Origin of the sequence: Schlesneria sphaerica, assembly GCF_044336245.1 — a bacterium.
Classification (GTDB): Bacteria; Planctomycetota; Planctomycetia; order Planctomycetales; family Planctomycetaceae; genus Schlesneria; species Schlesneria sphaerica.
This window is the reverse complement of sequence record NZ_CP172346.1, coordinates 115,344-173,014: the sequence shown is the minus strand read 5'-3', so window position 1 is coordinate 173,014 and position 57,671 is coordinate 115,344. Positions and strand designations below refer to the sequence as shown.

36 protein-coding genes and 1 tRNA gene (1 of these 37 only partly in view) are annotated in these 57,671 nt (G+C 56.1%); 16 read left to right on the top strand and 21 right to left on the bottom strand.

Annotation, left to right across the window (positions count from 1 at the left end; all coding sequences use genetic code 11):
- Nucleotides 1–103: 103 nt before the first annotated feature.
- Nucleotides 104–589, bottom strand: coding sequence for a DUF1579 domain-containing protein (locus ACGY09_RS00550; RefSeq protein WP_373652035.1), 486 nt, complete (start codon nt 587–589; stop codon nt 104–106).
- A 223-nt stretch (nt 590–812) separates the two neighbouring features.
- Nucleotides 813–2,492, bottom strand: a complete 1,680-nt coding sequence (locus tag ACGY09_RS00545) for a CocE/NonD family hydrolase (protein ID WP_397570075.1) — start codon at nt 2,490–2,492, stop codon at nt 813–815.
- Between the two features lie 396 nt (nt 2,493–2,888).
- Between ACGY09_RS00545 and ACGY09_RS00540 the strand changes: the two genes are divergently transcribed.
- A complete protein-coding gene (locus ACGY09_RS00540; protein WP_397570074.1) occupies nt 2,889–4,055 on the top strand; it encodes a M20/M25/M40 family metallo-hydrolase in 1,167 nt (388 codons plus the stop codon).
- A gap of 225 nt (nt 4,056–4,280) precedes the next feature.
- On the opposite strand, the gene ACGY09_RS00535 is transcribed toward ACGY09_RS00540, so the two are convergent.
- Complete coding sequence (locus tag ACGY09_RS00535; RefSeq protein WP_397570073.1) at nt 4,281–4,931, bottom strand: NAD(P)H-dependent oxidoreductase; 651 nt, start codon at nt 4,929–4,931, stop codon at nt 4,281–4,283.
- A 919-nt stretch (nt 4,932–5,850) separates the two neighbouring features.
- Between ACGY09_RS00535 and ACGY09_RS00530 the strand changes: the two genes are divergently transcribed.
- The 5 genes from ACGY09_RS00530 (at nt 5,851) to ACGY09_RS00510 (ending at nt 15,795) form a co-directional block, all read left to right on the top strand.
- Entirely contained in the window at nt 5,851–7,170 is a 1,320-nt protein-coding gene (locus ACGY09_RS00530; protein WP_397570072.1) for a DEAD/DEAH box helicase, read from the top strand.
- Nucleotides 7,171–7,403: 233 nt separating this feature from the next.
- A complete protein-coding gene (locus tag ACGY09_RS00525) occupies nt 7,404–8,819 on the top strand; it encodes a DUF58 domain-containing protein (protein ID WP_373652040.1) in 1,416 nt (471 codons plus the stop codon).
- A 192-nt stretch (nt 8,820–9,011) separates the two neighbouring features.
- Nucleotides 9,012–11,504 carry a DUF3488 and DUF4129 domain-containing transglutaminase family protein gene (locus ACGY09_RS00520; RefSeq protein WP_397570071.1) on the top strand — a complete coding sequence of 831 codons (2,493 nt, stop codon included), beginning with the start codon at nt 9,012–9,014 and terminating at the stop codon, nt 11,502–11,504.
- 125 nt (nt 11,505–11,629) lie between these two features.
- Entirely contained in the window at nt 11,630–13,462 is a 1,833-nt protein-coding gene (locus ACGY09_RS00515) for a UbiD family decarboxylase (protein ID WP_397570070.1), read from the top strand.
- Between the two features lie 683 nt (nt 13,463–14,145).
- Nucleotides 14,146–15,795: a TolC family protein gene (locus ACGY09_RS00510; protein WP_397570069.1), complete on the top strand. Its 1,650-nt coding sequence runs from the start codon at nt 14,146–14,148 to the stop codon at nt 15,793–15,795.
- Nucleotides 15,796–15,974: 179 nt separating this feature from the next.
- Here ACGY09_RS00510 and ACGY09_RS00505 read toward each other — a convergent pair whose 3' ends face one another.
- Complete coding sequence (locus tag ACGY09_RS00505) at nt 15,975–16,673, bottom strand: sulfite oxidase-like oxidoreductase (RefSeq protein ID WP_397570068.1); 699 nt, start codon at nt 16,671–16,673, stop codon at nt 15,975–15,977.
- A gap of 291 nt (nt 16,674–16,964) precedes the next feature.
- Between ACGY09_RS00505 and mch the strand changes: the two genes are divergently transcribed.
- The 3 genes from mch (at nt 16,965) to ACGY09_RS00490 (ending at nt 20,208) form a co-directional block, all read left to right on the top strand.
- Entirely contained in the window at nt 16,965–17,918 is a 954-nt protein-coding gene (mch, locus tag ACGY09_RS00500; protein ID WP_397570067.1) for a methenyltetrahydromethanopterin cyclohydrolase, read from the top strand.
- Between the two features lie 111 nt (nt 17,919–18,029).
- A complete protein-coding gene (locus ACGY09_RS00495; RefSeq protein ID WP_397570066.1) occupies nt 18,030–19,001 on the top strand; it encodes a RimK family alpha-L-glutamate ligase in 972 nt (323 codons plus the stop codon).
- A 268-nt stretch (nt 19,002–19,269) separates the two neighbouring features.
- Entirely contained in the window at nt 19,270–20,208 is a 939-nt protein-coding gene (locus ACGY09_RS00490) for an MBL fold metallo-hydrolase (RefSeq protein ID WP_373652047.1), read from the top strand.
- Between the two features lie 401 nt (nt 20,209–20,609).
- On the opposite strand, the gene ACGY09_RS00485 is transcribed toward ACGY09_RS00490, so the two are convergent.
- Nucleotides 20,610–23,870 (bottom strand): tetratricopeptide repeat protein, encoded by a 3,261-nt coding sequence (locus ACGY09_RS00485; RefSeq protein ID WP_397570065.1) that lies wholly within the window; start codon nt 23,868–23,870, stop codon nt 20,610–20,612.
- Nucleotides 23,871–24,302: 432 nt separating this feature from the next.
- Between ACGY09_RS00485 and ACGY09_RS00480 the strand changes: the two genes are divergently transcribed.
- Both ACGY09_RS00480 and ACGY09_RS00475 read left to right on the top strand, forming a co-directional pair.
- Nucleotides 24,303–25,496: a tetratricopeptide repeat protein gene (locus tag ACGY09_RS00480; RefSeq protein ID WP_397570064.1), complete on the top strand. Its 1,194-nt coding sequence runs from the start codon at nt 24,303–24,305 to the stop codon at nt 25,494–25,496.
- Nucleotides 25,497–25,674: 178 nt separating this feature from the next.
- A tRNA-Met gene (locus ACGY09_RS00475) sits at nt 25,675–25,748 on the top strand.
- Between the two features lie 162 nt (nt 25,749–25,910).
- On the opposite strand, the gene ACGY09_RS00470 is transcribed toward ACGY09_RS00475, so the two are convergent.
- The 4 genes from ACGY09_RS00470 to ACGY09_RS00455 all read right to left on the bottom strand — a co-directional run bounded on the left by ACGY09_RS00470 (nt 25,911) and on the right by ACGY09_RS00455 (nt 33,947).
- Nucleotides 25,911–26,582 (bottom strand): hypothetical protein, encoded by a 672-nt coding sequence (locus ACGY09_RS00470; protein ID WP_397570063.1) that lies wholly within the window; start codon nt 26,580–26,582, stop codon nt 25,911–25,913.
- 415 nt (nt 26,583–26,997) lie between these two features.
- On the bottom strand, nt 26,998–29,799 hold the full coding sequence (locus ACGY09_RS00465; RefSeq protein WP_397570062.1) for a protein kinase: 2,802 nt from the start codon (nt 29,797–29,799) through the stop codon (nt 26,998–27,000).
- A 632-nt stretch (nt 29,800–30,431) separates the two neighbouring features.
- The gene (locus ACGY09_RS00460; RefSeq protein WP_397570061.1) at nt 30,432–31,370 is read right to left on the bottom strand and encodes a hypothetical protein; all 939 of its coding nucleotides are present in this window, start codon (nt 31,368–31,370) and stop codon (nt 30,432–30,434) included.
- 2,397 nt (nt 31,371–33,767) lie between these two features.
- Nucleotides 33,768–33,947 carry a hypothetical protein gene (locus ACGY09_RS00455; protein ID WP_373652053.1) on the bottom strand — a complete coding sequence of 60 codons (180 nt, stop codon included), beginning with the start codon at nt 33,945–33,947 and terminating at the stop codon, nt 33,768–33,770.
- A gap of 330 nt (nt 33,948–34,277) precedes the next feature.
- On the opposite strand from ACGY09_RS00455, the gene ACGY09_RS00450 reads away from it, so the two are divergent.
- Complete coding sequence (locus ACGY09_RS00450; protein WP_397570060.1) at nt 34,278–35,051, top strand: 5'-methylthioadenosine nucleosidase; 774 nt, start codon at nt 34,278–34,280, stop codon at nt 35,049–35,051.
- Nucleotides 35,052–35,068: 17 nt separating this feature from the next.
- Here the strand turns inward: ACGY09_RS00450 and ACGY09_RS00445 are convergent, their stop codons facing one another.
- The 6 genes from ACGY09_RS00445 to ACGY09_RS00420 all read right to left on the bottom strand — a co-directional run bounded on the left by ACGY09_RS00445 (nt 35,069) and on the right by ACGY09_RS00420 (nt 41,901).
- Complete coding sequence (locus ACGY09_RS00445) at nt 35,069–36,196, bottom strand: glycosyltransferase family 4 protein (protein ID WP_373652054.1); 1,128 nt, start codon at nt 36,194–36,196, stop codon at nt 35,069–35,071.
- An 82-nt stretch (nt 36,197–36,278) separates the two neighbouring features.
- Nucleotides 36,279–36,920 (bottom strand): hypothetical protein, encoded by a 642-nt coding sequence (locus ACGY09_RS00440; protein ID WP_373652055.1) that lies wholly within the window; start codon nt 36,918–36,920, stop codon nt 36,279–36,281.
- Nucleotides 36,921–37,029: 109 nt separating this feature from the next.
- Nucleotides 37,030–38,034 (bottom strand): flotillin-like protein FloA, encoded by a 1,005-nt coding sequence (gene floA, locus ACGY09_RS00435; protein ID WP_373652056.1) that lies wholly within the window; start codon nt 38,032–38,034, stop codon nt 37,030–37,032.
- Between the two features lie 268 nt (nt 38,035–38,302).
- Nucleotides 38,303–38,887, bottom strand: coding sequence for an NfeD family protein (locus ACGY09_RS00430; protein ID WP_373652057.1), 585 nt, complete (start codon nt 38,885–38,887; stop codon nt 38,303–38,305).
- A 187-nt stretch (nt 38,888–39,074) separates the two neighbouring features.
- The gene (locus ACGY09_RS00425) at nt 39,075–40,415 is read right to left on the bottom strand and encodes an FG-GAP repeat domain-containing protein (protein WP_397570059.1); all 1,341 of its coding nucleotides are present in this window, start codon (nt 40,413–40,415) and stop codon (nt 39,075–39,077) included.
- A gap of 328 nt (nt 40,416–40,743) precedes the next feature.
- Entirely contained in the window at nt 40,744–41,901 is a 1,158-nt protein-coding gene (locus ACGY09_RS00420; RefSeq protein ID WP_397570058.1) for a M24 family metallopeptidase, read from the bottom strand.
- 119 nt (nt 41,902–42,020) lie between these two features.
- Between ACGY09_RS00420 and ACGY09_RS00415 the strand changes: the two genes are divergently transcribed.
- Complete coding sequence (locus ACGY09_RS00415) at nt 42,021–43,364, top strand: MFS transporter (protein ID WP_397570057.1); 1,344 nt, start codon at nt 42,021–42,023, stop codon at nt 43,362–43,364.
- A 261-nt stretch (nt 43,365–43,625) separates the two neighbouring features.
- Here ACGY09_RS00415 and ACGY09_RS00410 read toward each other — a convergent pair whose 3' ends face one another.
- The gene (locus ACGY09_RS00410; protein WP_397570056.1) at nt 43,626–44,783 is read right to left on the bottom strand and encodes a mandelate racemase/muconate lactonizing enzyme family protein; all 1,158 of its coding nucleotides are present in this window, start codon (nt 44,781–44,783) and stop codon (nt 43,626–43,628) included.
- 607 nt (nt 44,784–45,390) lie between these two features.
- Here ACGY09_RS00410 and dnaG point away from each other — a divergent pair.
- Nucleotides 45,391–47,307: a DNA primase gene (gene dnaG / locus ACGY09_RS00405; protein WP_397570055.1), complete on the top strand. Its 1,917-nt coding sequence runs from the start codon at nt 45,391–45,393 to the stop codon at nt 47,305–47,307.
- Nucleotides 47,308–47,414: 107 nt separating this feature from the next.
- Complete coding sequence (gene rpoD / locus ACGY09_RS00400) at nt 47,415–49,076, top strand: RNA polymerase sigma factor RpoD (RefSeq protein WP_397570054.1); 1,662 nt, start codon at nt 47,415–47,417, stop codon at nt 49,074–49,076.
- A gap of 174 nt (nt 49,077–49,250) precedes the next feature.
- Here rpoD and eno read toward each other — a convergent pair whose 3' ends face one another.
- On the bottom strand, nt 49,251–50,522 hold the full coding sequence (gene eno, locus ACGY09_RS00395) for a phosphopyruvate hydratase (RefSeq protein WP_373652064.1): 1,272 nt from the start codon (nt 50,520–50,522) through the stop codon (nt 49,251–49,253).
- 512 nt (nt 50,523–51,034) lie between these two features.
- On the opposite strand from eno, the gene ACGY09_RS00390 reads away from it, so the two are divergent.
- Complete coding sequence (locus ACGY09_RS00390) at nt 51,035–52,960, top strand: hypothetical protein (RefSeq protein ID WP_397570053.1); 1,926 nt, start codon at nt 51,035–51,037, stop codon at nt 52,958–52,960.
- Nucleotides 52,961–53,168: 208 nt separating this feature from the next.
- Here the strand turns inward: ACGY09_RS00390 and ACGY09_RS00385 are convergent, their stop codons facing one another.
- The 4 genes from ACGY09_RS00385 to ACGY09_RS00370 form a co-directional block, all read right to left on the bottom strand.
- Nucleotides 53,169–54,440 carry a hypothetical protein gene (locus ACGY09_RS00385; protein WP_397570052.1) on the bottom strand — a complete coding sequence of 424 codons (1,272 nt, stop codon included), beginning with the start codon at nt 54,438–54,440 and terminating at the stop codon, nt 53,169–53,171.
- Nucleotides 54,437–55,264 (bottom strand): ATP-binding cassette domain-containing protein, encoded by an 828-nt coding sequence (locus tag ACGY09_RS00380; protein ID WP_397570051.1) that lies wholly within the window; start codon nt 55,262–55,264, stop codon nt 54,437–54,439. Before ACGY09_RS00380 ends, ACGY09_RS00385 begins: the two co-directional genes overlap by 4 nt.
- A 1,139-nt stretch (nt 55,265–56,403) precedes the next feature.
- The gene (locus tag ACGY09_RS00375) at nt 56,404–57,015 is read right to left on the bottom strand and encodes a hypothetical protein (RefSeq protein WP_397570050.1); all 612 of its coding nucleotides are present in this window, start codon (nt 57,013–57,015) and stop codon (nt 56,404–56,406) included.
- A gap of 54 nt (nt 57,016–57,069) precedes the next feature.
- Nucleotides 57,070–57,671, bottom strand: partial view of a DUF1501 domain-containing protein gene (locus ACGY09_RS00370; RefSeq protein ID WP_397570049.1) — the 3' portion only. It continues 778 nt past the right edge of the window; 602 of the gene's 1,380 nt are visible here — the last part of the coding sequence; its start codon lies off the right edge, out of view — the gene reads right to left on this strand; the stop codon is at nt 57,070–57,072.

Genomic DNA, 57,671 nt, shown 5'->3' with positions numbered 1-57,671 from the left:
AGCGTGGCCATAAAGAGCATTTGCCGTTGGGGAATTTCTCCAACGGCAAATGCAAGTCCGCCTGAACAGACTCATAAAGTGGTAGTCTCAAGGTCTGGTGAGACTACTTAAGGCGTCGATAGTGGGAGGTCATGAAGTGTTTCCAGGTTCCGCTCTCCTCCATGACTTGCGACGAAAGAATGCGATGATCGGCGTCGACGATCTTGATTGTGTCCTGATACCGACAGAGTTTTCCGTCGCCTGAGAACCCGGGCCCCTCAGAATCGAGAACCAGCACAGTTCCGGAATCGTCCAGTGTACCGTTGTACGGCCACAGGTGGGTCATGACCGATGCGATGAACGTTCCCACGAACCTTTGGGTTGCAGGATCAAATCCCAGTGTCGTGATCATATTACATTCCTCCCCTTCGGGAGATTTGCTCGCCCCTTCCCCGACGGTCCAGAGCCCACCCAGAGAACGAACGACTTCAGTCCCGGTATTTCTGACAGGGGGCTGTCCCGGGCCGCCATCGCACTCCGCCTCCCATGTCCAGGTTCCGACGAGTTGCTGCAGCCATTCGTGTTCTTTGAGCGGTTTTGGAATTTCCATGGTTTTTCCTACTGTAAGGACGGTCGACTCGAGTTGAGGCCCGCTTTGAGAAGCAGGCGAGCGACACCGACTCATTTCCCGGACTGGCCATGATCCCACTGACAGAGTTCGGTTGGACCATCAGCACAGCGGTCAAGAGAGGATGTCGTCCCCTGACTTCAAAAATTGAGGATTCAACCCTTAGTCGAAACGGCCAAAGGTGAATCGACAACATTTTTGAAAATCACTTTGAGACAGTCGTCGGCACAACGGGAGCCATGATTTTCGAAGCGTGTCGCTGGTTGACATGAAGAGAATTCGTCGCCACCACAGCATTTGCCGGGAAATCAATCGTCAGTGGTTCACCCGTGTTCGGATTGGGTTCGAAAAACGGTGCCCCGGTACTTGCCACCGTTACACGAATGCGGTGACCTTTGTTGAAGATCTGACTTAACCAACCCACATCGAAGGCAACTTTGGCAACTTCACCCGGCTTGAGGAATACTTCCTTGTCAAATCCGTCTCGGTAGCGTGCTCGGCGGACGTAGTCCATGATCAGAATCGAGCGACCATCGGGGTAGACGTCGCTGACCCGGACGATGAAGTCCGTGTCTTTTGCATCGGACGACACGTAGAGTTCCGCCTGCACCTTGCCGGTCCACTCAACGGGTTGATCCAGCACCTCCGTCGTGAAAACGCGAACATCGGCATGCTTTTCAAATTCACGGGCATCCTTGGCCCCCGGAAACGCGATCGACGGAATCGGCACCGGATGAAACGGATCGGCCTTCCAGCTCACGGTGGCGTCACTGGAGGCTGCGGCAGTCAGTTTGAGCGTCCCATCTGCTTGAGGAAAATAGGGAGTTGGCGTCGCCGCGACAGGCCAGTCGAACGATGTACGCCATTCATTTCCCGGGGCTCCTTTCTCACCCACAGCTCCCATCACATAGTAACGGACTGTCGGTTCCTGCGTGACAGCGTTATTGATTCCTTTCAAGTGGTAATCGAACCACCGCAGCATGTGCGCATCCATGGCAAACTTTGCATTCTCAGGGTACGTCAGGTCCCCGGACTGATTGGTTTCTTTAAACCGGCTGTGCAGCCACGGGCCAATCAGCAGTTGCTGGATCCCGCGCGAGTGAGGTCCACCGCGATGCTGGCGACCGATAAAACTGTCGATCGAACCGACACACATGAAGTCGTACCAGCTGCCAACAGTGAAACAGGGGACATCCATCTGATCAAAGAACCGCGTACAATCTTCATCGGCCCAATACGCATCATACGTTGGATGAGCAAACCATTCGGCGAGCAATTCGCGATTGTGTTCCGGAACCCGGGCGATCTTATCGAGCGTCTTGAATCGTTCGGGTCGTGTCGTTCCCCCAATGCGATAGCCCTCGTGGAACAGGCTCAGCCCCGTATCAATCATGTATTGAGCAGCCAGATGGGGAGGGCGGGTCACTGCCAGAAAGTTCTGAGCGAATCCGGCTTGCGAGCTGCCGAAGGTCCCGACCTTGCCCGTCGACCACGGCTGGATCGCCAGCCATTCGACCAGGTCGTATCCATCCTTACGCTCCCCCCAGCCCAGCGACCGGTAGCCGCGCCAATCTCCTTCGGACTGCTGTGACCCTCGAAAATTGGCGAGTACGGTTACATAGCCCCCTGTCTTGGCGAGATTGGCGAGATACTTCTGCGTTCCCGGTTCATTCGCGTTTGCATATCGCTGCTCGAGAAGAACTGGCCACGGTCCTTCGCCCGGTGGGATATAGAGAAAGGCGGAAAGCCGGACGCCATCCCGCATGGGAATCATGACATGCTTTTCAGTGACCCCTCCCAGGTCAACACCCTCTGCCGCAGTGAGCTGCCCTGAGATGCAGTAAAGACCCAAAACCGTGATGACCAGCCAACGAGACCACGACATGCAATTCCTCCTGTTAGTAACTCCAGAACTGTCAGCAGTGGAACATACGCATCAGCGACCGTTATTCCAATTGTGCCAGCAACAATTCTGCCCGGTTCGGATGAACTCGAATCGGTGTTGGCCGTCCCCGCCTGCCCACCAGAAATGATGTCTCCTGCAGCGACCAACCGCAGGAAATCCCCATCAATTGACCTGACTGAAAATCGAAGCGGTGTAACATCGATGCGCTGACGGATGGGATTCGTTGGCAGGTCCGGGTGAAGTCGGTAAGGTGATCCCGCCAGGCTCAAGCGAATTGAGGACGGCCTACTGCGTTTACCCGTGCCCCTGTCGCGTCAGGCTTGAAGTCGCTGCAACTGAGCCTTGTTTGAATCCCTCCTTTTCGAGAAGTACCAGATGGAAGCCAATGCCGCGATTGAACTTGTCCAGCAATTGATGGCGATTCCGGGACGCAGCCGCGAAGAGGGGCGCGTGATGGAGTTCATCCGAGATCGTCTCATGCGGGCTGGGCTTCCCGCGTCGGCATTCCAAGATGACGGTGCCAATGAGCGGATTCCGGGCGGGGGTCAAGTTGGTAATCTGATCGTCACGTTGCCAGGCTCTGTTGCAGGCCCCAGTCGCCTGCTGATGGCGCACGTGGATACGGTTCCCATTTGTGTTGGTTCCCAACCCGCAGTCCGCGGAGAATCGATCGTCTCGCTGAATTCGGAATCGGGGCTGGGAGGTGACAATCGGGCAGGCGTCGCCGTGATCATGACGGCGGCTCTCGAGATTCTTGAGAAGAAGTTGCCACATCCGCCAACGACTCTGCTGTTCGCTGTTCAGGAAGAGATTGGCCTATATGGAGCCCGCCATGTTTCGGCGGATTTGCTCGGCAATCCCGAACTCTGCTTTAACTGGGACGGAGGCGATCCGTCGCAGATCTGCATCGGAGCGACGGGTGATTACGCCATGTCAGTCGAGATTGAAGGGGTTGCCAGTCATGCTGGCGTTCACCCCGAAGAAGGTGTCAGTGCCATCGCGATTGCGGGATTAGCGATTGCGAATCTGGTAAAAAATGGCTGGCACGGCCTGATCGAGAAGGGGACGAACCGGGGCACCAGTAACGTCGGGATCATTCACGCGGGTGAGGCCACAAACGTGGTCACTCCCCGACTTTCTCTCAAAGCGGAAGCCCGCAGCCACGATCCTGAATTTCGCAAAACGATTGTCCAGGCTTACCGGTCGGCATTTGAATCCGCCGCAAGCGAAATCCGATCCAGCAAAGGTGAAACAGGCCGAGTCACGTTCAATTCGACGCTTCAATACGAATCCTTCTGCCTGCCAGCCGACTCGGCCGTCGTCCAGCGGGCACTCGCCGCGACGAAGAAAATTGGACTGCCGGCCCAGACTCGGATTGGCAATGGCGGACTCGACGCCAACTGGATGGCACTACACGGTCTCCCCACCGTGACTCTCGGGTGTGGTCAGCAGGACATTCATACGACGAATGAAACACTGCACATCCCCAGCTTCCTGCAGGCCTGCCAGATCGCCTTGATTCTGGCAACAGACGCAACCTGAGGCACGCCGCGCACTTTCCCGCGTCGCTCGGTCACACCCAACTGGTAATAAGCACTGCCCCCCGAAGTTCGAAACGTGTCGGCATCAGAAGTGAACGACGCGGTAATCAAGCGTGCTCGATGGGGCTCGGATGCCCGGAAAGAAGCGGTCCTAAGCATGGATGCGTCAACCGGGACTGCCACTGAGGATCGACCGAATCGATTCGTGTTCGGTCGATCCAGTGATCTAGTTCACGACGTTCTGGATGACATCTTCCGTTCTGAATCGAACTTTGGGCAGGCGGGCATACTTGTCCGCATCAGAACGATAGCCGGCAGCGGCGATCACGGTGGACTGGTAGCCATGCTCCGTCAGACCGAGAATCTCATCGTATTTGGCGGGCTCAAAACCTTCGATGGGACACGTGTCGATTCCCATCATTGCGGCGGCAGCCATGAAGAATCCGAGCGCAATGTAGACCTGGCGGCTCGCCCACTCGTTGATATCGAACGCAGGATTATGGAGAGCCCCAAGCATGACACGGCGCAGTCCCTGCATCGATTCCACGGCGACCCCTCTGACTTCGGCCATGCGTTCCAGATGCCGGTCGATTTCGACGGCGCTGAGATCTTTCTTAATGGCGAAAATCACCAGATGCGACGCATCAACGATCTGTGCCTGATTCCAGCTGGCGGGTTTCAGCCGGGCCTTGGTCTCGGCACCCGTCACCACCAGAAACCGCCATGGTTGCAGCCCAAACGACGACGGCGTCAGGACCAGAGTCTGCTCCAGTCTCTTCCAGTCCGAGTCAGGAATGACACGGGTAGGATCGAACATCTTCGTCGCGTACCGCCATTCGAGTTGTCTTTCGACGATGTCGCTGGCAATGGGTGACATTGTGGACGGTACTCCGGCGAACTGGGATTCATTGCGTACGAGGCTGGGATTGAACTGTCGAAAGGATGATAGGCCCCGGCAGGTTTACATCAAGTCCCACCGGTACCGCAAATCTCCGTGAATCTCATGATTTCACGGGAAGTGAGCGTGCTCGGGACGAGGGATGCGGGACCATGAGGTGGAATTCAAACTCGGATCTCTGCCAAACCACGATCTGCGGGAATTCACCGAGCGGAGGGGGGGACGTCATCTGTTTTTGTGCCCTCGCCCCCAGAGGATGTCGGGCAAAGGTTGTCGGGTGCTGTGGACCCTACCGGTATTCCCGTCTGTGGGGCTATTCGGGAACCTGACGGTCCCGGTGACTCGGTTGCAAAAGGGGAATGAGAGGTTGCGGTACTGCAAATTTCGCACGAAATGATCTGTTCCCTCTGTACTCTTTTCAGTTCCCGGTTATACTCCTATTTCACGAGCTTCGGCTCTTCTATCCTTTGGACGATTGAATGTGCCATCGGATAAACCCTTTCAGGGTGCGATGGGTTTTAATGGGGACGCGGTTTGCGTCCGACACATCTCGTCCTGATCCCCGCAAGCATTGCGTTGGAAGAGGGGCTTTACTAGCGAGACGACCCGCTTGCGATGCGCGACGGGACGATTCAATAGAAGATCCTCGACTTGCGGGTTCCTTAAATCACGCGGCCTCCTGCCATAACAATGGCGCGAAGCACGGTGTTCGGGGCGGGTATCGTTTCCTTGCAAGCTGAGTCGTCGCAGGACCACGAAGTCTCTTTTCGTGATCTTGCCTGATGGCGGGGCGGTCGCCCACGCTGTGTTGACTCATCGTAGTGAGGACGGAGACCCATTGCCCGGTGCATCTCTCGCATCGTTGTTCTGCTTCCGATAGGTCCGCTGGGAGTTTTCGTTGAGTTTTTCTGATCTCGGGCTTTGTCAGCCCATTTTGAATGCAGTTAAAGCAGAAGGTTATGAAACCCCTACGCCGATCCAGGCACAGGCAATCCCGCACGCGTTAGCAGGACGCGACCTTTTCGGATGCGCCCAGACGGGTACTGGCAAGACGGCCGCATTCTCCTTGCCAATTCTCCATCGATTGGTGGAAGCTGGCGTTCCTTCAGCGAAGGTTCGTCGTCCAATTCGGGCGCTGATTCTTGCCCCCACTCGAGAATTGGCAATCCAGATTGCCGACTGCATTCTGGCCTACAGCCAGAACACCCATATTCGTCACACGCTGGTTTTCGGGGGTGTCAGTCAGGTTCCGCAGGTGCGCGCTCTGCAGCGCGGAATCGATATTGTCGTCGCTACCCCGGGACGATTGTGTGACCTGATCGGGCAGGGTCATGTCGACCTCAGCCACGTCGAAACATTCGTGCTCGACGAAGCAGATCGAATGCTCGACATGGGCTTCATCCACGATATTCGTCACATCGCCGAACGAGTTCCCAAAGCTCGACAGACGTTATTCTTTTCGGCCACGATGCCGCGAGAAATTCGCGAACTGTCAACCTCGTTGCTGAGCAATCCCGTCACGGTCGAAATTACGCCCGTTGCGACTGCTGCGGAAACAGTCCAGCAATCGGTGTTCATGATTCCGCAATCAAACAAGCCACGTCTGCTTCAGACGCTGCTGACGATGCCGGAAATTGCTCGAGCTCTGGTTTTCACCCGTACCAAGCATGGCGCCGACAAGGTTCTGCGTCACTTGATGCAGGCGGGAATTCGGGCCGACACGATCCACGGCGGCAAGTCACAAGCCAAACGCCAGCGCGCCTTGGCGGACTTCAAGTCGAACCGACTGCAAGTGCTGGTCGCAACCGACATCGCCGCTCGCGGAATTGATGTCGACGGGATCACCCACGTGATCAACTATGACCTGCCAGCCGAAATCGAATCGTACGTCCACCGAATCGGACGAACGGGTCGAGCAGGCGCGAAGGGGATCGCGATGTCCTTCTGCGATCCAACCGAACGATCCAAACTGCGAGCCATTGAGCGAGCAATCCGCCAGCCGATCGAAGTCGCCAAGACGCCAAACCTGGTGATTGCTCCTGTTGCTGCAATCAAGCACGACTTTGAAACCCGTGAACCGCACCGTCCAGCACGTCCGACCGATGGGACGAACGGGATGCCCCCACGGCGACCCCAAGGGGCGATGGGTGATCGACGCCCTGGCCAGGGGAGTCGGGCAGGTGGTCCCCCCCGCCGCCGGGATTACAGCAGCAGGTAAACTCATTTCGGCCCGGTGCGACAGATCATGTTGTCCCCGGTGCGAAGTGCCCCCTCGTCAACCGAGCGTGCATTGAGTTGACATCGAGCGCCTGCTGCAAGTTTCCTTGCAGCAGGCGATGTTCTTTTGTACAGACAAAAATCGGGGTGTAGACTGGACGCCCCATCGGCGATTGCATGTAATCCGTTTCGCAGTCGCTCGCAGTCCGTTTCTTCGTTAGTCGGTTGCAGTGAATGTCTGATTCCATCCTGTCGACGAACCGTTCGAAGCGAAGTCCTTTTGCGGGGATCTTGCCGATCGTTGTGGCATTGCTGCTGACGGCGGTCTATTTTCGAGCACCTCAAATTGCCCGGAATTGGTCTGTACCCGGCCACATCTTCTTTCGTGGCGTCGTCGTCCTGATCGGCGCATCCGGGGCGATTCGTGTCTTCCAGACCTTAAAGCGATCCGGCTTCAAATTTCCGCTCTGGTTCATCGTCAGTCAGCATCGTATGACGATCCCGGTCGAAGGCTGGGCCTATCTGGGTATCATCATCGTCCTGTTTACGGGCGCCATGCTGACGAAACAGAATACGCTGCTGCTGGTCTTTGCCTTGATGGCCGGGCCTTTCGTGATCAACGGCTGGATGACATTCGGCATGCTCCAGGCAGCAAGAGTACGCCGAAAAGTTCCCGTCCGGGCGATGCAGGGAGAACTGTTTTCCGTCGAGATCACCCTGCGCAATTCTCGTCCGTGGTTCGCCCTCTGGATGATGACGGTCACGGACGAAATCGTTCACGAAACAGAAACCCTTTCGGCTTCCGTGTTGTTCTCACGCGTCTCGTCCAGAACGACCCAATCGGGACAGTACCAGTTACGTCTCAGCGGTCGCGGTCGCTACGTGCTCGGACCCATTCGCGCGGCTTCCCGTTTTCCGCTGGGACTGGTGGAGCGAAGCCGGGTCTTCGCAACGACTTCCGAAATCCTGATTTATCCCCGCATCGGCCGCGTCTCTCAAAGCTGGCGCCAGCGCCTCGGGGGTGCGACCGAATTGAATTCGAGGAAGTCACCAAATCTGGGACTGTTCCAGGACGACTTCAACCAGTTGCGTGAATTTCGTTCGGGGGACAATCCTCGCGCGATCCACTGGCGATCCACGGCGCGACGAGGTCAACTGATTCTGCGTGAGTTCCATCAGAATCGGGAGCATACTCTTGCCATCATTGTGGACCTGTTTGGTGAGTCGTTCCACACGGTCATGACGCGAGAGCAGGTTGATTTTGCACTGAGCTTTGTGGCCTCGCTGCTGATTGAACGAGGGCGGGAATGTCGTGATGGCTATCTTTCGCTGACAGCCGTCGGTGAATCCCGCTTCGACTGGGAAGGCCAGGGGACTTCCAGCAGTCTGGAGTCTCTCTTCGACGGACTCGCGTTGTTCCAACCGGGACCCGCCACAGAGGCGGTTGAGGTCGTTAGAACCAAGCTGCAACAGTTACCGACGACAACTCAGATTTTGATCGTGACCACGCGCAAAGCGGGCCTGCCGTATCAGAACCTGCTGACCTCGCGCGTGGAACTGCTGAACCTGAATGACGTTCGCGAGGACGATCTGCTGACTTTTGAAGATTATCGACCTGCGACCAGATCCCCGCGAAGTGTCGAAGTCTGATCCTGACACTATACTCTGTCGTGCCGAGAAGTACCGAAATCCTGCTTTGATGAGGGTGTGGAAGATGAGCCCCCGTGGAATTAAGACCGCAAACAGGGGGCTGGCTTGATCGGCTGCTACAATTTGCTCGGGAGGGGCCACTTGCCTGAGCGCCCTCCATGGAATCGGATGCCTTACACAACGTGAACGATTATGGACCTTGGTTACGTCTTCAAAGTCAGTCTTTACAGCCTCACGGTGCTGGTGGGGATGATTCTGGGATTTGCGGAAACCGACGGGACCAGTTACGGAATCCACCAGTACAAAATTGCGCTCCCTTTTCTCTCACTTCCTGTCGTCGCCTGCGGATATCTGCTCACCGAGCATCGCCGGGCGAAGGACGCAAACGGAGCCTCTGGCTTGAAGCCGGGCTGGGCGAATCTCTTGGGGATCGCGGCTCTGATTGCGACCGGGTATGAGTTCTCAAGTGAAAACCACGAAGGAAAATTGCTCGCCGGGACGCATCTTTTGCTTTACGCCACCTGGATCGTCCTCTTTCAACAGAAGACCGTGCGGCTGTACTGGTTTCTGATGGCTCTGGGAATTCTGCAGCTCGCCGTCGCCTCGGTCCTGACGACGAAGGGCTGGTTTGGTTTCTGTGCGTTGCTCTACACGTTTGGAGCGGTCTGGACACTGTCAATCTTTTCACTGTGGCGCGCAGAACAGCATTTCAAAGAAGAAGAGCAGATCCGGTTTGCAGTAGCGACTGGCGCACCTCCCACTGCCCAGCTTCCGTCGACAAACGGGACACCCCAGCAGAGTGAAGTCCACGGAAGCGTTCAGCACGAGGGGGGGGCACAGTGGTTGACGGCACGGTTCGTCACCGGAGTTCTGTTAACAACGTGCTCGGCACTGGTGGTCAGCGCGGCATTTTTTGCCTTCATTCCCCGCGTCTGGAGCGGGGCATCAGTCACACTGAATAACGATCCCGACCGACTGCCCGCAACCAGCCGCAAAACCGGACTGTCAAGTTCCATTCGGCTGGGTGATCTGGGGCCAATTCTCGAAAGTCTCGATCGGGTGTTCGAGATTCAGATCGTCGATCTGAAGTCTCGAAAAGTCCTTTCTGCACAGGAATACGCTGAACGCCTGGGTTTGGTCGAACCGCTGTTTCGCGCGACAATTCTCACTCACTACAACAGCGGAATGTGGTCATCTGATTCCCTGGATGGCCTGCATCGCAAGCCATTCGAACGGTCTGATGCTGCATGGGACATCGAACAGCAAATCCAACGTGACACCAACGACTCGCAGGTCCTCTTCTGCATGGGACATCCGTTGATGGTCCTGGATGCACGGCGTCAGATGTACGGTAATCTGAACGAGATGACCGACATCGTAATGCGCAGTGACCCGAAATCGGAAACAGGCCCGGTCGCCTATAGCGTTTTCTCGGGGTTGCCCGAAAAAACCCCACTTCACTACCAGCAACCGGTCAAACCTTCGATTCGAAACACCTATCTGCGCACGCGGTATCTCGACAAAGCTTCCCGACTTCCCAAGAAGATGGATCAGTTGAAGGGGATCGCTCACCGGATCGTCGAGGAGGAAGAAGAGCGACTGCGCAAAGCGGAAGGGGATCAAACCCCGCGCGAACTGACCAAAATGGAAATCGCCCAGGCTCTGGAATCACATCTAAGGGATTCGGGCGAGTACCGATACTCGCTGGACTTGTCCATCGTGGACCCCAGTATTGATCCGGTTGAGGATTTTCTGATCAACCGAAAAGCGGGACACTGCGAGTATTTTGCGACCGCACTGGCGTTAATGCTGCGTGCGGAACGGATTCCAGCACGAGTCGTGACCGGATACAAAGGGGGGATTCCTAACCCCGACCGGGGGGAATGGCTTGAGGTTCAGCAACGATTCGCCCATGCGTGGGTCGAAGCATGGATTGACGACAACGGCTGGACGACGTTGGATGCCACTCCGGCAGCAGAACGATCCATTAGCATTGCCGCAATGTCAGCAAAAAAAGGATCGATCTGGACTGAAATGCAGTCGACCCTCGCTGGCTTATGGTCCGAAAACATCCTCAACATGTCGCTCGATCGTCAGGAAGAGTCCATTTACAAGCCGATGCGTGAGCTTGCGATGTCACTGCTCACGCTGTTCCGAAAACTGATTGCGTCACCCCAATCCGCTCTCGAAGCCTTTGTCGAGTTGCTCAGAAATCGCGAACAGTGGTTCAGCATTGGCGGTGGTCTGTTCGCCTTGGCGCTCATGCTCGCGCTGGTCGGACTGCACTGGATATACCGCCGAATCCTCAATGCGATTCGAACCTGGTGGGGAGGTCAATCGGGCCGTCGGTCGCAACAGAAGTATCGCATTGTCGAGTTCTACGAACGCTTCATTAAGCTCTTGAACAGGCATGGGCTGAACCGTGGCCCCAGCCAGACACAGAGCGAGTTTGCGGACCTCGTAACGCGGACGTATGCATCAGAACTAAGTTCCGCAGGGATCGACGGATTTCCCAACGAGATTTCCCGACTGTTCTATCAAGTTCGTTTCGGAGAACAGACGCTCTCTCCCCCGGAAGCCCGTCGGGTCGAAGACCTGCTGGCACGGTTCTCACAAGCACTGGCGAACCACGCAGACACAGCCCAGGAAGCGGGTAACAGTTCGCCCCCACCGTCCTCAAAGTGAGGGTGCTTTACGATTTTGTGCGAACGGCCACCGACTGGCCAGCGCGTATGACATGAGTCATTGTCCAGCAGGGCTGATGTCGTTGGGCGAAATGATCACCGTTCTTGAAGGAAGTCGATCGACGTATGGGTTACCGAAGTCTCCATGATGCTGTGCAGGATCTCCAGCGAAACGGTCACCTCGTCCGAATCGACACAGAGATCGACGCCAATCTCGAAGCGGCAGAAATCCAGCGGCGTGTCTACGCAGCCAATGGCCCGGCGTTGCTCTTCACACGAGTGAAAGGTTGCCGGTTTCCCATGGTTTCAAATCTGTTCGGCACACTGGAACGAACCCGTTTCATGTTCCGCGACTCGCTCGACGCCGTAAGGCGTCTGGTGGAACTGAAAATTGATCCCGGCCAATTCGCCCGTCGCCCGTGGAGATACGGGTCTGTTCCCGCCACACTGTGGTCGATGTGGATCCGGCGAACGCGTCGTGGACCCGTGCTCGCCAATGAGACAACCCTGGACCAGTTGCCACAACTGCGAAGCTGGCCTGATGACGGGGGGCCCTTTATTACCCTGCCGCAGGTCTATACAGAGCATCCAGATCATCCCGGGTTCAAAAATTCCAATCTCGGGATGTACCGTGTTCAGATCGCTGGAAATGAGTACGTTCCCAACCGCGAAGTCGGGCTTCATTACCAGATTCATCGCAGTATCGGCGTGCACCACGCTGCTGCGGTCCGGCGGGGAGAGAAGCTTCGGGTCAATATTTTTGTTGGGGGCCCCCCCGCGATGACGCTGTCGGCTGTCATGCCGCTGCCCGAAGGACTGTCGGAACTGCTATTCGCTGCCGCCCTGGGACGGCGTCCCGTTCGCATGATTTGTCAGGAGGGCAAGTTGCCCATCTATGCTGACGCAGACTTCTGCATCTCGGGAACCATCGATCCCAGTCGTACCAAACGGGAAGGTCCGTTTGGCGACCACCTGGGCTATTACAGCCTTCAGCACCAGTTTCCGTATCTTGAAGTCGATCACGTCTACCATCGGGACGGGGCCATCTGGCCATTCACCGTGGTGGGTCGGCCACCGCAGGAAGATACGTCGTTCGGCGAGATCATTCATGAAATCACTGGCCCGATCATCCCGACAGTGCTTCCAGGGGTCAAAGCAATCCACGCCGTTGATGCCGCAGGCGTCCATCCGCTTCTTTTGGCCATTGGCAGTGAACGATATGTTCCATACGCCTCGGAACGGACGCCGCAAGAACTGCTTACGATCGCCAATGCCATTCTGGGGCAGGGCCAGCTATCACTTGCGAAGTACCTTTTCATCGTTGCACACGAGGACCGTCCAGAGCTCGATATCCATGATATGCCCGCTTATTTCCGGCATGTACTGGAACGAGTAGATTGGACGAGGGACCTGCACTTCCAGACCAGGACGACGATCGACACACTCGATTACACCGGGGGTGGCTTTAACCAAGGGTCGAAAGTTGTCATCGCTGCCGCGGGCAGACCACGTCGAAGCCTGGGAACAGAGTTCCCCTCAGACTTCCGTTTACCGGACGGGTTCAAGAATCCCCGCATCGTGATGCCAGGTGTGCTGGTGGTCGAGAGCAACGCGGGCTCCGCACCAACGCCACGGCTTGATCAGTTCTGTTCCAAGGCCGCCCCGCTGAAGGAAATGCTGGCTCCATTTCCATTGATCGTGCTCGTCGACGACAGCGCCTTTTCTGCACAGAACCTGTCAAATTGGCTCTGGGTCACCTTTACCCGGTCGAACCCTGCGGTGGACATCGACGGTCTGGACTCTTTCATCGAGGATAAACACTGGGGCTGTCATGGCTCACTGGTGATCGACGCCCGCCGCAAACCACACCATGCTCCACCCTTGATCGAAGACCCGAAAGTCACGAAGCGAATCGACGAACTAGCCGCTCCCGGGCAACCGTTGCACGGCATTTTCTAGGCCGTCTCTGCTTTGGTTGCATTTGATTTCTGCTTCGAAGCGCTCTTTCGTACGGTCCACCGAGTCAGTGCCTGTACTGGCGTATTTTCCCTGTCTCAGGCAACTGGATTGGCAAAAAAAACGCGAAACTCACTCGCCAACAGGCAGAATCCGCCTGACAACCTGAAAATTGCACCGCTTTGAGTCGTCTTCCCCGCGTTTGGAGCCGTGCCGTCGAACGAAGCATCGGAAAACCCCGCCACGCTTACCCAGGCTCACCGGCAGAACACCCCACGTAAACGGAACAACCGTTACATCTTTTCGCCGAACTTCGATTTCCAACGCGTTGATAGAGATGTTCCCCGATTTATTTGTGCCGTGTTTCCGGCGTCGTCGATACATCGGGAAGCCATCGTACAATCGCCATACCCAGGTTTGGCATCAGTTGCGTTAAAGTCGATAAGGGGGGATTCCAAGTGAATTCAGGTAGACGACCAGGAATTCAATGGCGCACAGGCACCATTTCACTTCTCTCGCTGTCTGTCTTGAGCGGGTGCATGTCCTCGCAGGGGGGACTGACTGAAGGAGTTGCATCACGGATCACACCTACGACTGTCGATTCGAAAACACCGTATCCAATTCCCTCCCGCTCGCAGGCGACCGCAATCGCAGCCCGACAGAAGGCGCAGCGGGAAGCCGAATACATGAAAATTGCAAAAACGCCAGAGATGAATCCCGGTGAGGCATCGGTGGCGGAAGTCGAAAAGAAAATTGAGCAGTCGATCCAGCAAATCAACTCGACGGAGGAAGCAGAGGAACCTGCGAAGTCGATTGCGGATGTTCTTGATTCGAACCTCGTGCTGGCTCAGAACACCGTCGCTGCCCCCCGGAGGAACGGCGCGGCGACACGGTTGCGAATTCCCAGTGAGCTGCCCGGTGCAGAGGCCCCGGTAGTCACGTTGCCCCCTCAGGATACGGAAGACGCGGAAAGTCGGGCGAAGGACATCGAAAAGTACTTCGCCGAGCTACCCGCTGTGGCCCCGAATCAGGTGGACCCTTACGACGAGCAACGAGTCTATTCGCTGGAAGAACTCCAGGCGATGGCTCTTTCGTCGAATCCTGTGATGGCCCAGGCCGAAGCGAACATCGTGGCCATGCGAGGTAACGCGATCCAGTCAGGGCTCGCGCCAAACCCGATCGTGGGCTTCCAGGCCGATACAGTCGGGTCGAACGCCAACGCGAACTATATCGGGGGCTTCGTCGCTCAAAAGATCAAGACCGCTGGCAAGTTGGGACTGGCCGAATCACGCGGCAATGTCGACGTCTTCAACGCCGAACTGATGCAGAAGAAAACGCGTGTCGACTTGATCACCCGCGTGCGAGGCGCCTACTTCGCCGCCCTGATTGCACGCGAGAACGTCAGGATCACCGAAGCACTGGTACGGTTCACCGATAACGTCTACCACGTGCAGCTCGACCAGCTTCGCGGAGGCTTGGTCTCTGTTTACGAACCCATTCAGTTGCGTGCACTCGCCTTCCAGGCGAGAACCGCACTGGTTCAGTCGCGCAATCGCTATGACGCCGCGTGGCGACAACTGGCGGCCACAGTCGGGATGCCAAACCTCGAAATCGGGGAACTGGAAGGTTCACCAGAAATGGGAACTCCGGTCGTCAACTACGATGTGGCGCTCCCCTACATTCTGGCGAATCACACCGACGTGCTGGCGGCACAGAACTCAGTTTCTCAAGCTCGAATCAACCTGCGGCTCCAGGAAGTCACTCCGATTCCCGACCTGGACCTGTACGTAGCCTTGCAGAAAGACCATACGACGGCCCCGATCTACCGAATGACGTACAACGTTCAGGCAGGCCTTCCGATTCCGATCTTTGACGCGAACCAGGGTAATATCATGAATGCCCAGGCGACGCTGATCAAAAATTCGCAGGAAACGGCTCGCGTTCAGAATGAACTCGCTGCGGCTCTGGCAGGTGCGATCGAGCGATACGCAAATGCGAGTAATGTCATTCAACTCTACCGGGACCACGTCCTCCCGGACCAGGCACGCGCTTATCGCGGTGTTTACGAACGACACCAGCAACAGCCGGATATCGTCGGATTTGCTGACGTTGTCAACGCGCAGCAGATGCTGCTGATGTCGATCGGAACTTACATCAACACGCTGGGAGTCAGATGGCAAGCCTTCACCGAGATTGGCGAACTGATCCAGGCCGAGACCCTCGAAGGAATCGAAGCGGTTGTTCGTGGCGGTCATATCGCGATGGAAAGTACGCACGTCGAGGAAGTTCCACCTGCAAACGTGCCTCCCGAACCAACTGATTCGACCGAGAAATAGGTGAATTGCTGATGCTGTGTGTCAGCACTGAGCCCGGCACTCGCTGAACACTTCCGCGGATCGCATCTGCCCTGTCAGCAGGCAGAAGGCTCCTCCAAGTCGTTTCCCTGTTGGGTGTCACTGTCCGTAGTTGAAAACCGAAACGGTGTACGTGCCCAAAAGCATGTGCACCGTTTCTCTTAGATGGACATATTTTCTTCTTCATTCCAGCCGGGTGGCAGCGTTTCGGAACCAAACCGCTCTTCCAGCCAGGGGTCACCGTGATTGTGATAGCCTTGCTGCTCCCACAGGCCCGGTTGGTCGTGGTCCAGGAAAACCAGTTCCGAACACCACTTCGCACTCTTCCAGGCGTAGAGAAGGGGGACGACCAGTCGCACTGGTCCCCCGTGTTCAAAGCTGATCGCCTCTCCGTCATGCGTATCAGCGAGCAGGACGTCAGGTTGCTGGAAGTCTGAAAGCGGCATGTTGGTTGTCCAGCCATCATCGTTCCCCCGGGCAACGACAAATCTGGCTTCGGGCTTCACCCCCGCTCGATTCATCAGCTCCTGAACGGAGACTCCTTCCCAGACGTTCCCCAGGCGCGACCAGCGGGTGACGCAGTGAAAGTCAGAAAAGACTTTGACACGTGGTAAAGCCCTGAATTCCTCGTACGTGAATCGAAGGGGTCGTTCGACAAGTCCTGTGACCTCCAGGGTCCATTCTTCGGGTGGGATCTCGGGAATCCGCCCCCATTGCAGGACCGGCCATTTGCGAGTCCGCGACTGCCCAGGAGGAATGCGATTCTCGCGATAAGTGTCGCGGCTGATAATCACAGGCGGAGCATATTGTTCCGGTCCTTCCGGTTCACCCGTCTGGTACTTAGGATCGCGTTCCAGCATGCACAAGTCTCTTCAGATGGATTAATTTTCACACCGCTGCGCGTTCACCGTTCTGGAGCAGAAATGGTATCATGTCCTCGTTGTAGCGCATAAGCATATTCCCTGTTAACAATGCGGGTTCGTAGGGAGCACTTCCGGAAACGACGTCACGGCCAGCATTTTCATAACCGGTCGGCGTTGACACCAAACTGGGCATCTCGCTGGCGCCTCGTCAAATTCATTCGTCGTGGATTGAATACCGTTGCGGACTTTCCACACGTTGATCCATTCGTCAAATTTTATGGCAATTGCATGAACCTTCAATTGAACGACTTGGCCTCGCAACTGATCGAAGATATCAATGAAAGTCCAGAGGATTACCGGATTCAGCGGCACGACGTAGAAAACAATGGGCTGCTGCTTGACTTCGGCGTTGAGTCAGAGGGAGGCATCGAGGCCGGTATCGCTCTTGCAGCCATTTGTATGTCCGGTCTGGCTGACGTGTCGCTGACGCCGGGCACGCTCGGTGACATCGGATGGCCTCACATTGCCGTCGAGACTGATGCTCCGGTCGCGGCGTGCCTGTTCAGTCAGTATGCAGGCTGGCAAATTAACGTCGGTAAATTCTTCGCGATGGGCTCAGGTCCCATGCGCGCGGTCGCCGCCAAGGAACCCCTATTCGATAAACTGTGGTATCGCGAAGAATCAGACCAGGTCGTCGGGGTGCTCGAGTCGGGTAAACTGCCGGGAGCAGACGTCTTCGAGTACATCGCGAATGCCACGGATGTCGATCCGGAAAATGTCGTCCTGTGTGTGGCCCCTACGTCCAGCATGGCAGGCAATCTGCAAGTGGTGGCCCGGTCGATCGAAACGGCAATGCACAAGCTGCATGAACTCGGTTTCGACGTCAATCGCGTGCGTAGCGGCTACGGAACAGCGCCGCTGCCACCCGTCGCGAAGAATGACCTGGAAGGAATCGGGCGAACGAACGACGCCATTCTGTACGGTGCTCGAGTCACCCTGTGGGTGATGGGTGACGACGATTCAATCGCCGACATTGTGCAGCGAGTTCCCTCGTTCTCGTCTCCGGTCTACGGAAAGCCCTTCCTGGAGATTTTCGAAGCCGCAGGACGAGATTTCTACAAGATTGACCCAATGCTCTTCAGCCCCGCGCAAGTCGTCTTCCAGAATCTCGACACCGGTCGGGTACACGTCGCGGGACAAATCAACGAAGCCGTCCTGCGATCGTCATTCGGGATCAGTTAATTGGACGCGTATCTGACTGCGGACCCCATCACGCATGTCGTGGCGTCCGCAGTCTTGTTGCCCTCCCTCATGACGAATGTCGCGTAGTCATCCCTTGCCGAAAGAATTGCGGTGCAGATCGGCGTTCTCGCGAGCGAAACGAGTTGGTACTACCGGGATCTGGAACGCGCAGCACTCGACGCGGGACATCAGTGCGAGCGTCTCGATTTCACGCGCCTGGTCTCTCGTTGCCAGACAACATCACAGTGTATTTCCGGTCTGCGTTCAACGGGCACCGTAACCCCCATCAGCGAGGCGACGTCATCGGGCGAAGGATTTCGGATACCCCTACGGAAGCACGGTCCTTCAACCCCAGTCAATGCAGTCCCAGATCGTGTTTTTGATGTCCTCATCGTTCGGACGATGCCGCCGGGCTCGCTGGAGCAGGTCGTATTTCGAATGGATCTGTTAAGTCGACTGGAACGTGCGGGGACACAGGTCGTCAATTCTCCGAAGTCGCTCGAGTGTGCGGTCGACAAGTTTCTGACAACGGCGAAAGTCCAGGAGGCTGGGCTACCGGTGCCAGACACGGTCGTCTGTGAGCACGAAGATGACGCCATGGCGGCGTTCGCCCAGCTCGGCGGCGATGTGGTGGTCAAACCTCTCTTCGGATCGGAAGGTCGTGGTATCGTTCGCGTCTCTGACCCGGATCTCGCTCACCGCACGTTCCGCACGCTGATGCGTCTGGACAGCGTCCTGTATCTGCAGAAGTTCATCGATCACGCAGGTTTTGATGTCCGCGTACTGGTCCTCAATAACTCCGTGATCGGGGGAATGAAACGTTACTCGGCGAAGGACTTCCGGACGAATGTCTCACGCGAGGGGATCGCTCAGGTCCATTCGCCCACATCGCAAGAGGCGGACTACGCCGTCCGTGCGGCAGCCTGCACTGGAACCTTCATTGCCGGTATCGACCTGCTGTACGACCGCACTGGTCAGTGCCACGTTATTGAAGTCAATGCCGTACCGGGCTGGCAAGCGTTTCGCCGAGTCACAGGAATTGACGTGGCCGCGAGATTGTTAACCGTGCTTGCGCACCGATAGAGACAACCGAGTAAGCCCCGCGGGCGTTGACTGCCCGTCGCCAGGATCGATTCAAGAGATCATTCGTCATCCGCACTTGATGACGCCATCATCTCGTCTGCAGAACTTCCTCCTGTCTGCACATCGACAGCGGTGAATGTCCCATCTGGCAAAACTTGGGTTTTCGCCGCTCGGGACGCTATGGACAGTGTCTCGCTTTCCGTAACATGTCCTCGCCATTCTCTAAGTCCGTACGCGGGTCCCTTCCATGCGAGTTTGTAGAGGAATCATGATGAATCCCCATCGTTTACGTGTCCTGCTTGTCGGAATGTTGACTGCGGGCGTGCTACTTGGCGTCTCCAGTTTTGCCATGGGCCTGCTTGTTCCCACCGAAACAACCGTCACCGAAGTCGCCCCCGGTGTCTGGTTTCGAAAGGCTCAATGGAAGCCAGATTTCATCGGCTGCAACCAGGGCTGGATCATTTTTGACGACTTTGTACTGGTCATCGAAGCCAGCTTTCCGAATCAGGCTGAAGTCCTGATCAAGGAAATTCGCAAGACCACCGACAAGCCGATCAAGTATGTTTTCGACACTCATTGGCACGGCGACCACGCCGACGGCAACCCTGTCCTCATTGCAGAAGGGGCCAGCGCGATCGCCGCTGAATCGGCTCGCGAGCAGTTCGTCAAAGGGGGAGTCGAGTCATTTGAACAACAGCAGAAGGCAAAACCTGAAGAGTACGGCAAGTTGAAGTACGGAATCCCGTCCGTCTACTTTCCGAAAAAGATGATTCTCGAAGATGCAAAACAACGGGTTGAACTGATCCACTTCGGTCATGGTCACACTGCCGGTGATGCGGTCGCCTGGCTCCCAAAACACGGGATCCTGTTCACAGGAGATAGCTGCGTCAATGGAGCGTTCAATTACACCGGGGAAAGTAACACATCCAGCTGGATTTCGGTTCTCACCGAGATGGCGAAACTTCCGGTTCAATTGGTCTGTCCCGGCCACGGTGACAAGAGCGATGCAAAGCTGATCGAGACTCAACGGCGGTACTTTGTGGAACTGCGCCAAGCCGTGCAGGAAGGGATCGATGCGGGCAAGTCACTCGATGAGATCAAGAAGAAGATTGATCTGCCCTGGTACAAGGAATGGACGGGATCAGCGGCCAGCGAACAGACTGAGAATATCGAACATGTCTACAAAGAGTTGACCCGGAAAACCTGATCGCCCCATCCATTCGACTCGACTTTCCCGATCGAGTCGGGATCGAGAGCATCGATACGCCGGCGCAGGATCAGGGGGCTGTCCACATGAGCATCACCAGTCCCCGCCATTCAGTTTTCTGCGGCATCAGCGAACCCGAGTTTGCGGATGCCGCAGCTATTTTGGCCCTGTACGAATGGCGAAAGCATCAGAGATCCCGTCACCCCGTCCCCACAAGCAATCAGAGGCGTTAGCGAAGGGAATTGGCGGGATTCTCGCTACCGGGCGGGCGATGACGGGAGGGAAAAGAGCCTCCCTCTCGATCTGCCAGGTTGAATCCCTATCTCGGGATCGCCTGATCCCGCCGTGCTGTCTCGTCGGCCACTGCGAGATTCCCAGGCGCGACCCCGCCTGATTCGACGCTACGGTGCAGCTCGCTTCTGTGCTGCTTCGAGCCGTTTCTTCGCCTCGTCAATCACGGCAGTCTCGGGAAACTCTTTTATCAGGAGTTTGTAGGTCTCTGCCGCGAGCTTCCACTCATTCTGCGCCTCATCGCATTTTCCAGCACTCAGCAGCGCCGCAGCCTGCCATTCAGGAAACTTGTAGTTGCTGTAGACCTTTTGATAGGCAATCGACGCGTCGTTCCACTGTTCCTGCAGGAAGTAAGTGTCGCCGATCATGAACTGTGCTTTGGCCGCCGTCTCGGTTCGGAAAGCGGATTCATCTGCCAGCACCCGTTCGAAGGCTTGTCGAGCTTCATCGAACTTCGGTGGAGCCTGCTGCTTGTAACTCCGTCCCAACACCTCTTCTGCCAGATAGAGGAAACGGGAATCGGGTCGCTGCTTTTTGAAGTCTTCTACAATTGCCGCAAGTTCGTTGTATTTCTTCTCGCGATAATTGACCTCGGCCAGAAGAACCCATGTTCGATCGAACCATTCCGCGCTCCGTACTTCTTCAGCCTCTTCCTTTTGAAGAGCTGTCAGCATCTCACGTGCCTGAACCAGTTCTGCATCCGTCGAACGACTGCCCGCCAGGAGTGATTCTGCCAGACTGTAGGCGACGTAGAATCGATGGGGACTGGCAGGAAATTCCGTCGTCAACCGGTTTCCGATTGCCCGAACGTCTGGCCAGCGTTGTCGGTCGACTGCCAGCACGACCAGTTGAAAAAGCGCCTGCTCCTTAATATCCGCAGTACTCTGATCACTTCCTGCCAGTTCCTCAAAGGCCTGTCGTGCTTCTTCAAACTTCCCGGCGAATAAATCACTTTCCGCCAGGCTCAGGCGGGCGCTGTTGACCAGGGGGCTTTGCGGAGTCTCGGCGACGAGTCTTCGCCAGATCGCATCGGACCGCTCAAATTTTTCGTGGCGATAATTGAAGATGGCCCATTCATCAAGTCGCTTATCAAGATCGGCGGGTTGAGGAAACCGTTTCAGGAGTTCCCCGTACGCGGCATCGGCTTCGTCGAGTTTATTCAACTTACTGAGGATGCGGGCCGCCTGCAGGCCAGCCTTGTACGAGAATTCCAGCGGAGGTTCGAGTTCGGTACCGGTGGCCGGTGTCTGATCCAGCACTGCGCTTTCGAAGATCTTTTGAAACAGCTTTAAAGATGCTTCGAGTTGATCCGCACGTCGGAGAGATTCTGCCTGGTAGTAAGCACATTCCATCTCAAGCTTGTGATTCGGAAATTCACTGATCACGCGTCCGAAGGTGCCTGCAGCTTTTTCAAACTCACCCCGTTCGTACTGTGCAAGAGCGATCCCTCGAACTGCGTAGGCCTTCTTTTCGGGATCGGTCTCGAACTGCAGGCTGGATTCGAATAGCCGTCCGGCGGTCACCCAGTCGCCCCTCGATTCCGCCAGTTCCGCCATTTGCTGAAGCGTAACGAGCGTTAGAGGGTGACTCGGAAAGTCTTTCTCAAGCCGTGCCAAGGCCTGGGTCGCGACGTCCGGTTCCCCTTTCCGTTCTGCAGAGAGAGCTTGAAGAGAAAGGGCTCGGGCCGATTGACGGCCCTTGGGCAGCATTTCCAGATACTTCGCTGCGGATTGCAAGGCTGGTTCGAACTTCTGCTGCTGGAACAGGCTATCCGCCTGCAGGACGATGGCATCGGAAAAATCACCTTTCTCGCCATCCGCGAGGGCCTTCTCGACAAGTGGTGCGATCAGTTCGAGTGCTTGATCCTGATTCCCCTGAAGCTGCTTTGTCAGCGCGAGGTAGTAGCGGGCGTGCCCCTGCGTCTTGGGCAACGTGCTTTCTCTCATCACACGTTCGAAACGTCGGCTGGCCGCATCATAGAACGCGTTGATTTCCGCGGTCGGCAGCTTTTCCTTGAGACCCTGGCCCCCGCGCGCCAAGTCCAGTCGGCCCGACAACATTTCCATATGCAAACGCAGACCACTTAGAGGAAACTCTTTGGGGAATCGCGCGAGCAACTGTTCTGCTGTGGCAAGCTCCCCCGACTCGATCGACATCTCGATCAGTGCGTGCATGCTGTCGTCGGCAAGATCCCCGGTCGGGTAGGTCGTCACCACCTGTTCAAAAAATTGACGGGCCTCAGCGGGATGCTGCAGGTACCGCTCGCACAATGCCTGCTCAAACAGGATTGACTCTGCGAGAGGATGTTTTTGGGCGAAGCTCGCCGCCGTCCGCAGGCTTTCGAGCGCCTTTTCGTATTCACCCAGAGACTTGAGGCTGCGGCCTTCCCAATATCCCGCCGTCGGCTGCTGCGACTTGTCTTTGGCGGCCGACTGAAACTGCTGCACGGCTTCTGCGAATTGACCAGAGCGATACAGAGCATACCCCGCATTGAGTTGAGCAGCGGGGACGAGGTGACTCTGTGGAAAATTCGTTCCCACGGCGGCATAAGCCGTGGCGGCCTCTGCAAATTTTTCGCGTTCAAAGTAACTTGCCCCCAGGTAAAACTGAGCATCCGCGCCGCGGGCACCTTCTTTGTTCGCCGCGAGCTCCTGAAAGAGCTGGACAGCCTCGTCGTGTCGCTTAAGGCTGTCGAGCGCACGGGCCTTTCCCAGCTTACAGTCATCAATCAGACTACCTGCCGGGAATTTCTCAATCGCCGTCTCAAAGGTCTTCAGAGCCCCCGTGGCGTCGTTGGTTCGAAGTTGGGAATCAGCCAGATAGGGCAGGGCGTATTCGCGCAGGGGATCCTCTGGAAAATCACGGACGAAGCTGTCCAGATCGGTCTTGGCAGCGGCGTAATCATCCAGCAGATAACTGCACTCACCGATACGATAGCGCGCTTCACTGACATTCGCGTTCTGGCGATTCTCCGAAACGTATTTGCGAAACTCGTCTCGAGCGGCTCGAAAGTCTTTTGAGTTGACCAGGGTACGCCCCAGGTAGAGCCGGGCAAGACTAGCCTTTTCGTGCTTTTCGTAGTTCTTCAGAAACTTGCGAAATTGATCGGCGGCCTGATTCCAGCGGCTTTGTTTGTAGAGTCCGACCGCCACGTTGTAGTCGTCAAGTCCCGGATCGGCGGCTTCGAGCCCTGCCGCCGTCGTGATCACCAGGGAAAAAACACTCAGCAGAAGCCCTACGCGAACCAGGTCACGCGTTGAAACGCATAAGGATTTGATCGTGCTCAAAATCGACTGCCTGGAAGGGGGGTAAATCGATGAACGACGACGGCAGAAGGGCCGGTCGATCTGTTGCACGACATTGACCATCATTGTTTGACCTCAATATCAGTTGCACACCGCCATGAGCCAAACTCAAGGTGCCTGGCCGGATTCAGAAAGTTTTACTGGATGATACCTGTCAATCCTGCGCCGGGCAAACAGTTGTAATCGGCCAAAACGTCCGCACGACCGGATGTGTGATGTGTCAGTCCGTCCAGTTTGCCCATCGTTCCGTGCTGACAAATGCGCTGCACACGGCATTTTCCACCGAAGCGAACCAAACATTAAAGTAAACCCAAGCAAATTGACCCCTGCAACCGATACTTTTGAGGAACTTGCAATTGCACCCGCAAGTGAGGTCTGTTTCCGCTAGTGCGAACACTTGCTCAACGATGACTTTCCGGGATGAACGGGATCGATGCAGCGGTTCGAGGCGGAAATGGAAGAACAAGTCCTTTGAAAAGTTTGTGGCAGGATAATTCCATGAGACGGTTATTCCGAAGGACGTTGAATGTCGCGCTGGTCCTGGCGCCGTTCCTCGGCAACGGATGTGCCACTCATCCATTGCGGGTTGACGCTCCGCAGCAAGAGGCTCTTCATGACCCTCAGAAGGCGATGGCCCAGCAGATGCTGGTCGCTCAGCGGGAAGAAGCGCGCGGCCATCTGAGCGAAGCAAGAAAACTGTACACCCGCATTCATCAAGCCAATCCGGATAACGCGGAATGCGCTCACCGGCTTGGACTGCTCTACGTCAAAATGAATCTGCACAACGAGGCCGAAGTCTTCTACAACAAGGCACTCGAACTCAAGCCGGATGATTCGAAGATTCTGGCAGATATTGGTCATCTGGCATTCTTGAAGAAAGAATACGCCAAATCAGAAGAGTACCTCGCAAGGGCGACCAGTGCGGATTCATCGAACCGCACTGCAGCATACAACCTTGCCGTCGTGCGAGCCTGGATGGAAGACGACGAGGGAAGTCTGGCAACATTCCGACAGTTTAATGCAGAGCACGATGCGTTACGGAACCTCGCAGCAGTACAAATTGCCCGGGGGGACAAAGGTGCGGGTCATAAATCCATGCGAATGGCTGAAATCGCTGCGGAATCCGCAGTTCAGGTTGCTGCCGCTCCTGTCGACCCCACAAAACAGACGGCACCGATCAAGCTACCTGCCCCCGAAGCAATCAAGCAGGACCCTCCGGTCATCGCCGCTCGCAGTCCGGAACTGTCGAATGTTCCTGTGCGGCTGAAACCCATCCCCGAGCCTCAGCCACCGAAGAAGTTGCAGCCCGCCCCACAAACCAGCAACGCCGTGGCGCAGGTTCGTCAGCTGGATCCAGCGGATATTCCTCCCGCACCTGCAATCCTGCCGTCACAATCTGCTTTGGCATTGGCTAAGACCCCGACCGGCCCTCGAACAGTGGCTCGTATCGAGCCCCCGGTTACCACCACCGTCGCACATGCTCAATCGCCAGCCGTGATCGTCATACCCGCCTCGGGGGCAGATGACCTGCCCGAGCTTCTGGACGAAGCCGAGGAACTTGTGACGGAAGAAGAGATCGATGAGACCCAGTTTGAACTCCCGCATCGCAGTTCCGTTCAGATTGAGATCCCTGAGAGGGAAAAACTTTCCTGGGAATCGCTGAAAAGAATTGAAATTATGAACGCTAAATAAATCGTACCTGGTCGGTCACGAGCGGAATGAGCGGATCTTCGCACGCCACTTTGCCGCTTGCATCGAGATTTCAGCGGGTTCTCACCACAATCTCAGTAGAAGTTGAAAAAACTGAGAAGGGTGGACTTCCCTTCTCAGTTCTGACGGCTATACTCCGCTTGTCGCCAAGACACCCTGACGCGGGGTGGAGCAGCCCGGTAGCTCGCGAGGCTCATAACCTCGAGGTCGTAGGTTCAAATCCTGCCCCCGCCACTTAACCCAATGCGATCTCGCAACCGGTTACCGACCCCAGCAAGTGCTGGGGTTTTTTCATTGGCGGGGCAAACCGCGAAGTCGCCCTGCTGCAATCGGCCAATGCAAGATCGATGCGAATCGATCTCTGACCCTCATCCACTTCGGCCCGAGTTGGTTCGATTACTTTGCCTTGCCGAAGCGAGACCGGCCACGAGAAGCCCGGTAGCCATATTCGGTGGCAAACCAGATGGCATATTGTTCCCGCTTGTGTGAATTCGTATTGCGGGTGTCGTTAACGTGCCCCACTTCGTGAATCAGGACGTTGTTGAGATAAAAGTCTCGAATCGTCTCACGTGTCCAGGTCAGTTTCCACTCATGGCCTGACTGCGACCACTGGGCACCGAACATGCGTGCCTCAACAAGCTGATCCGGACGGGGTGGGTTGAGGTACGATTCGACGAGACTCTCTTCCACCGGATAAAGATAGACGTTGGGTCCCCACTGCATTCCGTACAAGGGAAAGAGGCGCCGTTTTCGAGTCATACCGCTCAACTGGACCACTTCAATTCCCTCTGTGAATGTTGAAGGAAGCTGGGCGAGTCGCTCACGAATTTCATCGACAGTGACGGGGTGGAAGTATCCTGCTCCTGGGGCTTCCTCGACGAACTCGATTGTTGAACGCTGCTGTGGTTCGTACCAGGTTTCGGGTGCACTGAAGTGAGTCGAAAGATGGTCAGTACGGCTACGTTGCCGATAGGCGGCATTGGGGCGGACTGCTCGCGCACCACGGGAATGAATCGCTCCTCGCAGGGATCGCTGTTGATGATGTGATTTTGAAATTCGCGACGGCATTTTGTACCCGTTCCTTCAACACCTACGTCACACCGGCCCGCTTGTCGGCCCTTGGATTTTCAAGCGAGTGTCGGTCACTTCGCACACCAGCCATCACGACCGGTGGCCATTACGTTGTCGAACGTATCGTACGGCGGAGAGGAAACCTCAGGCAAGTACCGCGTTTAAGCCTCAATGTGGAAACCATTTAGAGCGGCGCTACCTGGTTGCGACGGTGTCTACCCTCGGGCAGAAATTTTGGCTCGAAGCGTAACCTGCGCCACCTCGGTGAGTTGCGACACCCCTCAAATCGTCCCGCCGCGGGGCCCGCACGGGACCCCGGACCGATTCTTCAGGAAAAATTTTCGTGCCGCCGGGGAAATGACGCGGCCTGGTCGGAGATTGCTTGAGTTTAACGATCAGACAATTTTGATGCCTAATCCAAACCTAGTGCTCCAACCCATTTTTTCTCATCACCTTGCGCTCCGGGAACGTCTTTTTGAGGACTGTTCGGGGCAGGGGCGAGAAAACTGGACCGCTCGGGGTCGACCGAAGAGAAAGTGAGCATCTGTTCCCCTTGGCGGCCCCCATTTTCAAAGAGAAACGGCAGTTCTCCAAATTCGGGCATCGTCGGTTTGGGTCGATCTGACCAGTTATCCTGAATACCTGGCGGACTGATGGCCAGCATCGAACGGAACCGGGCTTCGTCAAATCCTCGCTCAATCTGACATTCAGACTTCCGGATCTTTGAAAAAAGATTTCTCCGCAGACTCAGTTCAGAGGAACGCTCATCAGGCAAGTCGCGGAAACAAATCGCGTGGTTGATATCACGGAACGTGTTATTGAAGATTCGGATCCCCCGCAGCACCGGCGCGCCATCGACCCGAATCCCGTCATTCAACTCGTAGAAAATGGATTCACAGACGGAGACCCGATAAGGTGAACCTCCCTGAATGACAATCGCCGCATCAAGGGCCCGCATAAACTCGCAACTGCGAATGACGAGATTGCTGACATCTTGTTCGTTTGATTTGAGGATGCGGATCCCCATTGCACTCGAACTGGCAGGATTGAATCGAAGCCGTTCGAAAGTCAGTTGGCCGTCGCCGAAACCGAGCCCCTGAACTCCGACGCAGTCGATACCGGCCTCGGCGAAGCCGCCTACCGTCACATCCGTCAATCGGCATTCGTGCAGATCGTCGCTGAGCTGGATAGCAACCCTCTTGTCATCCGCATCCACCTCAACATGCTCAATGGTGAAACGAGTGAGGTTAGAAAGTCGAATCACGGGTTCATCACCCAACGGCGCCAGTCGTACGTTCCCTTCACCGACAATTTGGATCCCCTCTGGCCAGACTCCCGCCCGACCATCCATGTGGATTCGTTCATTATAAGTGCCAGCGCTGACCTTGATCACAAGTCGATGAGAACTTCCCAAGGCCGGCCGGTACCGCTCGCGGACGGCGATCAGGGCTTCACGAATGCTCTGAAAATCAGCGTCTTTTCCACCGACCCGGACAACTCGCTTGTCCTTGGGAAATTCCAGCGACTTTGCTGGTGATGAGTCCTTTCTGACGTCCGCGCCACCATTACTCCCCAGGTATGAAAACAAAACCCCCAGGACCGATATGCCCAGTAGCGATCCGACAATCAGCAGTGAATCAAACTTTCGCCTACCGAACCGGGCCGCTGTTGCGCTACGCGAATTTTGTTGAGACGGATTGTTTGCCGAACTGGAATGCAGTTCCACAGGGGCAATCGGCGTTTCGGCATCGAAACTCGCTGGAGCCGGATCTGAGTTTGTGGACGTCGCGGATCGTGCGGGCTGAATCGATGACGCAGAACTTTTGAACGAAGTCGTCGGGAGGCCTCGTGAACTTGTTTTGTGCATTGACTTATCGGAGTTCACCTCGCTGATCGTTGAATGATCAAGCGATGAGAGAAAATCCGCCAGCGCGGACTCTTGTCCGCCACCGCTCTCTGAGGTACGCCCCGTCCGCTCTTCGGTCGTAGATCGCGAGGTACTGACCACTGTGGGAAGAACGGGCAGGGGAGTCACAAGCTCAGAGAGTGGCCTCTGCTCGGCAAGCGGGGATGTCTTGGCCGACGGAATCCTGACGTTCATATTCGAGTCGTGTGCGCGCGAGCCGTACACGGACGCATGACGTCGTCGCCATTCCGGATCGGCGTTGTCATCGACCCAACGGAAAAGGGTTAGCTCCGTCTCCGCCGCATTGAGAAATCGATTCCCCGGTTGCTTCGCCATCAGTTTGCGAATGATCGCCGCCAGTGTCGGTGGCAGATCGGGCCGCAGTGACTCGAGTGCGGGAGGCGATTTCACCTGGTGTGCGAGTAGTCGCTGCGCGAGCGTTCCTTCGTTGAAGGGGGGCTGTCCGGTCACCATGAAATACAGTGTGCATCCGAGACTGTATAAATCTGCTCGGGCATCGACCCCATGACTATCAATCGCCTGTTCAGGTGCCAGGTAATCAGCCGTCCCGAGGACTTTCTCATCGTGTCGAATTGTGAGCGCTTCGCTTCCTTCGTCGACGCGAAAAAACCGCGCCAGTCCCAGATCGAGAATCCTCAGTGTTCCATTTCGATCGACGAGAAGATTACCGGGCTTGATATCGCGATGAACCATCCCATTTTCATGCGCGTGCTGAAGCCCCAGAGCCGCCTGGCGTGCATACTCGGCAGCATCCAGGAAAGAGCCCAGCCCTTGAGGGGGAACCAGGTCCTGAAGACTGGTGCCGTCAACATACTCCATGACAATAAAGTGGATCTGTCGGTCGCCATCGTCTTGGTGGTCGACATCATAAGCCCGGACGATATTCGGGTGATCCAGCGAGGCGGCGGCCTGTGCCTCGCGGTAGAATCGCTCCAGATAGGACGAGTCATCGACTCGCTTGGCAGGCAATACTTTGATCGCACAGCGACGTCGCATCAGCAGATGCTCAGCCATGTAGACGGAGCTCATTCCCCCCTTACCGAGCAACGACAAGAGCTTGTATTTGCCGAGGAAATAGCCGCGATGCTTCCCCTGGATCAGCTTGTCAGCCTGCCATCGCGTCAGGAGATTTCCCGCCACCAGCCGATCAGCCACCTGCGCAGGGGTCTCTGCGTGCGAAGTAGAAGACCTGGTTTCCCGCAAGAACTTCTGTACGCGCTCGATTTCTACCAGGCCGCTTTTCTTCAGCACGGCGATGAAGCTATCGACATTCAGCGGCATAGACATCTTGGTGCATTCGGCAAAAAGACTTTGACCAAATCCAACGAGACGTGATCTTGGGAACGGACATCAAACAACGCGGCGTCACTAGTAGTGGCGAACATTCCTGAAATCAGACAGTGATCCTGCTGAGGAAAAAGTAAGGAATGCAACTTATCGAACAAGAGATAAAGACACGTCACGAGCGTTGACCAAGCCTACCAATCGGCGTGTCGTGACGCCACCCAAAGTGAATCAGGGGGCTGATTCGGGGCCACTTCGCGAGAGGGAATTTTCCTGGGGGGAAAGCGGCATGGGAAAGATGTTTGCCCAACAGTAGCGGTGAAGGGGAGACGCGTTTGTCGGCCTCATCAAAGAGCTGAAGGCGCCTCAGGAATTAACCTGAGACGCCTTCAACACCTATCGACAAGAGCGGGCCAACGCCTGCCGACGGCAACCGAACTTAAGAGCAGACTCCGTGCCAGCATCGTCCAAAAAACGAGACACCTGATTGGATTTCATTTTGTGGTTCCATGAGTGCCGCTCGTGGGGCCATCTATCAATTATTCTTTATCATTAATTGCCGCTCGCTTCGCCCCGATGGTGCGAGCCCCAAGCCTGCATTTGACATCAACCGGAACTAATCATTGAGAATGACATCACGAATCGATCTCCTCGCGCGCAGGGAGCGACGTCGCCACAGCGCCGAGGCGACTGTTGATCCAGGGAGGATCCACAAAACGCCGCAGCAGCCAGCGGAAGGTCTGCTCAATACGCGCTTCCAGGAGTGCGGGATCCGCCCCCACTTGAATGCTGCGGCTCCTGAATTGATCAAGTGGACCGCCAGTCGGTGTGCCTCTCTCGTGAAGCACCATGTCAGACGACGCTACAGGTTCGACGAGAACGAACCCTTCGAACCCTAGCCGAACCGGCCACGATTCCTTTTGAGCAATGTGGTTCACTCGATCCTGGATTCGGCGACCCCAGACAATTCCGAACAGATCGAAAAATTCCACCCATAACTGATCGAACCGTGAATGGTGAGTGGGACGGCGAGAAAGCTGACTCAAACCGATCGACACAGCCATCGCGGCGGAACACCACAATCTCACTTGAAGACGATCGAGTAACCAGTAGGGTGCCACTTGTGACATGGAGATCACAGAGCTGATCACCGCAGCGCCATACAGGAGGGCAGCGAACGTGAACCTGGTTCCAACATAGTTTCCCACCCCCATGACAAGTACGAACGAAAAGGCAAGCAGTTGAGGAAGCTCTAATTGAACTTGTCTGAGCTCAGATCCTTGCAATCGAACTGCCAGCAGGGGCCAGGCAAGAGCCATCAGCATGGGGAACAGAATGAACCACATCCAGACGCGAGTTCCCGGTCGCCGTGATCCCAGAACCGCCATTGGAGGGCAGAGCGACAGGACCGCGCAGGCGTACCAGGCATGATCTGCAAAAGCGTCAGAAGTGATACCTGCGCACTGAACGGTAAACCAGGTCGCGGTCCACGCCACGACAGCAGCGACGGCCCAGCCCCAGGCCGTTTCTAAGGTCGTTTGGCGAATGGCATTTCCGCTTCGCACAACCATCATTGATGCGGCCAATACACCTATGGAAATGATCACGTGCCACACGAAGCTCAATGCAATCTCACTTTGAAGAATGTGGGTCGAAATTGTCCGAAATCAGTCTAGCGAATGGTGGCCTGCCCGCAGAGTCGGTTTTATTGGCATGTTGATCGTGGATACGGGCCAGAGCGAGAAAAGATCTCCAAATGGTTGAGAGGAAGATCCCACAATCGTCGAAAATATAGGTGTGACGCGAATCGCTCCCTCGAACTGAGCGAACAACCAAACGCGGTGTTTGGATTGGTTTAGACTCAGTTCACACGTTCCCTCGGCCCCATGATGTACCTGGAGAATGCAATGAAGTTTGTTTGGATTTCCGCCGCGCTGGCCGCCTTCGCCAGTCTGAACAGTGCTCAAGCTGGCCTGTTCCACCACCACAACAGCTGTAATACCTGCGATGTTCCCAGCTGTGCTGCTCCCGCCGCTTGTGTTTCGGCTGCTCCTAGCTGTGCCGCTCCTGCTTGTGCTCCAGCTTGTGCAGCTCCTGCTGCTACCGCTTGTGCTCCAGCCGTGACCTCTTGTGCTCCTACCTGTGCAGCTCCCGCTGTCTCGTGTGCACCAGTGGCTTCGACCTGCGGTCCAGTCGCTAACAACTGCGGTTGCCGCCCACGTCATCGCATTCGATTGCCAAAGCTCTGCATGCCAAAGTTCAAGCTCCACCGAGCTTCGTGCTGCAACACCGGCTGCGGCAACATTGCTCCTAGCTGCGGTGCTCCTGCTGTTACCTCTTGTGCTCCAAGCTGTGGCGCTCCTGCCGTCACCTCTTGTGCACCAAGCTGTGCAGCTCCTGCAACGACCTGCTGCAACTGATTTGAGAATAGCTCGTCCACTGGCCGCAATCTGATTGAGACCAGTCGGAACGATCTAAGCGAAAAGTCGAGGGGAGTCACTGACTCCCCTCGATCGTTTCTTTGGAAGACATCGAGGGCCAGCCGCACGGCCAGCCGCAGCTCGAACCAAGAACGACCTTCAGCACGCATGCCGGCTTCCCGCGAAGCTGGCATGCGTGTTTTCATTCGATGACCACGTTAGAGTCCGTATCTCAAGATACCTCTGTCCTGGACAGCGCCGCTGGGTCCGGTCATCCCCACGGAATTCACGCCAGGAGACGACAATGAGGAACCCGCTATACAGTCAACGCTGCAGCGTGGGCCTGTTCTTTGTGCCTCTCTTTGTGCATCGTGACGGCTCAAGTGGACTGCATCAATCGATCCGGCTTTGGGTACCGCATAGAGAGCGGAGTGCCCCAAACTCTCTTCAGTGAACCGGGGGAGGGCGAAAGCATCTCGCACCAGAGTGATCACGCAATCCGAATTGCCCTCAATCGAGTGGCTTTCCTCGCGGCGACGATTGAGACACGAGCAAATCCGTGCAGAAAAAGCTCGTCAGAAATCGTCGCTCGCATCTGGCTCTCTTCGGCCCCAGTCGCGCGATGACGATCGCTCCGTCGGTTCGTGATTTTGACAGCGGTGCATCGAGCCGATTCCCCGTTGGCCCTCGATCATCGCTGCCGGCAAAGACTCACCGACGAAAGGAGTGGCGTCCCGAAGAACCACGTTCCATGTTCGGAACTGAGCACGGGGCATTCATTCTCGAGTTCCCTTGAGTCGCCAGGACCCACGTCGTCGGTTCCGGCCTAAGGCGCGGGACTCCGGTGAGTACGACTCGACCGGGCACCGGTGCGAGCCGTACTCACCGTTAGAGATGGCTTCGCCGTATCGCAGAGCCCAAAGACGGCTTTGATGGGTCGAATGTCACATCGTGATTTCGACGGATGTGCAGATCTGGTCTGTACCCGAAACGAGTCAATTCGTGGAACGGAGTGGGGAAGCCCGCCGAGACGGATCGAGGAGACTGGTTCAACGCTTCCGGTTGGTTTTCCGTGCTGTCACACGGAACGAGACTTTCACTGTGGGCTCGATTGCCCAGTTTTGTAAGCGAACGTTGAATGAGCCTCGTGCACGTCGCCCTCAATGAGAATCAACGAAAAATCAATGGTATGACAGGGCATCGTCCGTGTGAGATGCCCTTACCGGCGTCTGAAGAGAGACGCTCCCGGCTGCCAGCCCACCATTCTGCGGGGTGGTGGCGCGAAAGAATTCAGGGATCTCGAAGTCCTGAATGATCTCGTCCGTCAATCAGATATGTACAACAAAAATGCCGCGTGGACGGGCCACGCGGCATTCATTTGCAGGGACCAGAGCCAACAGCGTAACAACTCGTCGAATTTACCGTTGGCCGTCGATGTCAGAGTTTGTTTTAGCAACCTCCACTTCCGGTTAAATCGGTTCAAAGTCTACTGTCACTGGCTGTCACGGGGCTGATCCGCTTGTTGTTCGAGTCAGCGCGGATGTGACTGGTCTACTTACCGAAGAACAATTGCTTCAAATAGGCGTTCTTACGGCGTTCCAACTCCATCAATCGAGTGAACGGATTCTGTGCGCTCGAGACTTGCGGACGTACCCGTCGAGCGGCCGCGTGGACTTCGACACTCGTCATCATGACTGCTGCAACGGCTGTCAGAATCAGCAGCTTTCGCATCCATTTCCTTTCGTAGCTGAACTAAGATGTCGGATACAGGGAATGAGAGCTGCCATCGGTGTGACGCGACTGCCTCTTGGCAAAAGTGGCAGTCCTCATTTCCGCACAGAAATTGTCGACATCAGACGGCCTTCCGATTCGCGGGGAATCATGCTTGCGGCGAATCTAGCCGAAGTAACGGACAGCCAAACCTGAGACACCGGTCGCGGAGGCTGATACGATGAGTAAAACATTGACGAGAGCGTTTAAAGACTGTTTTGCAGGGTTCCTGTCGATGAAGAAACACCTGCCAGAAACGCAAAAGACGAAAACTCTTCCTGCGAGGTTGAATTGACAGCTAAAACGTCAGATTCGGTGGTCAAAACAAATTCGACACAGGCCGAAATCGGATTGGTCTGTGCACTCCCCATGGAGCTCAGCGACTTTTTCGGTCGGTGTTCCAAAGTGAAAACTTATACCGGGGGGAAATTCACCTTTCGCGGAGGTTTTTATAAAGAGACTCGCATCGCCATGGTGGAATCCGGAATGGGGTCTGCACGGGCGAAACGGGCCACAGCGGCACTTCTTGAGGCACATCAGCCCCGCTGGATCATTTCCACGGGGTTTTGTGGAGCACTTGATCCGCAGATGCAGGTTGGACAAATCGTCGTGGCCAACGAAGTCGTCAACTTGCAGGACGAGCCACTGCGAATTGATATCGGGATCGCAGCAGATCCTGCTCGCGGCCTCTACGTTGGTCGAACGTTAACCGTCGACAAGATGGTGCGCACCAAGGCCGAAAAACAAGAACTCGCCGAAAAGACGGGCGCGATTGCCGTCGATATGGAGACCTACGGAATCGCCCAGCAGTGCCGCGAGCTGAAGACCCGTTTTCTCGCCGTGCGTGCCGTGAGCGATGACCTCTCGTCGGATCTCCCCAAAGAAATTCTGAGTCTGGTAGGAGAAACCGGATCGGTGCGATTCGGCGCCGTGGTGGGTGCCCTGTTGAAACGTCCCGGCAGTTACAAGGATATGTGGCAGCTCCGTGAAAAGGCCCTGATCGCCGCCGACCGGCTGGCCAACTTTCTTGACGGGGTCATCCTGCAACTGCACGCGTCACCATGAACGGGCCCATTCCAGCGCTACCTCGCATGCTGGATAATGGCACTTTCCGTTTCGACGACGGGTTCCTTTCTCTCGAGAATTTCCCGGTAGAGTTCTGCGGTCCGTGACACCATTTGATTGACGCTGAATTCGCGTTCGACCTCTAGCCGTCCTGCTCGTCCGATGGATCGGGCTTTGTCGGGACTGTCGAGCAATTCCATAATGCGATCCGCCATCTCCGTACTGTTCGACGGAGGAACGAGAAAACCAGTCTCATCGTTCCGAATGACTCGATCGACACCTCCCACACGCGTCGCGATGACGGGGCGTCCCAGCGCCATCGCCTCGAGCATAATTGTCCCGATTCCTTGCTGGAGCGATGGCAGACAGAAAACATCCATCGCAGCGATTGCTTCGCCGAATTCCAGCAGGTTGGGGACAAACGTCACGCGGGAATCGATCTTGAGATCCAGCGCCAGACGGCGAAGCTTCGACTCTTCTGGTCCCGCCCCGGCGATGACAAACTCGACATCACGGCCTTGGGCCAGCACCCGCGCCGCCGCACTGAGGAAAAAGGGAAAACCTTTCACTTCCTCCAGTGGCCCGGCAGCACCGACAACAGGGACGCGGTCAGTTCCCAGTACACTCAATTCATTCTTTCGCTCGTTCGTATCGACGCCACTGTGAATCACAGTAATCAGATCATCGGGCAGGCCGGTCCGCCTCATCAGGTCACGCTTGACCGATTCGCTGACAGCAATAATTCGGCGACACCAGCGCCGATCAATTGCCAGCCGTTCCCACGGCTGCAAATAGTCATGCATTGTAAGAACAAAGGGCCGTTTCAGCTCTCGCGCCAGCCACATGCCGTGGTGCGCGACGTTGCGGGACTGGATATGGATCAGATCGGGCGGATCAAGCTTCAGTTGCTGAAGCATCATCCGGACCACGACACAACCCCAGAGCGGCAACTGCAGATGGGAGAACTCCCGAATCTGAAGCTCGCGGCGCCGCTCGGGTTCGACGCGTCCTGCATCTGGACAGGCGAGAGTGCTGCGCAGTCCGTAGGCTGAAAGATGTTCGGCGAGTCGAAGTGAGTAAGAACAACTGCCGCGTACGGCAAACGGACCCGCAAAGAGCAGAACCGAAGGTTCAATTTCTGACATTGAAAGAGTGCTCAGGAGGACGAAATCCCAAAAAGGGCTGTTGGTCGAGAACGTGCGAAGCACCTTTCGCTTCGCATATCGCTCAACGCTTCAAACCCTTTGGGCGTTGCAGAATCTCATTTAACAGGACTGCCTGTCGGATTCCGATTGGATCACGCAAAACTTTGACCAGCGGATGAAGCTGCGGTGCCTGCCGGGGTTGTGCTTCAGAAATCTGATTTCCCAGATCATGCTGCACTGCGGAGTTGATATCCCGGTTCACAGCCGCATCGACGCGACCACCCAACTGGTGAGGATGACCGCCAATCCCCGCGGCCGATGTCGCCAGTCCGAAGCCGCTCGATCCCTGACTGATTTCCGAAGAGAGAGTCGGAATTCCTTTTGGATTTGGCTGTGCCTGGGAAACATTCCGCTGATTTGTTGAGCGCTGGCCATTTTTAGACCGGTCCCGGGGTGGTTTTGGAGGCTTGGGTGCCTGGGATGCCTGTGGCTGTTCCCGACGGGGTGGTTTTGACTTTGGTTTCTCTCCGGTCAGTTGCTGGAGCAGGACTTCAATCTCATTTTGAGCGGTTCGTTGCTGCGGCCGCGGTGCCTTCGGCAGCTGCTCTTTCTGCTGATTTTTTCCCGGAAACAGGTTCACGAACCAGCTCAGGAACGAAATCACCAGCACGCACATCCCGATGATCTGCGAGATGTCGATGTTATTTCCGGCGGCGAAAATCATACGATATTCCTGAATGCGATCGATAACATCACGCGGTCGGAATCGGGTCTGGTCTCGTCCGATCGGTCCCAGGATGAACTGATATCACACCGGCAATGTTCCGTACACATTATTTACTGATTCCGGTCCCCGCGATGGTACTTCGCATCTGCGTGTCGGCTTGCACATTCTTTAATTCATAGTAGTCCATCAGCCCCAGACTCCCCTTCCGGAAGCCCTCCGCAATCGCAACGGGGACTTCTGCTTCGGCAAGAACGACCTTCGAGCGACTTTCCTGGACCTGCGCCACCATTTCCTGTTCACGGGCTGTGAAATCGGCTCGGCGTTGTTCCGCTTTCGCCTGTGCAACTCGCATATCCGCTTCAGCCTGGTCTGCCATCAGCCTTGCACCAATGTTCTCGCCGACATCGATGTCCGCAATGTCGATCGAGACGATCTCAAAGGCGGTCTGCTTTTCCAGACCTTGATTGAGTACCGTCTGTGAGATCATTTCGGGGTTTTCCAAAACCATCTTGTAAGAGGGAGTGGAACCAATCGCTTGAACGATGCCTTGCCCGACACGTGCAATGATCGTTTCTTCGGTCGCCCCACCGATGAGCTGATGAATGTTCGTACGGACCGTGACTCGGGCACGAGCCTTCAGCACGATCCCATCCCCCGCGACAGCATCCAGCGTCGATTGTCCCTTTCGGATGTCCGGACAGTCGATCACTTTGGGATAAACGCTGGTCCGCACGGCCTCCAGAATATTACGTCCCGCCAGATCAATCGCCTGAGCCGTTTGCCAGTCCAGGTCGATATTGGCTTTCTTCGCCGCAACCAGGGCCCGAATCACGTTGGGGACATTCCCTCCCGCAAGATAGTGAGATTCCAGATCACGGGTGCTGATCTGGTAGGTATCCGTCAGTCCCGCCTGGACAGCGATAATCTTTGCCCGAACGATGGCTCCTGGATTCACTTTTCGAATCGTCATGATCACCAGATTGGTCAGCGAAATATCCGCCCCCGTCATCCAGCACTGGATCCAGAGGCTGATAAATCGTGCGAACACGGCGAAGAAGATCAGCGCGATAATAATAATCACGATGACGCCAACGGTGATCAGTGAACTCATATGTGCCCCCATTCAGTTGGGTTGAAGGAATCGATCCAGACCATCAGCACATGCTGCGAGATTCCCCCCGGATCCGTCAAGCACGACAGCCACATGGCCATCGGTCGATAATGGGTGGAGCTCGTACGTTTCTGACGTCGAATCACGCTCGCCAGAATTGTGGACGTGGGTCAACTTATCTTAGCGGAGTCTATCGCCCCGAGAAACTGGCTTCGCTTCCCAGGCTGGCAGGAATTCTCTGCATGAAGAAAGCAGAACCTCTTTTTCATCAAGTGCTGGAAGGGTATTCAAAATCGAGTCCTTTCGATAAGTCGAATGGTTCTGTCAGCTCTTCGGCAGCCACTTCTTCAGGTGCCCCGGGCCGCACAATCAGAGTTCGACCGTCAACAGCAATCACTCGTACCGAGACACCGTTGTCGATCGACAGTCCCTCAGACGTCGCCTGTAATCGCTCTCCGGACACATTCACAATTCCGCCCGGATTCAGAAGCGTGGCTGTGATGCCGAACCGCCCGACGAGATTCTCCAGATGTGCAGACTCTTCGAGATACGGCGTGACTTCTTCCGGCGTGGGAGCCTCGAGCAAGACCCGCCGACCAAATGAAGTTTGAGGCAAGATATAAAATCCCACCCCGATGACGGTCGGAACAAGCAAGAGCAACAGTGCGCAGTAAGCCACAAACAGATTCGGACTTGATGTCCCCCAGGCACGATAGGCGAAGATCAGGGAGATCACCAGCGTGATGAACGTGACGACTCCCAGCAGTCCGCCAGAGGGGACGAAGACTTCCGCAGCGAGGATTGCGAGGCCGACGATCAACAGCACGACGGCTAAAAAAGCATTAGAATCCATAAGGTCAATTCTGTCTCAGCACTGCGAGCCATCCCGGACGGAACATGAGCAGTCGAGGAATCAAGCGATCCCTCCTCAACAATCAACCTGGTGTTATTCAGCGAACTTCTTCAGGCAATCCCCGTTTGAAGTGTAGCTCGACCGGTCATTGAGGCAAGCGACACCGACTGCGCAGCACCTCCGCCGCTCATTTCGCAAACAAGACCTTCGGCTGAGCCTTTTCCCACTCTTCCTTCGAAACAGGTTTTGTCTCGTGCAAATGGACAAAGGTCCCTTTCTTATTCCCGACGACAATATCCGGCTTGCCATCACCGTTGACATCGGTGGCAAGGACTTGAGTCCCCACACCCGAATCATCGTCGACAAATTGTGGAACCCAGGAAACTTGTCCGACCGAGGGACGGACCAGCTTGAACCAGTAAACCACCGCCGGGGCTTCTGGCTCGGCGTCACCGGCTGGACCGTGAGCCCAGAACCGTTTTCCTGTCACGATATCTTTCAGTCCATCCCCGTCCATGTCGACGAGGTCCAGTGCGTGCACCTGCGAGAACTTCAGACCGTAGGGGTTTTGAGTCGGTTCATGCCCCATAATCAGATGCTCGCGGAACTTGATCTCGCCATCTTCCTGATATTGCTCGAACCAGGCGAGTCCGTAGCCGTGGGCCTGCAAGCTGGTGATGACATCGTTCAAGCCATCGCCATTCACATCGTAAGCGTACATCTGAGCTCCCCCGCCACCGAAAGCGACCGGGTGGAAAACCCATTCCGGATCACCCGCAAGCGAAGCGGGCTGTTCCCACCAGCCGTTCGCGACGAACACATCAGTCCGTCCGTCCCCGTTGATGTCTCCCGCACCGAGACCGTGTGTGAAGCGTTGCCAGTTCCCCGGTTTCGAAATCTTGTGGAACGTCCACGGCTTGGTGGGATCTGACCAGTCGACGGTCGTGTAGCCCACAAACCCTTTCTGATCCCCTTCCACGGGAAGCGTCGCACCGCTCAGGATTTCTGGCTTGCCATCCCCGTCGATATCAAGCCACTGGGGAGATTCGTTATCCACGGTTTTGAAGACCACATGAGGCGTCCAGTGCCGGCTTTCCCCTTTCGGATTCTCGTACCAGGTCGCTTCCGCTCCGGGGAATCCGTAGACCAGGACGTCCGTCCAACCATCGCCATTGAAATCATGGGTAAACGTGAAGAAGTTGTCCGAGTAGGCATTGTTCTTTCCCAGCGCCCCTTCAAACCCCGGCACGTCGACGACTGTTCCATCGGCCTTTTGCAGTTTGAAGGTCTGCTTCGCCGGGTAGATTTCCCGTCGTTCCTTGAAATCAGGCGCTGCATACCAGTACGGCCCGCTGACGACGTCGAGCTTCCCATCGTGATTGAAGTCACCGACATTGGCCCCTTCCCCCCAGAACTGATCGTTCAGAAGCAACTTCTGGAACGAATGGAGTACATACTCTTCCGCGTTCACGACGCTGAAAGATCCGCATACCACAGCAAGTAGACAGGCCAGGGGAGTGATTTTCATAGTCGACGATCTTCCCAATTCGGAACCATGGAACGCTTCTCAGTCACGAGCGGCCAGGAATCACAGACGCGCGGACAGTACCACCATTCAGGGTTAGCCTGATAAGCGGTTCCCTGCTCGCCCGCAAAAATCGATGATCCCCCGTCGATTGCTCGTGTTCGATCTCTCAGGGGACTGAGCGAATCGCAATCGATAACATACAAATCCGTTCCGCTGTTTGAAACCCGCTCGCCTCCCGCCAGGGAAGCGGTGCACGTTGCCGCTCCGGGCACCCGCTTCCACACTTCACATCGTTTCCTGTAACGCGGATCGTTTCCTGCGACACACCTCAATCGATGACGATCAGATCCCGGGAGAAGCGCGATAACAGTTCGGCTCCATTCTGCGTTACGAGCACGTTGTCGATGATCCGAGCCCCCAGGAATTCGTCACCGATGAATACCGGAGGTTCGACCGTGATCACCATTCCCGCTTGCAGCGTGTAAGTACTATCACCCAGCATGTGCAGTGGTTCTCCCCATGTCGGGGGGAAGCCCGGGGCCAGGCCGTACCCGGTCGTATGCACGCGTCCCCTCCCCAGACCCGCGTCATCGATGACCCGTTTTGCGGCCAGGTGTGGAACGACCGCAGGAACCCCGTGGCGAATCTCGGCGATACACGCGTCCGATGCTCGACGGACGACATCGTAAAGCTCTTGCGCCCGCGGAGAGGGCGTTCCGAGACAGAATTGCCTTCCAATCGTCGACGTGTACCGCTTGAACATGGCACCGTACTCGATGCTGCCCGTGTCACCTCGCCGCAACACACGATCCGTTGGTGCTCCGTGACTGAATCCAGCACGCGGCCCTGAGACAAGATTGATCGGGCTGGCGGCCATGCCACTGTGGTTCTGAAACAGCGCCTGATAGACGGTACCTGCCAGTTGCAGTTCCGTCACCCCTTCCCGCAACGCCTTCACAAAGGCATCCATCGCGATGTCGGCAATCCGGCTTGCCTCGCGGATGTACTTCAATTCGGTCTCGGACTTCACCAGTTTGAGGTCGTGGATCAGGTTCGTTGGTTCCGCGACCTGGGCCTCCCCCAGGAACTGCTTCATACGAACGTAGTGGTGCGGATGCAGGTAATAAGCGGGCACTTCCATCCCCACCCGTGCCCGCTTCAATCCCAACGAATTCGCCACTTTTTCAAACAGCAGAATGGGATCCTCGGGTTCTGGCATCCCGAACGTCCAGATCTGATCGACGAGCGCGTCGTCGAGAAATTCACTCCGTTCCCCCTCGCGAGTGAGCACGATAATGTCACCCGGTTCGGCAGAAATCAGGAGGCACTGAAATTCCTGATAGCTCTTCGCATCAGATCCCGTCAGCCAGTGAATCGAGACCGGATGGATGACCACAAGCCAGTCGAGCCCGGCTGAGGCCATTGCTTCGCGGACACGTTTTCTTCGGAATTCGAAATCTTGGGTCGAGAAATCCAGCTTCGACATGACTTTCCTTGAGTTTTCATTGATAAAACAGACTTGATATGTCGCGATGATCCCTATCCGACAATAAGATAACAACTCGTTGATGGATGTGCCCTGACACTCTTGTTTGGTTGCCGCCGATGTCATCTGATTCCGCCGAACCGCAAGCCACAAAAATCCGCTGGTTGATCGTGGCAATGCTGATGGGCTTCACGTTTCTAGGGCACTTCAACCGCGTCAGCATTTCGGTCGCGGGGACCGAGCGTTTCATCAAGCCCGGCGGGCTCGACATGGAGCAGATGGGCCTGGTCTATTCTGCTTTTCTGCTGGTCTACACCCTCAGTATGCTGCCAGGGGGCTGGATCATTGACCGTCTCGGTCCTCGCTGGGCCCTCGCAGGTATGGGATTGGGGATGGGGACCTGCGTCGCACTAACGGGGGCTCTCGGCTGGACCGGCATCCCCATCGCAGGCATGCTCGTTCCGCTGCTGATGATTCGCGGCATTGCGGGAGGGATGAGTGTGCCGCTGCACCCCGCTGCCGCTCGAAGTGTTTCCCTGTGGCTCCCCCTCTCCAGTCGGACCACTGCAAACGGGCTGGTCACGGCTGGAGCACTGATCGGGATCGCTGTCTGTTTCCCCGTCTTCGGCAAATTGATGGATCACTTCGACTGGCCGCGAGCATTTGTCATTTGCGGCGTTGCCATGATTGCGTACTCGCTCGCCTGGCTGGCCCTTTCCAGTGACAGCGTCATCGATCACCCTTGGACCAATTCCGCCGAGCGTGGCATGGTTCAGCTGGCCGATCAACCGGCCCCCCAAACGCGCTCGACGTGGCGCGAATTCCTCGATCTGTTTCGTAATCGCAACCTGGTACTGCTGACGTTGAGCTACGCCGCGCTCAGCTACTTCATGTACCTCTTCTTCTACTGGCTCGGGGCTTACTTCGAAAAGACATTGAATCTGCCGGTCGAAGACTGCCGCAACGCGACCATGACGGTTCATCTGGCAATGGCGGTGGGAATGGTGATTGGTGGCATCGGTACAGACTTTTTGGGACGAAAAGTGGGCCGGCGGTGGGGTTGCCGTGGTATCGCAATGCTCGGAATGAGTCTGAGTGCACTGCTCGCCTGGAAGGGACTCTCCATCGCAGATCCGACGCAAGTTGTCTGGTATTTCGCGTTCGCGCTCGGGTCACTGGGACTCGTTGAAGGGATCTTCTGGACCGCAGCACCGCAACTCGAACCCCGCAACGGAGGACTCGCTGGCGCTTTCCTGAATACGATTGGCAACGCTGGTGGACTGACGGCTCCATATCTGACACCAGTCATTGCCAGCAACTTCAGTTGGAACGCAGCCATTGCAGTCGCATGCTGTTCTTGCGGAATTGGCGCCATTCTGTGGTTGTGGATCGATATTGATCCAAATGCAGAGCGGATCAGCGTCCACGCCCCGGATGTCACTGCACCGGAAGTCGTCATCTGAACAAGACGGTCGTCACACAAACCGTGAACAGTAAGGCAAAGCCCCGGTTGTAAGACCTTGTGCTGACCGGGGGCGATGACCGATGAAGTATCCGCCACAGGCGACTCCAGCAACAACCATCCCCGGCTCTTGGGCCACTGCCATCGCCATCTGAGTGACCGATCTGACTCGTACTTGCAGGTACTGCGTTGCGTCAGGGGACTGATGTGAGTGGTATAAGTCGGGTTGATAGCTTGGCACACAAGTTCTCGCAACGCTGCTTCAGGAGAGCGCGAACTTGCGAATGATTTCCTCTGGAAGTTCAAAACCAATCCCAGGTCGATCGGGCAGGGCAATCGCTCCGGACACGACGGGATAGGCGATCTCCTGCAACTCTTTTCTGAGTGGCGATTCGTAGACTTCCGCCGGGGCGAACTCGATGTAGGGAGTAATCGGCGAATATGCGGCGAGATGAAGCGATGCCGATCCCAGGATCTGAGTTGACCAGTTACCGGGGCAAACCGCTGCACCGCGAGAGTGAGCAAGCTCCACAATTCGCTTGGCTTCGGTGAGTCCCCCACAGGTCGTCATATAGGGCTGGACGACCGTCACGAATCCCCGATCCATCATCTCGAGAAACTCCCAGCGAGTCACTCCGTGTTCTCCCATCGCCAGCGGGATTGACGTCTTCTCCGCCAGTCTGGCGTAGGGTTCCGGAGAATCCACAGGGAAGGGGGTCTCGAAAAAGGTAATCTCGAATTCCTCGAGGTGCCGTGCCACGCGGACTGCAGTTGGTACATCGTTGAAGAGATATCCCACATCAACCATCAGCGCAACGTCGCCTCCCAGTGAACGACGGAACCGGCGCGCCAGTTCGATAACGTCCTGCGGCGTGGACATCATCGGTTCAATTTTGAAAGCGCGATATCCAAGAGCAGCCAGATGCTCGGCCCGCGAAATCTGCTGGGTGAACATCGCTTCGCCACCCCACACGTCCGAGACGAGCGTGCAATAGGGAACGATTTGCGGCTCTTGACCAACCGGTGTCTGGAACGGCCCGCGCTGCACACCCCCGAGAAGTTTCCAGACAGGATGACCGAGTTCCTGCCCGTAGAGATCCCAGATCGCGACATCCAGGGCGCCGAGGATGATGATTTCCCAACCGCGACGGTTGGTGTGCATCATCGCATCCCACATCCGCTGCCAGATCCGTTCCGGGTGTGTGATTTCCTGGCCAATCAGCAGTCTGCCAAAGTAAGAATCTTTGTCGCCGACCGTGGCCAGAACGACGCCGGGGGGGACACGAAAGACTTCAGAGAGACCGACGAGTCCACTTTCTGACTGGACCTTGAGGCAGGCAAGCGGTTCGACCCCTCCCTGGTCCGGATCAATGAGAGGTCCGTCGCCGATCACGAAAGTCTCTAACCGCTCGATTTTCATCTCGCACCTGTGGTGAGAATAACGGCAGTCGGGATCGGCCCGGATCGGAGTGATGTCGTGGTCCCGGCCCCTTGAATTCGACACGCTCCGTCGTGGAACATCATTCTATTTCCGGCTTCACGCCGCTGACAGTAGCCCCGAGCGACGGGCCAATCCTTGACGGATGGAGATCCACAGATACAATCGCATCGGATCTGTCAATTGTCCGCTTCGTTTCGGTCAATCAACCGGCGTGCCCACGTCTAGACCACAGCGGTTCGAATCGACGATGACCCGGTACAAGCTATTCATGATGGGATGTTTCAAAGGGAACACTTTATCGATGGCGTAGTTTGAGCGGGCATTCTTTATCGCAGGGATTTCCCGGATTGGCGTGACTCGTCCAGTCACAGTGACCCCGACGGAATCTTGCAAAAATTCTGGCGTTAACTTCCGAATAGCATCCCGTCTCAGGGATCTCGTAAGGTTGATTATGATTTCGCTCAGAATTTCTTTTGAACAAAGCACTCCAGGCCAGACCCAGGACAGGACGATCAGCGTCGATCTGACGCGATTTTGCTGTCGGCTGCTGCAGTCGGATTTTCTGTGCAGCCAGAAGGATTGATTCATGACGATGGTCCCAGGTCCCAGTGCTGACGAATTTAAAGAGACCGTTCGCTCTCGAACCGATATTGTGCACTTGATCGGCGAAACAGTGACTCTGCAGCCGAACGGCCGAGTCTTCAAAGGGCTCTGCCCCTTCCACGACGATCACAATCCCTCATTCACGGTCAATCCCGAAAGACAGACCTACAAATGCTGGTCATGTCAGGAAGGAGGCGATTGCTTCTCTTTCGTCATGAAGCACGACGCGTTGAATTTTCGCGAGACGCTGGAGATGCTGGCGGCACGTGCGGGGCTGGAGATCCCCAAGACACTTCGCCGCGGACCGGACGAAAAAAAGAATAAGCCTCATCTCTATGACGTTCTGGCGTGGGCCGAGCAGGAGTTCCATCAGTGCCTGCTCTCGACCGCAGTTGCAGAGCGCGCTCGAAATTACCTGCTCAGTCGTGGCTTTAACCACGCCATGACGTCCCGGTTCAAGCTGGGATATCACCCCGAGAGCTGGGACTGGCTGCTGCAACGGGCGAAAGGACAGTTTGATCCCGAACTGCTTGTCGAAGCGGATCTGGCTCGACCGCGTGACGGTCAGTCCGGTTTTTACGATAAGTTCGTTGATCGGATTATGTTTCCGATTCACGACGAACGGGGTCGGACTGTGGCGTTTGGGGGACGCATTCTGCCGGATTCCAAGTCGAAGTCGGATGCAAAATACCTGAATAGTTCCGAGACCCCTGTCTTCTCAAAAAGTCGTATCTGCTACGCGCTCGACGTCGCTCGCGATGCCATCAAGAAGACCGACATGGTACTGGTGATGGAGGGATACGCAGACTGCGTGAAGGCCCATCAAGGTGGGATTCTGAATGCGGTCGCGACGCTCGGCACCGCTTTGACAGAATCGCATGTCACATTGTTAAAACGGCTGGCACGTAAAGTCGTACTCGTCTTCGACGGAGACCGAGCCGGGATCGAAGCGGCCGAAAAGGCGATTCCCCGATTCCTCGCCCAGGACGTCGATCTACGGATTCTCACCGTCCCCGACGAACTGGATCCGGACGAATTTATCGATCAACGGGGTGGCGATGCCCTGCTGGCCCTGGCGGAAGACGCCCCCGAGGCCTTCGAGTATCAACTGAGGCTCCTGCTGGGGCGTTACGGCACGACAACCCTGGATGGGCGCCAGCGTGTTCTGGATGGAATGTTGAATTTACTTCTGGGATGCCCGGGAATTCACGGAACCGTCAGGGAAGACATGATTCTGGGGAAGCTGCCCCAGCGGGTCGGCTTGTCCGAGGTTGAAGTCCGTCGGCGACTGAAAGAGCTGCAAAACAAACAATCCGTTCAACCGTCGCGGGTTGCGGAACGGAAAGTCAACGTAACTGCACCAGCCGACGACGTCGAGCTGCGACAGTGGAAGCAAGCCATCGATTCACTTCAGCGATCTGCAAATGGAGACGATCTGCTGGAGTGCGAATTACTTCAGATGCTTTTTGCTCACCCTCACCTGACGGACCAAGTGCGACGCGAGATTGGCGCAAACGATTTGCGGCACGAATTACTTCAGGAAATCCTGTCACACTGGTTTGATATGCTCGAGGAAGGGGTTGAACCGACGTACGACCGATTGTTGTCGCGGACCGAATGCCCGCAGCGAAAACGGTTAATGGTCTGGATTGACGAGCAGGCACGCCATCGGGAATACACGCAATCGCTCGCGGATGCGCGCACGATGGGCACAGAAACTGCGGAAGACGGGGTTCGGCGCGTCATTGACAGGATTCGGTGGCGACGAAGCGTCCTCGCGAACCAGGCCTCCAAAAGCCTGCTGTTCGAACGTCCGGCAGAGACGGCAAAGCTGACGACAGAAACTCGACGCTTACTGGAACAAGCGGCCCGTTTCCACCGCGAACGTACTACAAAATAATTGTATTCAATCGGTGTGGCTTGAAAATCTGACAAGCCGCTGCCTGAGTACTCAAACAGAAACAGTCGAATTTACACGGATCTTAATATCCTTCCGAGGAGTCGCCGGTGTACAGACTTGACGCGAGTTTGAACCAGTTAATTGAGATGGGGCGGCAACAGGGATTCTTGACCTTTTCTCAGGTCAATGCATACCTGCCCGACGAAGCGGTTAATCCCGAAAAACTCGACAACCTGTTAATGTCGCTCGACGAACTCGGCATGCAGATCGTCGCTGACGAGAGGTTGCCGACCACTCCTGAAATCTTCATGAAACGCCGCGGAGGCAAGGCCAAGCCGGCCAAGTCAGAAAAAGCCGATGACAAATCACGCCGAATCGACGACCCCGTGCGCATGTACCTGACGCAGATGGGCGAAATCCCCCTGCTGACCCGCGAGCAGGAAATCTCGCTCGCCAAGAAGATTGAAATCACCCGCAAGCGATTCCGTCGGCATCTGCTGGAAAGCGATTATGCGCTGAAGCAATCGATCGACATCCTCAAGAAGGTTAACTGTGGCGAGCTCCCGTTCGACCGGACCATTAAGGTTTCTGTAACCGAGGGTTTGGAAAAGAATCAGATCCTCGGCCGCATGCCGCATAACCTTCGCTCGCTCGAAACGATGCGTGAGAAGAGTGTTGCGGACTTTGAAGAGATGATTAAGCCCGGCAAAACCGCCGCGGAAGTCAGAGCGATCCAGCAGCGTATTGAACAGCGACGCCGCAAGATGGTGACGCTGCTTGAAGAGCTCAGTCTCCGTACGCAACGGTTGCAGCCCACCATGCGGCGGCTTGAACAAATTTCCAACCGCATGGATCAATTGCAACGCCAGATCGACGGGATGAAAAACCTGAAGTCTGCCAAAGACGAGCGAGCTAATCTCCAGAAGGAGCTACTCGACTTGATGCAGATGACGCTGGAGACTCCTCAGTCCCTGCGCCAGCGACTCGATGACGTCCGTGAACGATTCAGCGCATACGAACAGTCGATGCGCGAATTATCCGGCGGAAACCTCCGACTCGTGGTCTCCATCGCCAAGAAATACCGCAATCGCGGACTGAGCTTCCTGGACCTGATTCAGGAAGGCAACACCGGCCTGATGCGCGCCGTCGACAAGTACGAGTATCGTCGCGGTTACAAGTTTTCGACCTACGCCACGTGGTGGATCCGACAGGCCATTACGCGAGCCATTGCGGATCAGGCCCGAACCATCCGTATCCCGGTCCATATGATCGAGACCATGTCCAAGCTGCGCAAGGTCAGCAAGCGACTGCTGCAGGAAAAAGGTCGCGAACCGACGATCGAGGAAACCGCCGAAGCCGCGGGAGTCAGCCTCGAAGAAACTCGTCGTGTCCTGAAAATCTCGCGGCATCCGATCAGCCTCGACCGTCCCGTGGGCGAGAGTGAAGACAGCTACTTTGGCGACTTTATCGAAGACGACAACACCGAAAGCCCCGTCAACTCTGCAACCCAGGAGATGCTGAAGGATAAGATCGACGTCGTCCTGAAAACGCTGACTTACCGTGAACGGGAAATCATCAAGTTGCGCTACGGTCTGGGTGACGGCTACACTTACACCCTCGAAGAAGTGGGGCGGATCTTCAAAGTGACTCGTGAACGCGTTCGCCAAATCGAAGCAAAAGCCGTCCGAAAACTCCAGCATCCGGTCCGCAGCAAGCAACTCAAAGGCTTCCTGGACACTTTGGCTGCTGCAGCCGCTTCGGCCAATTGAAGAAATTTTTAGAAAATGTCGTCGGGCTCCATTCTGATTTGCCCTGTCGCTGACGTTACTGTCCGACGTCGCTGACGGGAACGATCAAAACGAAAATCGCCGGGTTCGCAAGAATCCGGCGATCTCGTTTTGTAACTTCCCGATCTGATCAGTGTAAAACTGACAGACGGACGCTTACAGGCTGCCGCCGTAGCGAGCGTCGGAACCGAGAATTTCCTCGATTCTGAGCAACTGGTTGTACTTACAGATTCGGTCGGTGCGGCTGGCCGAACCGGTCTTGATCTGTCCCGTGTTCAGAGCAACGGCCAAGTCAGCGATCGTGGTGTCTTCGGTCTCGCCCGAACGGTGACTCATCACAGCCGTATAGCCGTGTCGGTAAGCCGTCTGAACCGCGTCGATCGTCTCGCTGAGCGTTCCGATCTGGTTGACCTTCACCAGGATGCTGTTCGCGATTCCCTTGGAAATCCCTTCCCGCAGGCGGCGGGTGTTGGTGACAAACAGGTCGTCGCCAACCAGTTGAACTTTGTCGCCGATGGCGTCGGTCAACTGCTTCCAACCGTCCCAGTCGTCTTCCGCACAGCCGTCTTCGATCGAGCAGATCGGGTACTTCTCGGACCAGGTCTTCCAGATCCCGACGAGTTCGTCGACCTTGATCTTCTTGCCGTCCATCTCGTACAGGCCGGTCTTGGAGTCGTAGAACTCGGTCGATGCGCAGTCGAGTGCCAGCTTGATCTGTTCGCCGGGCTTATAACCCGCTTTTTCGATCGCGGTCAGAATGACGTGGATCGCAGCTTCGTTGCTTTCGAGGTTAGGAGCAAATCCCCCTTCGTCGCCGACTGCGGTGCTCATCCCTTTGTCGTGGAGAACTTTCTTCAACTGATGGAAAGTCTCGACGCCAGCTCGCAGGCCTTCGCGGAACGTGTCGAATCCGACGGGGACGATCATGAACTCTTGCAGGTCGATGGCATTGTTCGCGTGCGCACCACCGTTGATGATGTTCATCAGCGGGACTGGCAGCGTGTTGGCACCAACACCACCGAGGTAACGGAACAGTGGCAAAAAGCTGACGCGAGCGGCAGCATGAGCGCAAGCCAGCGAGCAGGCCAGGATTGCGTTTGCACCCAGACGTGACTTGTTCGGGGTACCGTCAGCGTCGATCAGAGCCTTGTCAATGGCGGCCTGATCGGTGACGTTCAGGTCGATGATCGCATCGGCCAGGGTCTCGTTCGCATTTTCAACAGCCTGACGAACACCTTTTCCGAGGTATCGCGCTTTGTCGCTGGAATCGCGAAGTTCGGCCGCTTCGTGGGCACCGGTGCTCGCACCGCTGGGGACCGCAGCGCGTCCCAACGTACCATCTTCCAGTTCGACTTCGACCTCGACGGTCGGGTTGCCGCGGCTGTCCAGGATTTCCCTGGCGTGCACGGCGGAGATCGCTACACTCATTTTCAGACTTTCTTAAACAGGACGCAATTCGTTCTCGGCCGCCTTGGACATGTCCGAAGGGTTTTTCCAACACTTGCTGACTGTTGCGCGAAATACCGACGAATCGTGGGTGGTTGTACCAAATCGTCTCGGGCGCATCCATCAGACACGGCACATCCCATAACGAGGGATTTTCTGCGGACCTTTGCCGGTTAAAATGGAACTGCCGTTAGAAATCCACTGGCGAACGACTGAAATTCTACTTATACCTAAAAATCGTTCAGTTCCAGTGGGAACCTCGGGCAAAATTGCCGATGTACGCTCCACGGGATGATAGGCGCACGCGGAAGCACGCCAGAGGCAGATCCGATCCGATTGTAAGGTCAGCAGCGATTCGAATCGGTCGATTCGAATATGTATTGCTCGAATCCTTTGCCGGTGTGATCCGACTGCAGGAGAGAGGTGCCCGTCACCGATCGTCTTTTAATGAGCTGGGATCGAAACTTTAAATCTGTTGTCGGAATGATTGAGCCATGGAACAAAAGAAACTCCTGACTGCCGATGAAGTTTACCAGTTGTTCGGGGTGGACCTCGACGGACTCAATGAACTTGTCGATTCAGGAGCAGTCCAGGCTCTCGACGAAGATGGTTTCGTGCATTACCGCCGCGACGATTTTGCAAAACTCGTCAGTGACGGGGTGCTGACCCCGCGGACGTCGGCCGAGATGTTCCAGGTCGACTCTGACGGAGACATCCCGTTCCTGAAGTTGAAGGGGGACGACGAACCGATTGCCGGCGACGATGACGTCTCGTTCCTGGAACTCGACGAAGATGCTCTCAATGAGCAAGCCGCCATCGAGGCGATCGATTCTGGATCTCAGCCGGAATTTGACTTTGACGCCGCCTTCGAACTTGATCCCTCAGAGAGCTCTCGTCAAGCGCCGCCTGACAGCGACAGCGACGTCCGGATCGCAGAACCCGTATCATCTCTTGATGCCAGCGACAGTGATGTGAGACTCGTTTCCGTGCCTGATGCACCCGCCGACGCTCCCGCGGCTCGACAACGCTCCAATATGCCTGATAGCGACAGCGACGTCCGCCTGGCTTCGACCATCAAGTCACCGCCCGAGAGCGATAGCGACGTACAACTTGTCCGCGTTTCCCCCACTGATAGCGACATCGCTCAGGTTCCGGAATTAAAGCTGGCGAACACCGGTGACAGTGACAGCGACGTTCGCATGGTGACGTCATCCCGCCTGTCGAGCGAAAGTGACAGCGATGTCCAGTTGGTCGATCTCCCGCCCGCCATTGTGGACAGTCCCATCGCGGTTGAACACAATCCCCTCGCCACGGGAGAAAGTGACAGCGATGTTCAGCTCGTCACGACACCTTCCGCAGGGGATACTTCGCCCGCGGCCGAAAGTGATTTTCCCCGCACCAGCGCCAAAAGCGCGCTCGAAGTCAGTGACAGCGATATCGTCCTCGCAAACCCGAGCGGCTCGGCTCAGGAGGACGATGCCCAGGACCTGTCGTCCACCGACAGCGGTATCAGCCTGATCGGTGCCGACGACAGCGGGATCCGACTGGTTCAAGAGGATAGCGGGATTCAACTCGAAGGCGACGACAGTGGAATCCGCCTGGATAATGCAGATAGTGGCATCAGTCTGGTGGGGGAAGACAGCGGACTGGCCCTCGACAGCGGCAGCGACAGTGGAATCAGCCTGGGCGATACCGAAAGCGGGATCAGCATCCTGGGTAGTGACAGCGGAATCTCTCTTCAGGATGAGGAATTTGATCCCAGCGCCACGCTCGCGGAAGGGAGCAGCCAGGACTTCACCTTCGAACTGGACAGCAACGATGAGCTGGACGACAACATCCACACGATGGAGTTGTCCGCTCACCGCCCGGACGATTCAGGCTTCGACGTTAGTCTGGCCGAGAGCGAAGGGACAGCCGAGCTGAGTCTGGAAGACAGCGACGGAGAGGCACCCGCTTACGCACCCACCGTCGTGGGAGGGGGTGCACCGTCGAAAAAGACCCCTCGCAACCAGTCGCTCAGCGAAGCATTCAAACTGGACGAGCCCCCGGAAGTCGAAGACCTCGAAATCTCAGACGATCTGAATGCAGCCGTCAGCAGCGACCTGAGTGAAGAATTTGCCGAGGCCGACGAAGATGCATACGAGGCCTCGGATGATGACTTTGCTGTCAGCGAATACGCTGATGATGAGATCGACGAGCTGAGCGAAGATGACGTCGCGGTGCCCGTCTCAAAAGCTCGCAAAGGTCCACGTGAACCAGAGTGGGGTGCTGTCGCCGTCGCCCCGATTGTGATCGCATCTCTCATGATGGCTGCAACCCTTACCATTTTGTGGGGCGGTATTGTGACCACATGGACGGGCGGGGAAGCCCCCGGTCCTGCAGGAGCGCTGATCTCAACGCTGGCGGGACTGATCAAGTAAAACGTTACCGCACGAAGCACGAATACGGCGACACAGTAAACGACGACCGACGATGACAGTCTGTCGCCGAGCGGCCGATGCCTTCGCTGATCGTGGGTCGATCAGCGAAGGCTCTTTTGTTTCATAGTAACGGGTCGCCGCGCCACTTGAAGATTTAACAATCCCCGGCAGCATCTCAGTCTTGTCACTTTGGAATTCCGTTGCTCGATTACCCTCTCCGACGACGATTGAGTTCTCGCCGCTCGCGGAAGAAAGAGGGGTCCAGCCTCGAGTCGGAAGTCATCTGCCACTCCTCAGGATTCACTCGTCCGCGGAGAAGAATCAGTACAGCCACGAATGACAGAAGACCGAAGACAGCAGGCGTTTCATTCTTCACGAACGCCAGGTTGACGATCCCGATGCAGCTGACGACGACCAACGGCACGAATGCTCGATCGTAGGACCAAACGACAGGTCGAAATAACTGCAGTCGGGTCAGAAAACTCAAACGGGGTCGCCAGACCCGCAGATCATAGATCTCGATCGTTTGCATGAGTCCGGCAACTGCGATGAAAAGTAGCACCATTCCACCTGCGAACTGAGAAGGAGGGATACTCTCTTCATAAGTACTGCTTACAAGTTCGAATGGAACCAGCAAAGTCGTAAAGCAGTAGGTCGACCAGCCCACGACGATCGCGAACCAACTCGCCCCTTTCCAGGTAAATTCGTTGTCATGTGGAAGTTGACCAAGCTTGCTGATGTAGATGCAGGAACGCGCTCGATCTTTCGGGGAAGAGGTTTCCGATTGAAAACGGTCGGTCAATGACCCGCCCATGCGACGAGAGAATGACGTGAGGTCAGTCCTCAACATCAATTCGGCTTTTCTCGTAAGAGAGACGTGCATCAGAGCCTCACCCACGAGGACACCTGCGATCACCAGAAGAGCTCCTGCCCACACGTTAGCGAAACACAGAAGTGCCGTCCCATGCAACAGCCAGTAGACACCAAACAATCCGGGGCGTTCTGCACTGAGTTCCCTGCAATGGAATAAGGTACGACCAACCGACCAGCACATTGGCACCAGCACAAACGCGAGCGGAGCAATTAATCCACACATCACCGTGACGACAGTGACTCCGATCGCTTCTGAAACAGGGGTTAGCCCTCGCTGTGGCAACTTTTCAACCTCGCCCTCCCAGCCGTGAATCGACATCCATGCGGCAGCTCCATCATCTGCGAGAACGCTCCTGCTGCGGAGTTGCAACCAGGCGAACATCAGGATAGCAGCTGAATTCCCCACAAGGATTGCGACGGAAATGACTCCTCCAACTGAGGACAGGATTTCCCAGTAGCTCAGTGAATCACCATATCGTCGGGCATCTCGCACCAGCATGCCCCACAGGAGTATCAACGGGAAGAAATTAAAGATAATCAAGGACACCAGCAAACGCTTCATGGTACGCCCAGCGTCCGGTAGCCGCTCAATAGGAAACGCTTTCATCGGGATACCTCCGACGGGCAGTTCGCCCCGGAAACAGACGATTGCTCCAGGTATCGTTGGACGCGTCGGACCGCGTCTGGAAACAGTAAGTCGTTGAGTGCATCCGCTGACAAAGCCGTCTGATTGAGGAGATCTCCAAGAGACTGCCGGTCCAGGTTGTGGGCAAGTCGACCATCGCTGAGAACGAGCAAGCGATCGGCCAGTTCAGCAACGACTTCAGCTACGGGGGTCGTCAGGACAATCGTCTTCCCCTGTTCACGCGATTGATGCTTTAAAACTTTCCGCAGTGCGCTCGTGCCAGCGGGGTCCAAACCTCCTGAAAACGGCTCATCAAGCAGCAATAACTCTCGTCTCGACAGAAGTGCTGCACATAATCCGACTTTCTTCTTCTGCCCCGTCGAAAGACTCCCTATCGATTGCAATTCAGAACGGTCCAGTGAAAACAGCTCCAGAAGCGCATCGATCTGATCAATTGCTTCTCCGATCGGGATCTCGAAAAGTTCGGCTGCCGCATCGAGGTATTCTCGGACCTGAAGTTCGCCGGGCAGCCATCCATCGTCTGGCAGATAAAGAGCCTTCCGACGTGCCGCCCGCTCGGCCTCGACGGACTTACGTCGAGGATACCCAAACACGCTGACGTTGCCGCGCGCCGCCGATAAAGCACCAGCGATCGTCGCAAGTAAGGTTGATTTCCCGACCCCGTTGATGCCTACGATGATCGCAATTTCGCCAGGCTCAATACGGAAATTCAGATCACGCAAGACGAATCGGGCGGAATGGGCACACCAGAGTCCCTCCACATTCACTACCGGGGCCGTAGACATGACCATCCCCTTGCGAACACGATTCCAAGATGTTGCCCTATTCTCACAGAAAGCATGGGCAACACCGTAACGCACGGACTCGCTCCGCGGATCATGCATACAGACATTTGGGATCGATTTTTGCGATCCCGTCACAAGCGACTGATGTCCAGCCTCGACTTGTTCGCACAAGGCCTCGACCGATGGACTCAACCGTCGGCCGACCTCTGCATACGCGAATTTCGTCCCACTTTAGACAGCAAGAAAGGTCAGCCAACAGGAAGGGTTTTAGAAGAAGCTCAGATCAAATCAGCCAGCATCTCATGCAAAGCGATTGAGGGAGCCATGCGGTGAGGGGTCGAGAAACTGCGTCGCGTGGCTGGTGGTGAGCGCTGGCTCACACATGCACTCGCCATACGCAGCGCCATTCTGAATGGAGTGAAAAATGACCTTCAGAAGGACGCGGGACAGGTTACACGCGCGCCGCAGACGCTTTTGCAGTTATGCTGCCGAGATTTAGTTCACGATCCCGCGCAGCGAAGCCGGGACGGACGTCGCTTCAAGCGCGTCACGATGAATTCACGTTAACCGGTGAAATACAGTTCAAGTCATCCAAACATTGACTTGACCAGCGCCAGTTCCAGCAGGTAACCGAACAGGTACCAGGTTGCGAGTAGTGAAATGGGTACCACCAAACTCGTCGAATTGCGACTTGTCATTTTAGCCCCCCTGCAAATTGACCTGTACAAATGAGAGCGGATGGGGAGCTCCGCTCCAGCCGATTTCGGTGTTAGCGACCGCCTCTATATGTCTACAGCGCAAGGGCCGACCGCTTTAGGACGGTACAATTCTGGTTGCAGGGAAAATTTTCACCCCTTTCTCGACTCGGGACCGCAGATGTGACATCCCTGCCGACAGCGTCGCAGCCACGCGTAAGTTACTGACGAGAGGCAGACGGCAGACTCACCGGGGAGCCATAACCTGCCGCCATCAACGAAAAATCCCCTTGGCGAGACAGGTAACTCGCCAAGGGGATTTTTCAAGTTCGCAGAACAGTCACGCAGGCGGCATTAAGTTGTGGTCAGCCGCCGCGGTTGCGAAAGCGGTGGGGTATCATCATGAGACGTCGCTCACCGCTACTGCAGCCCATTTTGACGCAATTACTTCTTCTCTTCCGGCTTGGGTTCTTCAGCCTTCTTTTCTTCTGCTGGTTTCGCGAGGTCAACTCCTCGAATAATCTGAATTTCTGGCAACGCAGCCTTCAGTTCTGCAACACCCGCGTCGGTCACCTGGGTCTGCCAGAGATACAGCTTTTTGAGCTTTTTCAATCCATGGAGGTGCTTCAGTCCGGCATCGGTGACAGCGGTTCCGTAGAGATTGAGATACTCGAGGTTCTCGAGCCCCTTGAGGTTCTCGAGTCCCTCGTCGGTCACCTTGGTTTTCTCCAGGTGCAGTCGGACGAGTCCCTTGAGGTCTTTCAGGTGTGCCAGTCCGGCGCTGGTAATTTCCCGTCCGCGAAGGTTCAGTTGTGCAACCCGAGGGAGGTTCTTAAGTGGTGCAAGGCTCTCGTCGGTGATTTTGCCGTCGGCCAGATGGAATGCGACGTCCAGCCGCGAATCATTCTGTGCCAGTTCCATCACCTGACCACCTGATTTGCGAACTTCAGCGATCGCGGTCTTTTCCGCCTCGCTCGGGGCGGCATTCTCCTGGGCCATCGCCATCCCGGCAGAAAAAGTTCCCAACAGGGCAATCAGACTCATTACTCGCAACATTGTCGTCACTCCTCAGTAGTAGAAAGCGAATTCCCAGTCAGGAACGGTCAATCATCAACTCGCTGCGGTATACAGGGGCTGAATGACTTCTCCGTTCATGAGATGGTTTGGTCGGCCGAGCGGATCCATGATTAACTCTTCCGGGCTGACCCCTAATGCATCGAATAGTGTCGTGCAGACGTCCGCGGGAGACCAGGGACGCGTCGTCGGATAAGCGGCAATCTCATCGGTTTGGCCAATCACTTGTCCACCCCGGATTCCCGCTCCCGCAAACAAAGCGGAATAGGCATGTGCCCAATGGTCACGGCCGGGGACCGACTCACCCGGAAGCATCGAAATTCTAGGCGTACGGCCAAACTCGCCCATGACCATCACCATTGTCTGATCGAGCAACCCGGAAGACGACAAATCGTCCATCAGCGCAGCAAGTCCCCGGTCGAGTTGCGGCAGCAGCGTATTCTTGAGGCGCCCCCAGTTATCCACGTGTGTGTCCCAGGTCTGCACGATTCCCATCGCAGCCTGAACGATCGGCACCCCCGCCTCGATCAATCGACGCGAAAGCAGGAGGGACTGACCAAACTTGTTTCGACCGTAACGTTCACGGACTTCCGGATCTTCACGATGAATATCGAATGCCTTGGCAACCCGGTCTGAAG

Excerpts from the sequence above, each read along its gene's own strand:
- ACGY09_RS00550 (WP_373652035.1), bottom strand. The coding sequence starts at position 589 with ATGGAAATTCCAAAACCGCTCAAAGAACACGAATGGCTGCAGCAACTC.
- ACGY09_RS00545 (WP_397570075.1), bottom strand. The coding sequence starts at position 2,492 with ATGTCGTGGTCTCGTTGGCTGGTCATCACGGTTTTGGGTCTTTACTGC.
- ACGY09_RS00540 (WP_397570074.1), top strand. The coding sequence starts at position 2,889 with ATGGAAGCCAATGCCGCGATTGAACTTGTCCAGCAATTGATGGCGATT.
- ACGY09_RS00535 (WP_397570073.1), bottom strand. The coding sequence starts at position 4,931 with ATGTCACCCATTGCCAGCGACATCGTCGAAAGACAACTCGAATGGCGG.
- ACGY09_RS00525 (WP_373652040.1), top strand. The coding sequence starts at position 7,404 with ATGTCTGATTCCATCCTGTCGACGAACCGTTCGAAGCGAAGTCCTTTT.
- ACGY09_RS00520 (WP_397570071.1), top strand. The coding sequence starts at position 9,012 with ATGGACCTTGGTTACGTCTTCAAAGTCAGTCTTTACAGCCTCACGGTG.
- ACGY09_RS00515 (WP_397570070.1), top strand. The coding sequence starts at position 11,630 with ATGGGTTACCGAAGTCTCCATGATGCTGTGCAGGATCTCCAGCGAAAC.
- ACGY09_RS00510 (WP_397570069.1), top strand. The coding sequence starts at position 14,146 with ATGAAAATTGCAAAAACGCCAGAGATGAATCCCGGTGAGGCATCGGTG.
- ACGY09_RS00505 (WP_397570068.1), bottom strand. The coding sequence starts at position 16,673 with ATGCTGGAACGCGATCCTAAGTACCAGACGGGTGAACCGGAAGGACCG.
- mch (WP_397570067.1), top strand. The coding sequence starts at position 16,965 with ATGAACCTTCAATTGAACGACTTGGCCTCGCAACTGATCGAAGATATC.
- ACGY09_RS00490 (WP_373652047.1), top strand. The coding sequence starts at position 19,270 with ATGATGAATCCCCATCGTTTACGTGTCCTGCTTGTCGGAATGTTGACT.
- ACGY09_RS00485 (WP_397570065.1), bottom strand. The coding sequence starts at position 23,870 with ATGATGGTCAATGTCGTGCAACAGATCGACCGGCCCTTCTGCCGTCGT.
- ACGY09_RS00480 (WP_397570064.1), top strand. The coding sequence starts at position 24,303 with ATGAGACGGTTATTCCGAAGGACGTTGAATGTCGCGCTGGTCCTGGCG.
- ACGY09_RS00470 (WP_397570063.1), bottom strand. The coding sequence starts at position 26,582 with ATGCCGTCGCGAATTTCAAAATCACATCATCAACAGCGATCCCTGCGA.
- ACGY09_RS00465 (WP_397570062.1), bottom strand. The coding sequence starts at position 29,799 with ATGTCTATGCCGCTGAATGTCGATAGCTTCATCGCCGTGCTGAAGAAA.
- ACGY09_RS00460 (WP_397570061.1), bottom strand. The coding sequence starts at position 31,370 with ATGATGGTTGTGCGAAGCGGAAATGCCATTCGCCAAACGACCTTAGAA.
- ACGY09_RS00455 (WP_373652053.1), bottom strand. The coding sequence starts at position 33,947 with ATGCGAAAGCTGCTGATTCTGACAGCCGTTGCAGCAGTCATGATGACG.
- ACGY09_RS00445 (WP_373652054.1), bottom strand. The coding sequence starts at position 36,196 with ATGTCAGAAATTGAACCTTCGGTTCTGCTCTTTGCGGGTCCGTTTGCC.
- ACGY09_RS00440 (WP_373652055.1), bottom strand. The coding sequence starts at position 36,920 with ATGATTTTCGCCGCCGGAAATAACATCGACATCTCGCAGATCATCGGG.
- floA (WP_373652056.1), bottom strand. The coding sequence starts at position 38,034 with ATGAGTTCACTGATCACCGTTGGCGTCATCGTGATTATTATTATCGCG.
- ACGY09_RS00430 (WP_373652057.1), bottom strand. The coding sequence starts at position 38,887 with ATGGATTCTAATGCTTTTTTAGCCGTCGTGCTGTTGATCGTCGGCCTC.
- ACGY09_RS00425 (WP_397570059.1), bottom strand. The coding sequence starts at position 40,415 with ATGAAAATCACTCCCCTGGCCTGTCTACTTGCTGTGGTATGCGGATCT.
- ACGY09_RS00420 (WP_397570058.1), bottom strand. The coding sequence starts at position 41,901 with ATGTCGAAGCTGGATTTCTCGACCCAAGATTTCGAATTCCGAAGAAAA.
- ACGY09_RS00415 (WP_397570057.1), top strand. The coding sequence starts at position 42,021 with ATGTCATCTGATTCCGCCGAACCGCAAGCCACAAAAATCCGCTGGTTG.
- ACGY09_RS00410 (WP_397570056.1), bottom strand. The coding sequence starts at position 44,783 with ATGAAAATCGAGCGGTTAGAGACTTTCGTGATCGGCGACGGACCTCTC.
- dnaG (WP_397570055.1), top strand. The coding sequence starts at position 45,391 with ATGACGATGGTCCCAGGTCCCAGTGCTGACGAATTTAAAGAGACCGTT.
- eno (WP_373652064.1), bottom strand. The coding sequence starts at position 50,522 with ATGAGTGTAGCGATCTCCGCCGTGCACGCCAGGGAAATCCTGGACAGC.
- ACGY09_RS00390 (WP_397570053.1), top strand. The coding sequence starts at position 51,035 with ATGGAACAAAAGAAACTCCTGACTGCCGATGAAGTTTACCAGTTGTTC.
- ACGY09_RS00385 (WP_397570052.1), bottom strand. The coding sequence starts at position 54,440 with ATGAAAGCGTTTCCTATTGAGCGGCTACCGGACGCTGGGCGTACCATG.
- ACGY09_RS00380 (WP_397570051.1), bottom strand. The coding sequence starts at position 55,264 with ATGTCTACGGCCCCGGTAGTGAATGTGGAGGGACTCTGGTGTGCCCAT.
- ACGY09_RS00375 (WP_397570050.1), bottom strand. The coding sequence starts at position 57,015 with ATGTTGCGAGTAATGAGTCTGATTGCCCTGTTGGGAACTTTTTCTGCC.